Below are 57,671 nucleotides of genomic sequence, written 5' to 3'. Positions count from 1 at the left end.
TCATAAAGAAGTTATGACAAAATGAACTAATATGAAATAAATAAAACTGCTAAAGTAAGCGTATAACATAAAAGGATGTGATGGCGTAATGATAAAAATAGAAAACTTATCTAAATCATTCGGAAAAAAGAAGGTACTTAAAGATTTATCCATCAATATTGAAGAAGGATTATGTACTGCACTAATCGGTAAAAACGGTGCTGGGAAGTCTACTTTAATCGATATCTTAATTGGACATAAACATCCAAATAGTGGTTCGATTAATGACACACTTGACCTTACAGAATCACATAACATTGGTATATTATTCCAACAAACAAATTTGCCATCATTAATTAAAGTTAAAGAGCTATATCATTTATATCAAAGTCTATACACGAATCATTTATCATATGAAGAATTTAAATTACTCACACAATTTTCTGATGACCAATTAAATCAATTTGCGAGTAAATTGTCTGGTGGGCAAAGACGTTTGTTAGATTTTGTGCTTACACTGGTAGGTAAACCTAAATTTTTAATATTAGATGAACCCACAACTGCTATGGATGTAGAAACACGTGAGCATTTTTGGCAACTTATCTTTCAACTTAAACAGCAAAATATAACTATACTTTATACGTCACATTATATTGAAGAGGTAGAACGCATGGCGGATAGGGTTGTTTATTTAGAACATGGAAAAGTCACACTTGATGACACACCTCACAATATTTTATTTAGTCAAAATAATTCTGTTATTGAATTAACGAAATATAATCATGACATTTATCAAGCACTATCTTCAACTTATAATATTGAAATTATGAATCAAATTTTGAAAATACAAACAGATAATGTACAAAAAGTAATTACTGATTTAATGCGCTTAAACGCAGATTTAAATCAAATGACAATCTATAAAAAATCGTTATTAGAACTTATATTTTCAAATGATGAAAGTGAGGCGAATTAAGTTATGGCTAATGTTATTATTTTATTAAAGACAGAGTATAAAATGATTTTTCGACGTAAATTATCTTCTTTTATGGAATTTATTTTTCCCTTAGCTTTTTATTTGCTATTTACCTCATTAATTGACTTACCGGAAGCTGAGAAAAAAATCTTCTATAAAGAATATATGTATAGTATGACAGTATTTAGTTTAATGGGTTTCTGTATGATGCAATTTCCGTTAGAAATTATTGAGGAGAGAAATAATGGATGGTACAAAAGATTAATATCGACACCAGTCACTACTTTAAATTATTATATAGCTAAAGTGTTGAAAACAATGACCTTGTTTTTAGCTTCAATTCTGTTATTATTCAGTGTTGCACATTTTTATAAAGGCGTGGATTTGAGTACAGGTGAGTGGTTCCTATCAGGCATTTCATTGTGGCTAGGTGCTAGTATGTTTTTAACATTAGGTCTTGTTTTTACACAATTTAATGAGACTCAGAAAGCGAGTAGCATTGCTAATCTTATCAATATGGTATTAGCTATTGTAGGTGGACTTTGGTTCCCAATCAGCACGTTTCCTAAGTGGTTGCAACATATTTCGAAATACACACCGACCTATCATTTACGTCATTTAGCGCTAGAACTAGGTAAAGGAAATGGATTGAACGGTTATTCATTTTTAATTTTAGTAATATATAGCATTATTTTCTTAATGATTGCATTGATTATTAATCATAGAAAAGAGGTGGAATAATTGAAACGAAGTTTGGGTGCTAAAATGGGAGAAATATCTTCATTAATATATCTAATATTTCCTTATTATGGGGTATATTTGACGATTCATCGACATGATTTCCTATTAAATTTAATTGTCGTTATTGTTTTTACAATAGCTTACGCAGGGTTAATCCTTTTTCATGAAAAATTAAGACATACTACTAATTTGATTTTATTATTCATTCACTTTTTAGCGATAATTTATTTTGTTTATGCTTTTGCACCAACCTTGTCATTATTCTTTTTCTTTAGTGCATTTGCTCTACCTTTTCTATTCAAAGTAGGTGTAAAATCGTTAGAATTTATAATGCTAATTAGTTCTATGATTGCATGTATTATTATCACGATTTTAACGACTAATCATTTTTATGTACTAACTATTTTGATATACTATATCGTTATTTTGGCAGTACTGTTTGGTAATTTTAGGGTGATGAAAGAAAGAGCATTTCGCCGACAAATCGAAGAGAAAAATCAATATATTAACGTATTAATAGCAGAAAGAGAACGTAACCGTATTGGTCAAGATTTACATGATACACTTGGACATGTATTTGCGAGTTTGAGTTTAAAATCTGAGTTAGCAGTTAAGTTAATAGACAAAGATCCAGAGAAAGCGAAAGAAGAAATCGATAATATTAACGAAATTTCTAAAGAAACATTAAAAAAAGTTAGACATATCATTGAAAATTTAAAGGTTCAAAGTTTTGAAGAAGAAATTCAAGCTATCAATCATACTTTGAAAGATACTAATATTCATTTTTATTTTGAAAATAAAAGAGGGGCAAGTGCACTAAATCCAACTAAGCAATCCATCATTTCAATGATATTAAGAGAAGCAGTCAATAATACTATTAAACATGCGGATGCTACTGAAATTGATGGCAAAATAGAAGCTGGTTCAGATAAGATTAAGTTAATTATTAGTGACAATGGTAAAGGGATTAAAAATCCTGATGAAATAAACCTTAAAAGTATAAATGAAAGAGCCGCATTATTAAATGGTACAGTTGAAGTTACTTCAATCAATGGCACAACTGTTACAATCACTATTCCGAGAGAAGGTATACAATGATTTCAATCGTAATCGCTGAAGATCAGAATATGTTACGTAAAGCAATGATACAATTAATTGAATTTCATGAAGATATGAAAGTGGTAAGTGATTTTGAAAATGGTTTAGATACATTGAAATTTATTGAAACAAACCAACCAGATATTGCTATTTTAGATGTTGAAATTCCGGGGCTTACTGGATTAGAAGTTTTATCCAAAGTAAGAGAAAAAGGTATTAATATTAAAGTGATTATCGTTACGACTTTTAAACGCCCCGGTTACTTTGAAAAAGCAGTGGCTAACGATGTTGACGCATACGTTCTAAAAGAAAGGTCTGTAGATGACTTGGTCAATACCATTCATAAAGTAATGAATGGTGAGAAAGAGTATAGTACTTCTCTAATGACGTCTTTATTAAAAGAATCAAATCCGTTGACACACAAAGAACAAGTAGTATTACGTGAAATTGGTGAAGGTTTAGGTAGTAAAGAAATTGCAGATAAGCTATATCTTTCTGATGGTACAGTTAGAAATTATACATCAAATATTATAGATAAATTATTAGCGGACAACCGATTTGATGCATGGAAAAAAGCAATAGCTAAAGGCTGGATATAATTATTTTCCAGCTTTTTGTGATTCTAAATTATCTACGTGCGTAGCTAATAAACGTAATACTTGGGCAACTTTATCTGGTGGTGTGTCATTAGCTAATGTGTGTTCAAAAACATTACCGTTAGGTGTTTGTACTTTATAAATAAGGCCGTGCGTATCGATAATAATATCTATAATTTCCATCATTCCCACCTCTTTATTAATTTTTAATTTTGAGGTTTCTAATCATTATCATTTAATAGTGAATAAAAAACTAAAAATTGTGATAAATTAATTTATTTGTAAATTAATTATATATAAGTTGTTTCTTATACATACCACTCTCAATTTAAATTAACCCTAAATAATAAAAAAATGTTAACTAGATTAGACCAGTTAACATTTTATTTATGTTTTCTTTTGCGTATTATATTTTGAATGATGTAAACAATAAATCCAACTAAGACACCTAAAACCACTGCTACAACTACTGATACTATGATAGGTAATTTGTAAACGATTTGAAGGATAACTCCTACAATAATTGCAATGACTACAGCTATTATTGTCACTAAATTTTCATTTTTTTCTTCCACGATGGTTCACTCCTAACTTCATTATTATACCATGTTATATTCCAATATTTCACTTATTGAGTGAAACGTGATGGCGTTCATTTTTATGAGTTAAAACAAGAGATTGACGATTATAATCTTATTCTATATTATATTTAAGTATTGAAAATAAAAAGCAGGTGACATCTTTGAATTCCAAGAAATCATTAAGTATTATTGTCTTAGCAGTACTAATCATTGGCGTTTTAGCTTTCCAGTTTATAAACCATACAGGTCCCTTTAAAAGTAGTGGAAACCAATCCTCAACCAATAGCACAGAATTGAGCGGTAAAGAAAAAGTTCATGTTGAACGTGTGGTTGACGGTGATACTTTTGTAGCTACTAAGAAAGATGGAACAGAAATCAAAGTAAGATTAATAGGTATAGATACGCCTGAAACAGTAAAACCAAACACGCCAGTCCAACCTTATGGTAAAGAAGCCTCAAATTATAGTAAACAACATTTAAACGGCAAAGATGTATATCTTGAATACGATAAAGAAAAAGAAGATCGATATGGACGTACATTAGCCTATGTATGGTTGGATAAAGACACGATGTATAATGAAGAATTAGTTAAAAAAGGTTTGGCCCGCGAAAAATATTTCTCACCAAATGGTAAATATCGCAACGTTTTTGAAAAAGATGAACAACAAGCTAGACAAGATAAAGTAAATTTATGGAGTTAAAAAGAAAGCGATTAGTAGATTCATCTTAGTAGATGACTACAAATCGCTTTTTCCATAATTAATTATTGAAACTTTCAATAATTTTAGTTACTTGATCTTCTGATAGTGGATGTTTAGATAAATCTATTGCATTTTTAATTACAGCTTCTAAAGAAGATTTTGTTGAAACAGTATCAACATATTGTTCTCTTTCCTCAGTGCCTTCAATAATGTTAACACTACCATCGCTAAAGTATACAACGCCAATACTTTGGACTTTGTGGTTAAAGTGATTTTCAATACCATCTTTCAAAATCTTAGAATTAATAGAAGCTTGTTCATATGGATCATGGTCATAAAAATCATATACAACACGATTGTTTTGAATCTTTTCTATAAAAGTGTAAATATCACTACGTGGTGAATCAAACTGGCTGTGATATTGTTTACTAATATAGTGTCCAACAACTTGATTGACATCACTTGATTCAATTGTCATCTCATCTGAAACGGGTGCATCAAAATGGTAAAACGTTTTTTGTTTCCAATTTTTCACATCAACATTGATTAAACCCACATCTGATACAACGATGTAATCGAAAGTTCTAGCGTATTCAAAAAATGGGTGCTTTGTTGCTAAATTACTAGTAGTGATAATATCGTAATATTTTAGGTTACCTTGTTCCTTATATTTATCTAGGATGCTAGTTAATACATGTTTTGCATTGCGTTTCGCATGAGAACTTACATCGTTATTTGAACTAAGCATTTGATTTTTTAATTCTAAATTTTCATTACTTAGCATCGCGTTCTTTGTCACCATTTGATTTCTGGCGTACATTTCTGTATCTACTCTATCTTGCATATAACGTTGATTAAGTATAAATGCTAAGATTAGAACTACGATGATAACTAACAAGATAATTGTTAACGTCATATTTAATCACCTTCGTCAATTTTTTATATTTTACATCAAATTATTTTTTAGGAAAATTAAGAAATTGATATAAAACAACATATAAATTATATACATTATATTTACATAGTTCAACAATCAGGAAATGAAGTCAAATAGTATGAACTATCATGATTTAATATTTAAAGCGAATTCAGATACACATATTTAACATGATACTTTATTTCATTAAATCTACATTTGAAAATAATTAAGGCAAAATGTATAATGATTGTTATGAAAGCGTTTCCTAAAGGAGGTAGTGTAATGAATAAGGAACATCAAGAACACGTAGAAGAACTAGTTAAAACATTAAAAAGTCAATGTCGCACTTCATTTAAATTTCATGGGGAAGTCGCTATGCAATTATTTTTGAATGATAATTTTAAACTACCTTCTAAAGTCGACATTTGTGTAGAACGTAAACATCTTGTAGAAGTTTTAAGAGTAATACCAGCAAATTATAATTATAATTACTATGATAAAAATAACGATTTAATGGATAAGGATAAATTAAATGTACCAGAAGTGGCGCATATTGATGTAACCTATGATAATCAAATTGTTATGAATATTTTCATTTATGACGTTGTTAATGAAGAATGGATTTTTAGATTAGATAGTAATATTCGAATACCTAAGAATAGCATCTACTTTCACTCGCTTAAGTGGGGAGTTGACTACATCAAACCAGAAATAGTATTGATGTATGATTTATTAGATAATCAAAATTATCATCAATTACCCAATTATAAAATGGTACTTGATGCATTGAGTTATTATCAATTTGTTATTTTAAAAGTTGTAGTAGGGGAACATCGTATAAATGAAGCCTTAACACAAAGTAAATAAAACATAAAAAGAGCATCTAATATGTAAGAAATCTATTTCAATAGTAATGTCTTACGTATTAGATGCTATTAGTTATTTAGCATCATGTAAATTTTTTAAGCAAATACCGTGATAACAGTATTCATAAGTTGATAACACTGCTTTATCTGCATCTTCAATTGATATACCAAACATCATTGAAATTTCAGAAGCACCTTGGTTAATCATTTTTAAATTAATGTTTGATTCTGCTAAAGCGTGAGTGATTGTGTTCGCTGTACCTATAGATTTATTCATACCTTCGCCTACAATCATTAATATTGCTAAATCATGTTCAATACTTAGTTCATCTACATCACATTTTTTGCGAATGGCGTTTAACACATCTTTTTCTTTTCCTTTTAACTGATGCGTACGCATAATAATACTGATACTATCGATTCCAGAAGGCATATGATCGAATGAAATGTCATAGTCCTCTAAGATTTCAAGAACTTTTCGAGTGAAACCAACTTGTCTATTCATTAAGTATTTTTTGATATTAATGACAGTAAAGTCTTTATCACAGCTAATACCTATAATTACATTTTTATCATTAACATCACGTTCATGACGAATAAATGTACCTTTATCTTGAGGACGATTTGTATTCTTAATAACTACTGGAATTCTATGCTTATAAAGTGGTTGTAGTGCTTCATCATGGAACACACCGAAACCAGCATATGATAACTCACGCATTTCACGATAAGTAATTTCTTCAATAAGATCAGGATTTTTAATGACGTTAGGATTTGCTTTAAAAATTCCTGAGACGTCGGTAAAGTTTTCGTACAATGATGCTCTAACTCCTCGAGCAATAATCGCACCAGTAATATCCGAACCACCTCTAGGGAAGGTAACAACAAAATGATGTTTAGATACACCGAAGAACCCAGGGATAATGATTTTCCCTTCTATATCTCTAAGTTTATAAATTTTGTCATAAGATTCTTCCAAAATTTGTGCTTGTTGAGGTAAATCAGTTACTACTATACCTGCATCTTGTGGTGATAAATATGTTGTTTTATGACCTTGTGAATCGTTATATCTAGCGATTAATTGTGCATTAAAGTTTTCCCCACAAGATAATAGGGCATCATACAAGCGAGGTGGTTTATCTTTTAATGTTTCAATAATATGTTCTAATGTGTCGTCAATAACTTTTAATAGTGATGTTTCCATTTCTAATTCGTCTAATATATCAGCGTAACGTTGAATGATTTCACGCTTCTTATCTTGATAGTTAAGGTTATTTAAAACCTTTTCATAAAGGCGAATTAAAAGATCAGTTGTTTTAACGTCATCTTTATGCCTTTTGCCTGGTGCAGAAACAATAATGATTTTACGCTCTGGATCACTATTGACTATGTCTAGGACTTTTTTTATTTGAGTTGCATTTGAAACTGAACTACCGCCGAATTTTGCCACTTTCATATACCTAATCAACCTTTCTAAAAAATCAGAAAATTCTATTTAATTTTCTGATATCACGTGATAATATATATCTATGTATTTACAAATTATGTTAAAAAGCCCTATCCATTTACTATGGTTTAATAGTATACTAAATGTGAGTATATTTCAATAAAACAATTGTATTTCTCAGTAATACAAATCGGGGGGGAAGATAATCAAATGAAAGAATTAAACATTGCCTTACTTGGTCTAGGGACTGTCGGATCAGGTGTAGTAAAAATAATCGAAGAAAATCGACAACAAATTCAAGATACCCTTAATAAAGATCTTGTTATCAAGCACATTTTAGTGCGCAATAAAGCTAAGAAAAGACCTATAAATATTAGTCAATATCATCTAACTGAAGATGTTAATGAGATTTTAAATGATGAAACAATTGATATTGTTATAGAAGTTATGGGTGGTATCGAACCTACAGTAGATTGGTTGAGAGATGCATTAAAAAAAGGAAAACATGTCATCACAGCAAATAAAGATTTATTAGCAGTACATTTAAAATTATTAGAAGATTTAGCAGAGCAACAAGGATTAGCTTTGAAATTTGAAGCAAGTGTCGCAGGTGGGATACCGATTGTAAACGCAATAAATAATGGATTAAATGCTAATAACATTTCTAAATTTATGGGGATTTTAAATGGTACTTCTAACTTTATTCTTTCTAAAATGACTCGAGAACAAACTTCATTCGAGGAAGCATTGGATGAAGCCCAAAGATTAGGCTTTGCTGAAGCGGATCCTACTGATGATGTTGAAGGTATAGATGCAGCACGAAAAGTTGTTATTACATCTTATTTATCATTTAACCAAGTTATTAAATTAAATGATGTTAATGTTCGTGGAATTAGCAATACAACATTATCAGATATTAATGTAGCCGATAAATTAGGATATAAAATTAAATTAATTGGTAAAGGTACATATCATAACAGTAAGGTTGATGCTTCTGTTGAACCAACCCTAATACATAAATCTCATCAACTAGCCGCAGTTGAAGATGAGTACAACGCTATTTATGTTGTAGGCGATGCTGTTGGGGATACAATGTTTTATGGTAAAGGTGCAGGTAGTTTAGCTACTGGTAGTGCAGTAGTAAGTGATTTATTAAATGTTGCACTTTTCTTTGAATCTAATACACACACATTACCACCACACTTTGAATTAAAGACAGATGAAACGCGTGAATTAATGGATAATGATGATATCGTTTCAATTAAAGAAAAACTTAATTACTATGTTGTTATTAATAGTGAGACACCGATTGAAAAGTTTGAAAACGCACTGAAAGAAGCATTGCCATTCCATAGATCACTTCAAATAGCACGACGTGATGAAGAAACGTATGGTGTTGTAATTGTTGGTTTAGACCAATCACCTGAACAATTATTAAATAAAGCTAGCTTTAATATTGAAAAAATTTATCCAGTCGAAGGGGTTTAATGATTATGAAAAGATGGCAGGGCTTAGTAGAAGAGTTTAAAGAATATTTACCAGTCAATGAAGACACACCCAAACTAACTTTAAATGAAGGACACACGCCTTTAATTCACTGTGAAAACCTATCGCAACTGTTAGATATTGACTTATATGTGAAATATGAGGGAGCCAACCCTACAGGTTCTTTTAAAGACAGAGGTATGGTTATGGCTGTAACTAAAGCAAAAGAACAAGGTAAAAAAGTAGTGATTTGTGCTTCAACTGGTAATACTTCTGCTTCAGCTGCAGCATATGCAGCAAGAGCAGGATTGAAAGCAATTGTTGTCATACCAGAAGGTAAAATTGCACTCGGAAAATTATCTCAAGCAGTAATGTATGGAGCTGAAATAGTATCTATTGAAGGTAACTTTGATGAAGCTTTAGAAATAGTTAAAGAAATTGCAGAAAATGACGAAGAAATTGAATTGGTTAACTCTGTAAACCCTTATCGTATTGAAGGCCAAAAAACAGGTTCATTTGAAATTGTTGAACAATTAAAGCAAGCGCCTGATATTTTAGCTATTCCAGTAGGAAACGCCGGTAATATAACAGCTTATTGGAAAGGGTTCAAAGAATACCATGACAATAAAGGTAGTCAGTTACCACGTTTATTTGGATTCCAAGCTGAAGGTGCCTCTCCAATCGTTCAAAATAAAGTGATTAAAAATCCAGAAACGATTGCTACTGCTATTCGTATAGGTAATCCAGCGAGTTGGTCTAAAGCAACAGCTGCGTTAGAAGAATCTAACGGATTAATTGACAGTGTTACTGATGAAGAAATTTTAGAAGCATATCAATTAATGACGTCTAAAGAGGGTGTATTTAGTGAGCCTGCGAGTAACGCATCAATTGCTGGTTTATTAAAATTACATCGTGCCGGTCAATTACCAAAAGGTAAAAAGGTTGTTGCAATTTTAACTGGTAACGGTTTAAAAGATCCAGATACAGCTATTTCAATTTTGGACAATCCAATTCAACCGCTTCCTAACGATAAAACGAGTATTATTGATTACATCAAAGGGGCTTTATAATATGGGCGAATATCTTCATTTGAAAATACCAGCTTCTACAGCGAATCTAGGCGTTGGTTTTGATTCAATAGGTATGGCGATAGATAAATATTTAAATCTTTATGTTAAATCAATTGAAGGTAGCGAATGGGAATTTGAATATTTAAATGATGAAATAGATTCACTTCCAAAGAATAAAGATAACTATGTTTATAAAATTGCGCAACAAGTTGCATTAAAATATAATGTTGAACTGCCAAATCTTAGCGTTCAAATGAGAAGTGACATCCCACTTGCAAGAGGATTAGGATCTTCTGCATCTGCATTAGTGGGTGCATTATATATCGCCAATTACTTTGGCAATATCCAATTATCAAAGTATGAATTACTTCAATTAGCTACAGAATTTGAAGGGCATCCAGATAACGTTGCGCCGACAATTTATGGCGGATTATTGGCTGGTTATTACAATCCAGATACTAAAGAAACCAATGTAGCACATATTGACGTTCCAAATGTAGATGTGATACTCACAATTCCACCATATGAGCTAAAAACTGAAGATTCTCGAAATGTTTTACCTGACAAATTTTCACATAAAAAAGCAGTTCAAAGTAGTGCGATTAGTAATACAATGTTGTGTGCTCTAATTCAACATAATTATGAATTAGCTGGGAAAATGATGATGCAAGATGGATTTCATGAACCGTTTCGACAACATCTCATTCCCGAATTTGAACAGGTAAAAAATTTAGCAGAACAATTTGATGCATATGCAACAGTAATAAGTGGCGCCGGTCCAACCATATTAACGTTAAGTCGTAAAGAAAATAGCGGGAAACTTGTTAGGGCTTTAAGACATGAAATAACAAATTGTCATTCTGAATTAGCTACTATAAATGAAGTTGGTGTAGTAGAGGAAATTGTGTATCCTTAATCAATTTATTGTAAAATAAAAAAAGAGTAAAACTTGAAAGGAGCACAGCAACATATGGGTAATTACAAAGTTATCGTTATGGATATGGATGACACATTAATTAATAGTGATAATAAAGTGAGTGCAGAAACTAAAGATTATTTAATCAATATTCAGAACGAGGGATATAAGGTGATTCTTGCCTCAGGAAGACCAACTGAAGGTATGTTACCTATTGCTAAGGAATTGCAATTAGATAAACATGACAGTTATATTATTAGCTATAATGGTGGAAAGACCATTAATGTAGCAACTGAAGAAGTCGAAGTCAGTCAAAGTGTGACGAAAGACAATTTCGATAAAATTGCTGATTTTTGTAGAGAAAAGAACTTTTTAGTACTTACTTATCAAGATGGTCACATTATCCATGATGGTGATCATGAATATAGAGATATTGAATCTGAATTAACTGGATTACCAATGAAAAGAGTAGACGATATTAAAAAATATATTGTTGACGATGTACCAAAGGTAATGGGTGTTGATTATGCGGAGAATATTTCGAAAACACGTGATGCATTAAGTGGTTCTTTCAATTCTGAAATTGATGTTACAACTAGTAAGCCATTTTTCTTAGAATTTATGGCTAAAGGTGTTTCCAAAGGTAATGCAATAAAAGCTTTATGTAACAAGCTTGATATTCCATTATCTGAAGTAATTTGCTTCGGAGATAGTTTAAATGATCAATCAATGTTTGAAGTGGTTGGATATGCTGTAGCGATGGGTAATGCTAATGAAGAATTAAAAGCAATTGCAGATAAAGTGACATTAGATAATGACTCTAATGGCATACCAGTAGCATTAAAAGAAATTTTATAAATTTATAATTTAAAAAAGCATGAGAGTAAAATAGATTAATTTGATTCTTAAATGAATCTAAGACTATTAACTCTCATGCTTTTATCATTTTGCAGTGTGTGTCCACTCATGTTTACCTTTATAACGTTTAACATAAGCATAAATTTGGTCTGCTGCATAATCTAAGTTTGTATAAACAGTGATAGTAAAAGCTGATTGATTATCATCGAAAGGTTCATGACTAAACACATCTTTTAAATGATTAAATAAATTTTCCATTTGATCATGATTGAGACTTGGATATTCACGCAAAGTTCTTTTGAGTAACTGTCCATGTTTCTCTTCTAAAGATTGGACCACAATAACAAATCGCTCTTCATTTTTAATAACGTCATCAAATAAATTAGTTTGACCAACCATCTTGCTTCCCACCTCTAAGTCTTCATCTTTACTTTAATTATACTAGATATTTGTTTTTTCGAAAATAAGTTCTATTAATAACATAACAAAAGCGAAGGGAGTGAAATAGAATTCATTGAAATTCTACGTCCCACTCCCTACATAGTTGACTATAGGTGAAAAATTGATTTAATCATTTTTTCATTTCAGTCAGTTGATTCACTTTAATTTGTTTTAATTTATTTATTATGATAATGATGTGTAGAAATATCCATCTGGTCTAGCTTAACGAACTTAGTTTTTCTTATCATCTTATGTACAAAGAAAATCAATGCCAGAATGATGATAGGCAAAATATTAACGAAAAATTTACCGAAATTACCTGCAAACAAATCTCCAACAGAATTACCAAAATATAGGAATATTAGAGTAGCAAAGACTAAAATAGGTCCTAAAGGATATAATGGTGATTTATATGGTAATAGTTGTTTCACATCTTTACCTTGACGTTTAATTGCTCTTCGTAATCGAACTTGAGCCCACGAACTTGCTGCCCAAACGATAATAACTAAAGAGCCAATAATATTTAATAACCCGAATACTGCATTAGAATAGAAATTTGCGATAATGATAATAGCAACAATTAAAATATAAGTTGTTACTAAAGCACGTAATGGTAACTTAGTTTTTTGATTTAACTTACTTAAAAATTTAGGTGCTTGTTTTTCATCACTTAAAGAGAACAACATTCGACTTGTAGTGTAAACACCTGAATTTGTAGCTGATAATAATGAAGTTAAAATAACAGCGTTAATGACTGAAGCGGCAAATGCAATTCCGATTCTATCAAATACAATCGTAAATGGACTTTGTGAAACCGATTGGTTTTCATTTAATAATAGTGGATCAGTATAAGGAATAATTGCTGCAATCACACCAATAGACAAAACATAAAATAATAAAATTCTCCAAAATACTTGTTTTACAGCTTTAGGCATTGTTTTTTCAGGATTATCAGATTCGCCAGCAGTTACTGCAACGACTTCAGTACCTCCAACAGAGAATCCAGCAACGAGTAATACGCCTAAGAATCCTGAGATACCACCAACAAATGGCGCATCACCTTTAGTGTAGTTCTCGAAACCATATGAATGGCCACCTATAATACCGAAGATCATTAAGAAGCCGACAATGATAAATACAATGATAGTGACTACTTTAATGAGTGCTAACCAGAATTCAGTTTCCCCAAAGGCTTTGACTGTAAAGATATTTAATAGGAACACAATTGTGATAAATATTAAACTCCATGTTAAAGGACTGAAAAATTTAAATATATCCCAGTAATATAGTACATTTGAAGCAACCATTACATCCACACTTGAAACAAGTGACCACATAATGTAATAGAGCCATCCCATTGTAAATCCTAGTGAAGGATCTACAAATCGTGTCGCATATGAACTAAAAGAACCCGATACAGGATAAAAGGTAGCAAGTTCTCCGATTGATGACATTAAAAAATAAAGCATAATACCGATTAATAAATAAGCTAAAATAGCGCCTCCTGGACCAGCTTGTGAGACTACACTTCCTGTAGCTACAAAGAGTCCAGTACCAATAGCACCGCCAATAGCAATCATGGATATGTGTCTTGAGCTAAGACTACGTTTCATATTGTTATCTTCCATATGGTGTCTCCTATTTCCAAAATTTAAAATATACACACCATTTTAATGCTTTTGACGCTAGTATTCAATAACTTTTGAATAAAATGACTTAAAAATTTTAAATTTTCTGATTATTTAATGTGATTAGTGGAATGTTTTAACTATAAGGGATATGGGTTTAATTATAGTAGTTACTAGATTATAATAATTATTAATAACTGAAAGGGGAATTCATTATGTCAAAAGAAGATAATAAATTGACTGGCTTATTCGGGCATCCAGTTTCAGACAGAGAAAATAGTATGACAGCAGGTCCACGTGGTCCATTAATGATGCAAGATATATACTATTTAGAACAAATGTCACATTTCGATCGTGAAGTTATTCCTGAACGTCGTATGCATGCAAAAGGTTCAGGTGCTTTTGGGACATTTACAGTTACGAATGATATAACTAAATATACAAACGCTAAAATCTTTTCAGAAGTAGGAAAACAAACTGAAATGTTCGCACGTTTTTCAACTGTTGCCGGTGAACGTGGAGCAGCTGATTTGGAACGAGATATTAGAGGTTTCGCATTAAAATTTTATACTGAAGATGGTAACTGGGACTTAGTTGGAAACAATACACCCGTTTTCTTCTTCAGAGATCCTAAGTTATTCGTTAGTTTAAATCGTGCAGTTAAGAGAGACCCACGTACTAACATGAGAAGTCCTCAAAATAACTGGGATTTCTGGACGGGCGTACCTGAATCATTACACCAAGTTACTATTTTGATGTCAGACCGTGGAATGCCTAAAGGTTTCCGAAATATGCACGGATTCGGCTCTCATACTTACTCTATGTACAATGATGAAGGTGAACGTGTATGGGTAAAATATCATTTCAGAACACAGCAAGGTATTGAAAATTATACTGATGAAGAAGCAGCTGAAATTGTTGGTGGCGATAGAGATTCTTCACAACGTGATTTATATAATGCCATCGAAAATGGAGATTATCCAAAATGGAAAATGTATATCCAAGTAATGACTGAAGAACAAGCTAAAAATCATCCAGATAATCCATTCGATCTAACAAAAGTATGGTACAAAGGTGATTATCCATTAATAGAAGTAGGTGAGTTTGAATTAAATCGCAACCCAGAAAACTATTTCATGGAAGTAGAACAAGCGGCATTTGCACCTACTAATATTGTGCCAGGATTAGACTTCTCATCTGATAAAATGTTACAAGGTAGATTATTCTCTTATGGAGATGCGCAACGTTACAGATTAGGTGTTAATCATTGGCAAATTCCAGTTAACCAGCCTAAAGGCGTTGGTGTTGAAAACTTATGTCCATTCAGTCGTGATGGACAAATGAGATTTCTTGATGGTAACCAAGGCGGTGGACCACACTATTATCCTAATAATCAAGGTGTATATGATTCTCAACCTGAATATAAAAAGCCAGCATTTCCAGTAGATGGAGATGGCTACGAATATAATCAAAGACAAGACGATGATAATTACTTTGAACAACCTGGTAAATTATTCCGCTTACAATCTGATGAAGCAAAAGAAAGAATCTTTACTAATACAGCTAATGCAATGGATGGCGTTTCAGAAGATGTAAAACGTAGACATATACGTCATTGCTATAAAGCAGATCCAGAATATGGTAAAGGTGTTGCGAAAGCTCTAGAAATTAATATTAACGATATTGATTTAGAAGGTACAGATGACGAAACGTATGAGAATTTTAAATAAGCTAAATAATTTTTAATTGCGTATATTCATCCTATGTGGTAAAATTTTAAATCGTAAGTATTCCTAGTTAAACAAGAAAGGATGTTAGCTATGCGCGTTAATGTAACATTAGCTTGCACTGAATGTGGCGATCGTAATTATATTACTACTAAAAATAAACGTAATAATCCTGAGCGTATTGAAATGAAAAAATATTGCCCAAGATTAAATAAATACACGCTACATCGTGAAACTAAATAATAACTTATCTTTTAAATACGACAATAAAGATAAAGTAACCAAGAGGTTAAGACCATTTATAGAAGTCTTAACCTCTTTTTTAATACGCGTAACTTCATATTTATTTATATTGAATGAATAGGCTAATTGATTCGTATATATGGTAACGAGTTAGTTGCCTTCTTTTTAAAAAATAAATTTGAACAGTAAGCTTGTAATTTAGCGAACATATGTTATTATATAAAACGTAATTATTACGATTTGTAAAAATAAAAAGGAGTGCTAAGTATGGCAAAGAAATCAAAAATAGCAAAAGAATTAAAAAGAGAAAAACTTGTTAATCAATATTATGAATTACGTAAAGAATTAAAAGCAAAAGGTGATTATGAAGCACTGCGTAAATTACCTAGAGATTCATCACCAACTCGTTTAACAAGAAGATGTCGCGTTACTGGCCGTCCTAGAGGAGTAATGCGTAAATTTGAAATGTCACGAATCGCATTTAGAGAGCATGCCCATAAAGGTCAAATTCCTGGAGTTAAAAAATCTAGTTGGTAAAAAATTGAAGAATCGTACTTTAGTCCATTTACTTTATAATTAAAAGATTGTAAAGTATATAAGGGTGAGAAAATGAATGATTATGATGCGTTTTATTAAAATTGTTCGTTTTTTTATAATAAATAATCTTGTATAGGGGCTAAAAAGTATGAAAATTTTTGATTATGAAGATATTCAGTTAATTCCAAATAAATGTATCGTTCAAAGTCGTTCTGAATGCAGTACAGAAGTGAAATTTGGACCAAGAACATTTAAATTACCGGTTGTGCCTGCTAACATGCAAACGGTTATGAATGAAACGTTGGCCAAATGGTTTGCTGAGAATGATTACTTCTATATCATGCACCGTTTTGATGAAGCTACACGTATCCCATTTGTTAAATCTATGCAAAATGCTGGTTTATTTGCTTCAATATCAGTAGGTGTCAAAGAAAATGAATTCAAATTTGTTGAAGAACTAGCTGCACAAAATTTAGTACCTGAATACATCACGATAGATATTGCACATGGACATTCTGATTCAGTAATAAATATGATTAAACATATTAAAAAACATTTACCTGATGCTTTTGTAATTGCAGGAAACGTTGGAACGCCTGAAGGTGTAAGAGAACTTGAAAATGCAGGTGCTGATGCAACAAAAGTTGGAATTGGTCCAGGTAGAGTATGTATTACTAAAATTAAAACAGGCTTTGGTACTGGTGGTTGGCAGTTAGCCTCACTTAATATTTGCAGTAAAGCTGCTCGTAAACCTATTATTGCTGATGGTGGTCTAAGAACACATGGTGACATAGCTAAATCAATTCGTTTTGGTGCGAGTATGGTAATGATTGGCTCATTATTTGCTGCCCATGAAGAATCTCCAGGTGAAACTGTAGAATTAGACGGTAAACGTTATAAAGAATATTTTGGAAGTGCATCAGAATTCCAAAAAGGTGAACATAAAAACGTTGAAGGCAAAAAGATGTTTGTTGAACATAAAGGTTCTTTAAAAGATACTTTAACTGAAATGCAACAAGATTTACAAAGTTCAATCTCATATGCTGGTGGAAAAGATTTAAAATCTTTAACGACTGTTGACTATGTGATTGTAAGAAATTCTATATTCAATGGGGACAGAGACTAAAATTTGAGCGGTAGGTGTAACCTATTAAAAAATTTCTTTTATTTTCATTAGTGTTTTTGGCAATTACTATATTTATGCCACTAAATGAAAGTCAAACGCTAATCAATTTACAAAATGATGTAAGAAGCAAAATTCAACAAGTGATGAATGAAGATACAAGTGTCAAGAATAATACACTTAAAACACCTAAACAACAAGAATTCGCAATGAATAATGTCCAGTTAAACATGACTAAAAAAGATGTTGAAAGAAAGTTAGGGAAACCAAAAAGGATAACAACTAATGAGTATGGAACACGATGGTACACATATTACGATGGTGATTATGAAAACTTTGTGATGGTTAGTTTTATTGATAATAAAGTTAATGGATTATTTAGTAACCAAAATGTCATTACATCTAAATCTAAGATTAAATATCATACGCCAAAAAATGTAGTGAAAAATCGAATGGGTAAACCAATAGATGAACTTGCTAAAGGTAGATATAGAATAGATATTAGTAGTGATGAATATGATGTTTTTCATAAAGATCACGTTTATTCTACAGTTTTTTATGATAAACATAATGATAATGGTGTTACTGCCATACTACAAGTGAGTAATGCAATGGAAAATCGATTGCAACAAGAATACGGTGCACCATCTTCAACTTTAGAACAGAGTTTTGAATACCAAGACTTTGATTTAGTTAATGCCGAAAGAAAACAACATGGATTAAATACATTAAACTATTCTAAAGATGTTTCAAATACTGCAAGAAAACACAGTGAAGATATGGTTAAGAATAATTATTTCGACCATACAAATCTAGATGGTCAATCGCCTTTTGATAGATTAAAAGAGGATCATATATCATTTGATGCTGCAGGAGAAAATCTTGCTTATGGACAGCGCAGTAGTATATTTGCTCACGAGGGTTTAATGAATTCACTCGGACATAGAAAGAATATACTTAACACAGATTTTAAAACACTTGGTGTTGGTGTAGACTTCAATAGTAATCGCCAACCATTTTGGACTGAAAATTATACAGGTTGATGGTTTTAAATTAACTTAATTGGGGTATTTTTTATTTGGATAAGGAAGTTGATAATATGGCAACTCAAGAGATAAATAAAAAAGATATTCTTGATAAAGTTAAAGATATTTTAAATAGAAAAGACTCTGTAAAAGAAAAGAACTAGCAAAAATCTTTGAAGATTTTTGCTAGTTCTTATTTTTGTATATTTGAAATATATAAGAGAGATTTTAACATTGAAAATAAGAAACTAAAGTTCTCTGTATAAGCCAATGACTTTACCGATAACTGTTACGTTATCTAAATAAATTGGGCTCATCGTACTATTTTCAGGCTGTAGTCTATAACGAGACTTTTCTTTATAAAAACGTTTTACTGTAGCTTCATCATCTTCAGTCATCGCAACAATAATATCTCCATTTTCAGCAATTGTTTGACTGCGGACAATGACTTTATCACCATCTAAAATCCCTGCTTCAATCATACTTTCACCAACGACATTTAAAATAAAAATGTCACTATTGTGAGTAGAAGTTAAATGTTCTGGTAAAGGAAAGTATTCTTCAATATTTTCAACAGCTGTGATAGGAATTCCGGCTGTAACTTTACCAATTACTGGAACATAAATTGTTTCTTCCATATTGACGTTGTCGTTAGATTGATCACTTACGATTTCGATAGCTCTAGGTTTAGTAGGATCTCTCTTAATGTAGCCTTTTTCTTCTAATCTTGATAAATGACCATGTACAGTTGAGCTTGAAGCTAATCCAACTGCTTCGCCGATTTCTCTTACACTTGGTGGATATCCTTTAATTTGGACAACGTGTTTAATATAATCATATATTTCGCTTTGTCTTTTTGTTAATTCTCTCATATATAGGCACTCCCTAACTTTATTTATATATAGTATATCATTTATTTACATTACAAACAAACATTTGTTCGTAATAATGTTGACTAAGAACAGATGTTCTGTTAAAGTATGTATACAAACAAATGTTCTAGGAGTGAAAGTAATGTTAAATAAATATACAAGTAAATTATTCACGAATATCGCTATTGTATCAATCTCTTGCGTCGTATTTCTAGTCTTTTTCTTAAATTTATATCATAACTCTCAAATGGAACAAACGTACGAAATTACTGATCACACTATTTCTAAAAAAGCTATAATTAAAGATGATAATAAGAACGTTAATAATGAAAATAGAGAACAAACAGACTATAAAGTGTTCGCATTTGTAAGATAAATTTTATTTTAGAGGCATAGACAAGTTATTTAAGGAATCCTTAAGCTTTTGTCTATGCCTCTTTTTTGTTATATTCAAGAAAGTAAATTCCATTAAATGAGTAGATGAAAAATAATGAGAAAGAGTGATTAATGTGGCGAGTGATAATTTAAATATCGATAGAATTAATGAATTAGCAAAAAAGAAAAAAGAAAAGGGACTTACTGAAGCTGAAGCTAAAGAGCAATCAAAATTAAGAAAACAATATCTAGATTCATTCAGACAAGGTTTTAAACAACAACTTGAAAGTACTAAAGTTATTGATCCAGAAGGAAATGATGTAACACCTGAAAAATTAAAGAAAATACAAAAACAAAATAAAAAATAAGAGTTTAACGCATTCAATAAGGTTAAAGTATTATCAAGATCATTATATTTAAGTTATAATATAACAAAGTAATTATTAGTAGAAGGGAAGTATAAGAGATGTTTAATGAGAAAGATCAACTTGCTATTGATACTATACGTGCCTTAAGTATCGATGCTATCGAAGAAGCAAATTCAGGCCACCCAGGTCTACCAATGGGGGCTGCACCAATGGCTTACACTTTGTGGACACGCCATTTAAATTTTAACCCTCAATCTAAAGATTATTTCAACAGAGACCGTTTTATTCTATCAGCAGGTCATGGTTCAGCATTATTATATAGTTTATTACATGTATCTGGTAGTTTAGAATTAGATGAATTAAAACAATTTAGACAATGGGGATCTAAAACACCAGGGCATCCTGAGTTTAGACACACAGATGGCGTAGAAGTTACAACAGGTCCACTTGGTCAAGGACTTGCAATGTCTGTTGGTATGGCTTTAGCTGAAGACCATTTAGCAGGTAAATTTAACAAAGATGATATTAATGTAGTAGATCATTACACTTATGTGTTAGCTTCTGATGGCGATTTAATGGAAGGTATTTCTCACGAAGCTGCGTCATTTGCTGGACATAATCAATTAGATAAACTTATTGTGTTGTATGATTCAAATGATATTTCACTTGACGGTGAATTAAATAAAGCTTTTTCAGAAGATGTAAAAAAACGTTTTGAAAGTTATGGATGGAATCATATCTTAGTTAAAGATGGTAATGATTTAGAAGCGATTGATAAAGCTATTACTAAAGCTAAGTCTCAAAATGGACCAACTATGATTGAAGTTAAAACAGTTATCGGTTATGGTGCTCCTAATGTTAGTGGTACAAATGGCGTACATGGTGCTCCACTAGGTGCTGATGAAAGAAAATTAACTTTCGAAGCATACGGATTAGATCCAGAAAAACGTTTTAACGTTCCTGAAGAAGTATATGAAATTTTCCAAACAACAATGTTAAAACGTGCTAATGAACATGAAGATGAATGGAAAGAAAAATTAGAAGCATATACTTCTAAATATCCTGAATTAGCTGAAGAATTTAAATTAGCTATTAGTGGTAAATTACCTGAAAACTATAGAGATGAATTACCACGTTTTGATAGCGACCATAATGCAGCTACACGTGCCGATTCTGGAGAAGTAATTCAAGCATTGAGTAAATCAGTTCCATCATTCTTCGGTGGTTCAGCTGACTTAGCAGGATCAAATAAATCTAATGTCAAAGATGCGACAGATTATGATCGTAATACACCTGAAGGTAAAAATATTTGGTTCGGTGTTAGAGAATTTGCAATGGGTGCTGCCGTAAATGGTATGGCTGCTCACGGTGGTTTACATCCATACGGTGCAACGTTCTTCGTATTTAGTGACTATTTAAAACCAGCGCTACGTTTATCAGCAATTATGGGATTAAATTCAACATTTATCTTTACGCACGATTCAATTGCTGTAGGTGAAGATGGCCCTACTCATGAGCCTATCGAACAATTAGCAGGTTTAAGAGCAATTCCAAATATGAATGTTATTCGTCCAGCTGATGGAAATGAAACAAGAGTCGCTTGGGAAGTTGCTCTTGAATCTGAAGATACTCCAACATCATTAGTATTAACACGTCAAAATCTTCCATATTTAGATGTTGATGAAGATACTGTTGAAGAAGGTGTACGTAAAGGGGCTTATATTGTATTTGAAACAGAAACAGCGCCAGAGTATTTATTATTAGCAACAGGTTCAGAAGTAAGCTTAGCTATCGAAGCAGCAAAAGATTTAGATAAACAAGGTAAAGGTGTAAGAGTAGTATCAATGCCTAACTGGTTTGCATTTGAACAACAATCAGATGAATATAAAGAATCTGTTATTCCTAAAAATATTACTAAACGTGTTGCGATTGAAATGGCATCTCCACTTGGTTGGCATAAATATGTTGGCACTGAAGGTAAAGTTATTGGTATTGATGGATTTGGAGCAAGTGCCCCTGGAGATTTAGTTGTTGAAAAATATGGCTTTACTAAAGAGAATGTTTTGAATCAAATTCGTACATTTTAAGTTTATAAGTATTTAATTAATAGATTTTATAAAAAAGGCTTTCGCAAGAAAGTCTTTTTTTAGTTTTGCATCAAAACCATTTCCAAATTGATTGAATCTATTTATAATAATTATTTTAAAAAAATTGAATTACAAGAGTTAAATGATTTGTTATGATAACAAATGAATGAATAATTACAAACTAGCTCTTGAAAAGAGAATAGTAATTTAGTAAAATTCAGTAGGATATAGAAAGTGGGTGAAACAATGGCAACGTGGTTAGCAATTTTATTAATCATTGTAGCGCTTATCGGTGGACTAGTTGGTGGTTTCTTTTTAGCAAGAAAATACATGATGGATTATTTGAAAAAAAACCCACCTATTAATGAAGAAATGTTACGTATGATGATGATGCAAATGGGGCAAAAACCGTCTCAAAAGAAAATCAATCAGATGATGACAATGATGAATAAAAATATGGACCAAAACATGAAAGGTTCAAAAAAATAAGTTTTAACTAGGATTGTAAGACCATAAAGGTTTACAATCCTATATTTTTGTAGTACAACAATTTTAGTATTAAAAAAGTTATAAAAGATAAAGATATATATTTACTTATATGATTTTTGAAGGTATATAATAGGTAGTATTAGTTTATGAATATGAGAAGGTGTAATATTGGCGTATTTAATATTTTCAATTGTAGTTGCATTGGTAATGGGAATCGTCGTTATTGTGATTCGTATGAAAGCACAAAAATTCCCAGTTAATGAAAAGAAAATTATTTTGCCTCCATTTTTTATGGCCACTGGTGCTCTAATGTATGTGATTCCTTACTTTAGATTGACTGGAGCAGAGATATTAGAATCTTTAATCCTAGGTGTACTTTTTTCAACAGTATTAATTTGGACAAGTCGTTTTGAAGTGCAAGGCAGTAACATTTACATGAAAAGATCTAAAGCTTTTCCAATTATTTTAATTTCATTGTTAATTATTCGAACTGTTATTAAAATATTTATTAGTAGCTCAATTGATCCGGGTGAAATTGGCGGAATGTTCTTCTTATTAGCATTTTGCATGATAGTTCCTTGGAGATTAGCAATGTTATATAAATTTAAAAAATTAAAAAAGACAATCGTTTTATAAATTAATTGAGTCTGGGAAATAAATCCTAGTGAAATTGCCAGTAAATGAGTTTTTATATATTCATTTACTGGCTTATTTATTTGTATTACGTCGCATTGCTGGCGTGCTTATATAATGACAGTATCTATAGTAGTTCTTAAATAGATTTTCATGTTGAAATCTATTTGCTAGAGCCCACACGCAACGTCATTTATTATCCATCTTTAGAGCTACTTACCTAAGTACTATTCCACTTAGGTTAATTAAAATTACTGTTCCCCCAGGACCTTCACGACTCCACTTTGTAATCTATCTTAGAACTACTTATTCATGTGTGTAATTAAAATGAGCACTTTAAATTAGTACATACTCAAAAGTATTGTCAATATATTAAAAAAAGGACTTTCATATAATTAATAAACATCACTTAAATAAGTTAATGAGATGCAGTATGTACAATGACTGTAAAATCGTTCAACTTATTTAACTAATCGAAACTCTAGTAATTTTTAACACAGAAAATAGATGTATTACGACATTTGAATAATTTTGTTAAAACAATCCCTTTTGTGTTTGAAATAAAGAGATATTTTAGTTATAATAAATACGAACAAATGTTCTTATCAGGAGGGGTCGTATGAAAGTAATTCACACAGGTGATTGGCACTTAGGAAAGATTTTAAATGGTAAACAATTTCTAGAAGATCAACAATACATATTAGATAAATTTATAAAACAAATTCAAGAAGAAAAACCTGACTTATTAATTATTTCGGGGGATATTTACGATACAACATATCCAAGTAAGGAAACAATAAAATTATTTGAAGAAACAATTAGTTTAATTAATATTGGAATGAAATTACCAACAATCATTACAAATGGAAATCACGATGGTAAAGAAAGATTGAATTATGGTTCGTCATGGTTTTTACATTCGAATCTCTACATAAGAACGAAATTAGATGATATGGCTAGTCCAATAACTATAAATGACATTAATTTTTACACGCTCCCCTTTGCTACAATCAGTGAAATTAAAGCGTTTTTTGAAGATGATAGTATTCAAACATATGAACAGGCTACACAAAGATGTATAAAACATATTTCTAACTATTTAAATCAAAATGAAATAAATATACTCATAGGTCACTTAACTATCACTGGCGGGAAAACATCAGAGTCAGAAAGACCATTAACGATTGGTACTGTTGAAAGCGTAGATAAAGTTAATTTTAATATTTTTGATAAAGTTCTTTTAGGCCATCTACATCATCCATTTAGTATTAGTGATGAGATTATTGATTATAGTGGTTCATTATTACAGTACTCTTTTTCAGAAGCAAATCAACCTAAAGGGTATAAGCGGCTTATTATAAATTCTAAAAGCAATATTGAGACTAAATTTATTCAATTAAAACCTAAAAGAGAACTTGAAGTAATTGAAGGAGATTATCAGGACGTCATTCAGGGCGATTTGCCAGTAAAAAATAAAGAAAATTATTTCCATTTTAAGCTAAAAAATATGGCTCATATTACTGACCCAATGATGCGCTTAAAACAACTGTATCCCAATACACTATCTTTAAGTAATTTAACTATAAGTAATCAAAATGAATTTCGTCAACAAGCGTTTAAATTAGAAGATGATCCTTCGATAGTTAGAAATTTTTATAAAAGCATCACTGATAAGGATTTAACTGAGTATCAATCAAAAAAAATCAATGATTTACTAAATCAAATTATGAATAAGGAGGTATAAACGGTGAAACCATCTAAATTAACGCTTACAAATTTTGGTCCATTTTTGAAAGAAACAATAGATTTCGAAAAAATTGACGATGAGCAATTGTTTTTAATAAGTGGTAAAACGGGTTCTGGAAAAACAATGATATTTGACGCTATTGTATTTGCTTTATTTGGTAAAGCTTCCACTGAAGATAGAAACGAAAGTGGTTTAAGAAGTCATTTTGCCGAAGGAAAGTCTCCAATGATTGTTGAGTATCAATTTAAGCTCAATCATAAAATTTTTAAAATTATTCGACAAGGAGCTTTTGTAAAAGAAGGTAATTCAACACCTACCCCAGGCAAATTAGATGTATATGAATTAGATAATAGCACCCATCAATTCGAACTAAGGGAAAGTAAAATAAGCTCTGGAAATAATTTTATTAAAGATTTATTAGGTATTAATGCTGACCAATTTAGACAATTATTTATCTTGCCCCAAGGAGAATTTAAAAAGTTTCTTGTATCTAACAGTTCTGAAAAACAAAGTATTCTAAGAACATTGTTTAATAGTAGTCGCTTTGAAGAAATGCAAAATTTACTTCTTGAACAGGTCAAAAGTGAAAAAAAACAAATTGAAACTCGTTATGATCAAATTCAAATGCTTTGGGATAGTGTTGAATCATTTGATGACGATGAGTTAATGCAATTAAAGTTAATCAATAGTCTCCAAACGAAAGAAATAGTTAATGCAATGCCTCGTTTCAAAAAGGTAGGTTATCAATTAAATGATGAATATGAAAAAATGAAATCTAAATACTACGCTTCACTTAATATGTTAAATCAAAAAATTGACGAAAATAATAGTTTGATCAATTCGTTAAGTGAGTTAGATAATTTAAAAAAAAATATGCATCAATTAGATGAGAAAAAAGAAGATATTGAAAAATTAAAAAAAGAACTTCAAAAAATCAATGAAGTTAAACCACTCAATAACTTATATCAACAGAAAAATAGTAAAGAAGAGAGAAAACAACAATTACAATTGAAATTAGAATCTACAAAAAATGAATTAAACACGGTTACTAATAAATTAAATATAGTTAATAATAAATATTCAAAACTTCTGGAACAATCTGAAGACATTGAAAATAAAAATGAATATCTTAAGAAAACTAACCAATTTTTTAATAATATAAACAAATACAGTAATGCTTATCAAGAAATTGTGTTAAATGATGAACAAATACAAGAAACTAAGCAAGAGCTTGAAAAAAAAGAAATAGCAATTCAAAAATTAGAAACTAGTATTGATGATATCAATATAGATAGTGATAGTATAGATCAATTGACTCAACAAATTTATCAATTAAAAAGTGAGTATGACAAAAAAGTTATACTTAAGAAAAATAGAGATAAATATATTGAATTACAAACACGTAAAGAAGATAAATTACATACACAAGAAAATCTAAAAAATGAAATTTTAAGTTTAACAAACCAACTTGAAAATGTTGATAAAACCAACATTGATTTAAATGATAAAAAAACGTTTGTTAAAGAAATTCAACAGGCATTGCATATAGGTGATGTATGTCCAATTTGTGGTAATCAAATAGAATCATTGAATGAACATATTGATTTTGAAAAAATCAATAAAAATCAACAGTTACTTAAAGAAATCAATAACACTATTAATACAAAGAATAAAGAATTAGTAGAAATTGAAACAACAACTAAACATATTAGTGAGCAAATGAATGAATTAGATTTCGATAAAGATGAAATCATAAATTTAAATGAAATAGAACGACACCTCAATAGTGCAAATGAGGAAAAATTAAAATTACAGCAACAAAAAGAAAAACTCGAAAAAATAAAGCTCGAATTAGAAAATGCAAAAGAAACCAAACAAGAATTGAGAATTAGTTATGAAAGGTTAAAATCGTTAAAGCAACAAAATGAAATATTAATTAATGATTTTGAAAAAAGTACTCAGTATACACATGTTGAAAAGTTTAGAGCATGCTTTGATAACTTTAATAAAGAGACTAAAGATTATCAAAATCATTTGGAGCAACTTAATAAAGAGATTCAACTACATAAGCAAAGTATTACACTTGAAACTAACAATAAAGAAAATCAAATCAATCAAATCAATGATTTAAATAAAGAAATTGAAGAATATATTAATAGTATTAATGAAGAAATGACTAGAGTAGGTTTAAAATCTTTTGATGAAGTTGAAGAATTATTCTCTAAACTATCTTCAAAAGATGAAATAGAAACTGAAATTAATAATTTTGAAAAAGAATATCATAAATTGTCTTTTGAAATCGAACGTTTAACTCGTATAACAAGCGATAAACAACCAGAGGATGTTTCTGAACTAAAAAATGAAAAAGAGAAAATTGAACAGAAATATAATAGTTTTGTAGAAGCAAGTGCTACGATTCAATTTAAAATACAGAAGAATGAAGAGAAATTTGATACGATTTTACAACATATAGATTATTTAGATAAAGAATTGAAAGAACAACAAGAAATATTTGAACTGTCTGAAATACTTTCTGGGAAAAATAGTCAAAAATTAACGCTCGAAAATTATGTGCTCATTCATTATTTAGAACGAATTATTGAGCAAGCTAACATACGACTTAAACGAATGAGTGGAGAAAGATACCAGCTGAAAAGAAGACAATCCATTTCTCAAGGATACAGTGGTTTAGAAATAGATGTGTTTGATTTCCATACAAATAAATCGAGACACATTAGTTCTTTATCTGGTGGAGAAACATTTCAAGCATCACTCGCATTAGCATTAGGATTGAGTGAAGTAGTTCAACAAGAATCTGGTGGTATTACTTTAGAATCTATGTTTATTGATGAAGGCTTTGGAACATTAGATCAAGAAACCTTAGAAACTGCACTTGATACGCTCATGAAACTCAAAACGACAGGAAGAATGGTCGGTATTATTTCTCATGTAAGTGAGTTGAAGCAACGCATACCTTTAATATTAGAAGTATCAACAAATCAATATCAAAGTCAAACTAAGTTTAAATGGAACTAACTAATCAAAAAAGGCACAATAGCATCTAATTATTTTAAATAACTAGGTGTTATAGTGCCTATATAATAAATTTATTTTTGTCTTAATAAATCGCGAATTTCTGTTAATAAGACAGTGTTTTCTTCAATTTCTTCTTCTGGTTCTTCTTTTTTCATTAACGTATTTGCAATTTTGACAAATATAAATAATGCAATTGCTACGATTAAGAAATCAATAATAGATTGGATGAATAAACCGTATTTAATTCCCCAGAATTCCCAATCTTTAGCAAAATCTACTGAACCGAATATTTTACCAATTAAAGGCATGATGATATATGTAACAAGTGATGTAACAATTTTATTAAAAGCTGCACCCATAACTACAGCAATTGCTAAATCTAATACATTGCCTTTTAAAGCAAATTCTTTAAATTCTTTTAACATTATTCTATTACCTCTCCCTTTAAGAATAAAATATATTATACAACATATAAATTATTTAGTAAATGTTGAATTTATTGAAAATTTGATATTCAATAAATGCTTTGTTATTCTGTAATATAGTACTTTGAAAATTAAATATTAGGGATGAAAGGAGTAATAAAATTATGAATTCTTCTTCTGAAGGAAACAAACAAGGTAAGAAGTTTTCACCAGTTTTTATTTATAGTGCTATTGTAGTTGCAATTGTTGTTTTAATTGGTGCATTTTTACCTGAACAATTTGGTTCAATTACTGGCGCTATAAGTGGTTGGATTACAGAAAAACTCGGCTGGTACTACATGATTTTGACTACTGTTATTGTATTCTTTTGTATCTTTTTAATTTTTAGTCCAATCGGTAAGTTAAAGCTAGGTAAACCTAATGATAAGCCTGAATTTAATACTGTTTCATGGTTTGCTATGTTATTTAGCGCCGGAATGGGTATCGGTTTAGTTTTCTATGGTGCTGCTGAACCAATGTCAGATTTTGCTTCACCACCAAATGCTGATCCTAAAACTACAGAAGCCTATACTGAAGCATTACGTTCTACATTTTTCCATTGGGGCTTCCATGCTTGGGCAGTTTACGGTGTCGTTGCACTTGCTTTAGCATATGCACAATTTAGAAAGAACGAGCCAGGTTTGATTTCAAGAACTTTACGTCCAATTCTTGGTGATAAAGTTGAAGGACCAATTGGTACGATTATTGATGTTCTTTCAGTATTTGCCACAGTTGTTGGTGTAGCTGTATCTCTAGGTATGGGTGCATTACAAATTAATGGTGGTTTAAATTACTTATTTGGTATTCCAAATAATGTATGGGTTCAATCTATTATTATAGTAGTAGTAACAATTTTATTTATCATGAGTGCTTGGTCAGGATTAAGTAAAGGTATTCAATATCTTAGTAACTTAAATATTGGCTTAGGTGCTTTATTAATGATTGTTGCTTTAATTATCGGACCTACAGTTTTAATTTTAAATATGTTTACTAGTTCAACAGGTAGTTTACTAAATACTTTTTTATTCAATAGTTTTGACACTGCGGCATTAAATAGTCAAAAACGCGAATGGATGTCTTCATGGACCCTTTATTATTGGGGTTGGTGGTTAAGTTGGAGCCCATTCGTAGGGGTGTTTATTGCTCGTGTATCTAAAGGACGTTCAATTCGTGAATTTATATCAGGTGTATTACTTGTACCTGCAATCGTAAGTTTCTTATGGTTCAGTGTATTTGGAGTATTAGGTATTGAAACAGGTAAAAAACATCCTGATTTATTCAAAATGACTCCTGAAACACAATTATTTGGTGTCTTCAACCATGTACCATTAGGTATGGTGTTATCAATTGTTGCATTAGTATTAATTGCTTCATTCTTTATTACATCTGCCGATTCAGCTACATTTGTACTTGGTATGCAAACGACATTCGGTTCTTTAGAACCATCAGGTATGGTTAAAGTAACTTGGGGAATCGCACAATCTCTAATTGCTTTCATTCTATTACTTGCTGGTGGTGGAAATGGTGCAGATGCTTTAAATGCGATTCAAAGCGCAGCAATCATAAGTGCCTTTCCATTCTCCTTTGTCGTCATAATGATGATGATTAGTTTCTATAAAGATGCTAACCAAGAACGTAAATTCCTTGGATTAACATTGCAACCGAATAAACATCGACTAGAAGATTACGTTAAATTACAACAACAAGATTATGAATCTGATATCCTCGAAAAACGTGAATCTAGACGAAACGCCGAAAAAGAAAAATAATATATAAATTAAAGACCTTAAATGCTTAAGTTAGAGTATTTAAGGTCTATTTTTTGTGAAAATTAACTAAATCAAAAGAGGTAATTCGTTAATATCAATGAAAATCATTCTCAATTAATAATATTTACTTATTGCACATTCATAGTATGATAACATTTACTTATATAGTCTGATTATAAATGCGAATGCTAAATCGCATGAAATATAGGGTTATACAGTTGTTTTGAAAATCATATAATTATACAATTTATTTAAAGGCATATAAATATGAAATTTTAATATTCAAGGGGGATAAACAAATGACTTCTAACATAAAGCAACAAGCTAAAAAAACATTTGAAGTTAATGGTCAATCATATACTTACTATGATTTAAAAAGTTTAGAAGAACAAGGTTTAACAAAAGTTAGTAAATTACCTTACTCAATTCGTGTTTTATTAGAATCAGTGTTAAGACAAGAAGATGAATTCGTTATTACTGATGAACATATCAAAGCATTAGGTAACTTCGGCAAAAAAGGTAACGAAGGTGAAGTTCCTTTTAAACCTTCTCGTGTTATCTTACAAGACTTTACAGGTGTTCCAGCAGTAGTTGACTTAGCGTCATTACGTAAAGCGATGAATGACGTTGGTGGGGATATTAATAAGATCAATCCAGAAGTGCCAGTAGATTTAGTTATTGACCACTCAGTTCAAGTTGATAGCTATGCTAATCCTGACGCTTTAGAACGAAATATGAAATTAGAATTCGAACGTAACTACGAACGTTACCAATTTTTAAACTGGGCAACTAAAGCATTTGATAACTATAATGCTGTTCCACCAGCAACTGGTATCGTGCACCAAGTTAACTTAGAATATTTAGCAAGTGTTGTTCACGTGCGTGACGTTGAAGGTGAAAAAACGGCTTTCCCAGATACATTAGTAGGTACTGACTCACATACTACAATGATTAACGGTATCGGCGTATTAGGTTGGGGTGTTGGTGGTATCGAAGCTGAAGCGGGCATGCTTGGTCAACCATCTTACTTCCCAATTCCAGAAGTAATTGGTGTGCGTTTAACTAACTCATTACCTCAAGGTTCTACAGCTACAGACTTAGCTTTACGTGTAACTCAAGAGTTACGTAAAAAAGGCGTAGTAGGCAAATTTGTCGAATTCTTTGGGCCTGGTGTAACAGATTTACCATTAGCAGACCGTGCGACTATCGCAAATATGGCTCCTGAATATGGTGCAACATGTGGTTTCTTCCCAGTTGATGAAGAATCACTTAAATACATGAGATTAACTGGTCGTAAAGAAGAACATGTTGAATTAGTTAAAGCTTATTTAGAAGAAAATGATATGTTCTTTACTGTTGATAATGAAGACCCTGAATATACAGATGTAATCGATTTAGATTTATCTACAGTTGAGGCATCATTATCAGGACCTAAACGTCCTCAAGATTTAATTTTCTTAAGTGATATGAAAAAAGAATTTGAAAAATCAGTTACAGCACCAGCTGGTAACCAAGGCCATGGCTTAGATGAAAGTGAATTTGATAAAAAGGCTGAAATTAACTTTGCTGACGGTACGACTTCAACTATGAAAACAGGTGATATTGCAATTGCTGCAATCACTTCATGTACAAACACTTCTAACCCATATGTAATGTTAGGTGCAGGTTTAGTTGCTAAAAAAGCTGTAGAAAAAGGTCTTAAAGTACCTGAATTTGTTAAAACTTCATTAGCACCAGGATCAAAAGTAGTAACTGGTTACTTACGTGATTCAGGTTTACAAGAATATCTTGATGATTTAGGTTTCAACTTAGTTGGTTACGGTTGTACAACATGTATCGGTAACTCAGGTCCATTATTACCTGAAATCGAAAAAGCAGTTGCTAAAGAAGATTTACTTGTTACTTCAGTTTTATCAGGTAACCGTAACTTCGAAGGTCGTATCCACCCACTAGTTAAAGCAAACTATTTAGCTTCTCCTCAATTGGTAGTAGCATATGCTTTAGCAGGTACAGTTGATATCGACTTACAAAACGAACCACTTGGTAAAGGTAAAGATGGAGAAGACGTATATTTAAATGATATCTGCCCAACTATTCAAGAAGTTGCTGATACAGTTGATAGCGTTGTAACTCCAGAATTATTCTTAGAAGAATATAAAAACGTTTATAGCAATAATGAAATGTGGAATGAAATCGATGTTACTGATGCGCCATTATATGACTTCGATCCAAATTCAACATACATTCAAAACCCATCATTCTTCCAAGGTTTATCTAAAGAACCAGGAACGATTGAACCATTAAAAGATTTACGTGTTATGGGTAAATTTGGTGACTCAGTTACAACTGACCATATTTCTCCAGCAGGTGCTATCGGTAAAGATACGCCAGCAGGTAAATATTTACAAGATCATGATGTAGCTATCCGTGACTTCAACTCATACGGTTCACGTCGTGGTAACCATGAAGTTATGGTGAGAGGTACATTCGCAAACATTCGTATCAAGAACCAATTAGCACCTGGTACAGAAGGTGGTTTCACTACTTATTGGCCAACTGATGAAGTAATGCCAATTTATGATGCTGCTATGAAATACAAAGAAGATGGTACTGGCTTAGCTGTATTAGCAGGTAACGACTATGGTATGGGATCTTCACGTGACTGGGCTGCAAAAGGTACAAACTTATTAGGCGTTAAAACAGTTATTGCTCAAAGTTATGAACGTATTCACCGTTCTAACTTAGTTATGATGGGCGTGTTACCATTACAATTTAAAGATGGTGATTCAGCTGATTCACTTGGTTTAGATGGTAGAGAGGCAATTTCTGTAGACATCGATGAAACTGTTCGTCCTCATGATATTGTCAAAGTTCACGCTAAAAAAGAAAATGGCGACGTAGTTGATTTTGAAGCAATCGTTCGCTTCGATTCTCTAGTTGAATTAGATTACTATCGTCATGGTGGTATTTTACAAATGGTATTAAGAAACAAATTAGCTCAATAATTTAGATGAAAGCCATGCTGACTTTATGTTGGCATGGCTTTTTTATGTTACTATTAAATGTGAATGATATTGGAAAAGAGGTACACAGAAATATGATTTACAGTATGACTGAAATTGAGGCTAGATATCAAGAAACTGATAAAATGGGCGTGATTTATCATGGTAATTATGCTACATGGTTTGAAGTAGCACGCACAGATTATATTCGCAAGTTAGGTTTTAGTTATGCGGACATGGAAAGAGAAGGCATCATTTCTCCTGTAATGGATTTACAAGTTCAATATAAAAAATCAATTTTCTATCCTGAAAAGGTAACCATAAAAACATGGGTAGAAGAATATTCAAGACTTAGATCAACTTATTGTTATGAAGTCTATAATGAAAATGGAGCGCTCGCTACAACAGGCTCAACACAATTAATTTGTATGAAAGCAAGTAACTTTCGACCTATTCGTTTAGATCGCTATTTCCCAGAATGGCACAAAACCTATAGCCATGTTGATAAATTGAATAAAGAAGGAAAAGACTTCGAAGTCACACAACCTAAAGATCTAGAAATATAAACCATATTAAAGGAGTCTGGGACATAATTCCTAGAGAAATAGCCAGTAAATGAGTTTTAACAAATTCATTTACTGGCTTCTTTATTTACAATACTCCGTATTGTTGGCTCGCTTTCTTAGGGGACAGCTTCAGCCTGTAGTCTTCAGCTTGTCCTGTTCCCTCAAGAGTCTCGCCAAAATACTTTGTATTTATATGTAATTTTACATTGTAATACTTTAAAAAAATAAAGCACTTTCGTATAATTTAATAAACATCACTAAACTAAATTAACGAGGTGCCTTATGTATAAAAATTATAACATGACTCAACTTACTCTACCAATGGAAACTTCAGTTCTTATCCCCACAAATGATATTTCACGACATGTAAATGATATTGTTGAAACAATTCCTGACAATGAATTCGACGAATTCAGACATCACCGTGGTGCAACTTCGTACCATCCTAAAATGATGTTAAAAGTGATTCTATATGCCTACACACAATCTGTATTCTCAGGTCGTAAAATAGAAAAAATGCTTAATGATAGCATCCGAATGATGTGGCTATCACAAAATCAAAAACCTTCTTATAAAACAATTAATCGATTTAGAGTAAATCCAAAAGTAGATGCTTTATTAGAATCTTTATTTATTCAATTTTACAGTCAGTGTATAAAACAAAATCTTATAGATGATAAAGCTATTTTTATTGATGGTACAAAAATTGAAGCAAATTCCAATCGATATACATTTGTATGGAAAAAGAGTATTCAAAACCATGAATCAAAGATGAATGAGGATTCTAAAGCCCTCTACCATGAATTGGTAACCAATAAAATCATACCGGAAATCAAAGAAGATCATGATAATGAATTAACAAAAGAAGAAATAGATTTGATTGGTAGTCATTTAGATAAAGAAATCGAAGATTTAAACCAACATATCAACAATGAAAAATGTACTAAAACAAGAAAACAAATACGTCTCAAAAGAACTAAAATCAAAAAATACAAAAAGCAAATCAATGATTATTCTGAGCGAAAGTATCGATACGAATTTCAAAAATCTATTTTAAAGGATAGAAATAGTTATTCTAAGACAGATCATGATGCGACATTTATGAGAATGAAAGAAGATCACATGAAAAATGGACAACTTAAGCCAGGGTATAATTTACAAATAGCGACAAATTCCCAATTTGTTTTATCTTATAATGTGTATCAAAATCCAACGGATACTAGAACGATGATTCCATTTTTAAATTCAATTCAAGAGACCTACGGTCATTTACCTGAATATATTGTAGCTGATGCAGGTTATGGTAGTGAATCAAATTATATGGCAATTATAGATGACTTTAATCGAACGCCACTCATAACATATGGAATGTTTATAAAAGATAAAACTAAAAAATATAAAAGTGACATCTTTAATACTCAAAATTGGGACTATGACGAAATTAATGACGAATTCATTTGTCCGAATAATAAACGGCTAGGTTTTAAAAGATATGCCTATCGTCATGATAAGTATGGTTACAAGCGAGACTTCAAATTATATGAATGTGACGATTGTTCAGAATGTCCTCTGAAAAATCAATGTATGAACTTCAATTCAAAAACAAACAAAAAAATAATGAAGAATTATAACTGGGAATATTTTAAATCCCAAATTAACAAAAAGCTTTCAGAACCAAAAACAAAAAATATCTACAGTCAAAGAAAAATTGATGTGGAACCTGTTTTTGGATTTATGAAGGCTATTTTGGGTTTCACTCGGATGTCTGTCCGAGGACTCAATAAAGTCAAAAGAGAACTTGGTTTTGTATTAATGGCACTTAATATAAGAAAAGTAGTAGCTCAACGAGCTGAAAATAATCAAAAAATTTATAAAAAAGACAATTTCTATATTATTTCAATAGAAATTGTCTTTTATTCACTTATCCAAGAACTTTATGTCCCGGACTCTTTTATGACTTAATTTGTTTTAGAATATGCAATTTCATCATCGTGATCGACTTTTTCAACTAGAACTTCGCTATCTTCGAAATACCATAAGTCTTCTGCAGAAACGACTAAAATTAAATTATTATAATTTTCTTCATAGCCAATCTCGACGTCTTCTCTAGGTTCAACACGAAACGCAGGGCTGAAACCTTGTTTAAGTTGAAATTCGCCACCGTATCTGACATAAAACTGTAGTACTTTATTATCTTCAGGTAAATCTAATTCATCTTTAAACCATTCTACTGCTTGATCGGTTAGCTTGATTTTCATTACATCATCCTCCTACGTTTTTTATCTATTAATTATATAATCATTTTCAAAAATAACTGTTTGAATTATAACATATTAGTAGTTGCTATTAAGCTATTTAGCTTGAATGAAATTATAAAGGAAAGAAAAAGAGTCAGACTAAATTCAAATTGAATTCAATGTCTAACTCCGCATAGATGACTAGGATTAAGAAAGCTTGCAAAATATGCTTCCTCAGTCTAATCAGTAACTACATACTAGCAACAGTCGTTTAAGTCCTGAATACTTCTCAATGACCCTATAAATGATATATTTGTATTAAGTTAAATATAGCTTAGACACATTTTCAGGACCTTATCTTTTTTATTAATTATTTACATCCATTTGATTTTAGGTTCTTCACCTTTAAAAATTCTCACAATATTTGTACGATGTCTGACGATTAGTATAATTGAAACAACTAGACTCATTCCAAACAATATGTAGTCTTGAATAATAAGCGAGCCTATGACACAACAAATGGCGGCAACGATGCTTGAAAGTGAAACATATTTAAATACGTACAACACACCAAAGAAAATAATTGCTAAAATAAGGAGTAAAATAGGATTCACACCTAATACAACACCAGCACTTGTTGCTACTGCTTTACCACCTTTAAATTTTAGATATATTGGATATACATGACCTAGAATAGCAAATAAGCCAACAATTAAGCCATGTGTGAAGAACGTGCTAAGTGGTCCATCTGCATGAACAGGAAACCATATTGGAAAGAATACAGTAATAAACCCTTTAAATATGTCTAAGAAAGTGACTATAAAGCCAGCAGGTTTACCGAGCACACGGAAACTATTTGTCGCTCCAGTATTGCCACTTCCGAATTGTCTTATATCTTTTTTAAAAAAGAGCTTTCCTATAACATATCCATTAGGAATAGCACCGATGAGATAGCTTGAAATTAGCATGAGAACTATCATCATATAACTTTACACATCCTTTAATAACGTGACTACATTTTACCATAATCTACGAGGTAAGAACGACTTATTTTGAAAATTTGTTATACTCTATGATGGAAATCAAGACAGTGTATAACTCATACTTGCAATTTAGACTAATTTATATAAGAATAACTATTGTATAGTTTTTTAAACGAACGTACGTTTGTAGGAGGCGAACGCATTGGCAACAAAAAATTCAAATCATTATTCAGATGATTCTATTCAAGTATTAGAAGGATTGGAAGCGGTTAGAAAGCGTCCAGGTATGTATATAGGATCTACTGATAAAAGAGGGTTACATCATTTAGTATATGAAATTGTCGATAACTCCGTTGATGAAGTTTTAAATGGTTATGGGAATGAAATTAGTGTAACCATTAATCAAGATAATAGTATTTCAATCGAAGATAATGGACGTGGGATGCCGACAGGAATGCATGCCTCTGGAAAACCAACTGTAGAAGTCATCTTCACTGTATTACATGCTGGTGGTAAATTTGGCCAAGGTGGATATAAAACTTCTGGTGGATTACATGGTGTTGGTGCGTCAGTAGTAAACGCATTAAGTGAATGGTTAGAAGTTGAGATACATAGAGATGGTAATATTTATAAACAAAGCTTTAAAGATGGTGGCGTTCCTGCGTCTGGATTAGTGAAAGCTGGCAAAACTAAGAAGACAGGTACTAAAGTTACATTTAAGCCAGACCCTGAAATTTTTAAAGCTACAACTACATTTAACTTCGATACACTTAGTGAAAGATTGCAAGAATCTGCATTCTTATTAAAAAATCTTAAAATCACTTTAACAGATTTACGTAGTGGTAAAGAACGTGAAGAAGTATACCATTATGAAGAAGGTATTAAGGAATTTGTTAGTTATATTAATGAAGGTAAGGAAACACTACATGATGTAACAACATTTACAGGTATTGCAAATCAAATTGAAGTGGATGTAGCGTTTCAATACAATGATCAATATTCAGAAAGCATTTTAAGTTTCGTAAATAATGTCCGTACAAAAGATGGTGGCACACACGAAGTTGGTTTTAAAACTGCTATGACTCGTGTGTTCAATGATTATGCACGTCGTATAAATGAATTAAAAGAAAAAGATAAAAATTTAGATGGTAATGATATTCGTGAAGGATTAACAGCAGTAATTTCTGTACGCATCCCAGAAGAATTATTACAGTTTGAAGGTCAAACTAAATCTAAATTAGGTACTTCAGAAGCTCGTAGTGCCGTCGATTCAGTTGTATCAGATAAATTACCTTACTATTTAGAAGAAAAAGGACAACTATCTAAATCACTTGTAAAAAAAGCTATTAAAGCGCAACAAGCTAGAGAAGCCGCACGTAAAGCTCGTGAGGATGCACGTTCAGGTAAGAAGAATAAACGAAAAGATACGTTGCTATCAGGTAAATTAACGCCAGCTCAAAGTAAAAATACAGATAAAAATGAATTATATCTTGTAGAGGGTGACTCTGCAGGTGGTTCGGCTAAACTTGGTCGTGACAGAAAATTTCAAGCGATTTTACCGCTTAGAGGTAAAGTTATTAATACTGAAAAAGCGCGTCTTGAAGACATTTTCAAAAATGAAGAAATTAATACAATTATTCATACAATCGGTGCTGGTGTAGGCAATGACTTCAAAATAGAAGACAGTAATTATAATCGAATCATTATTATGACCGATGCAGATACAGATGGTGCACATATCCAAGTGTTATTACTAACGTTCTTCTTTAAATATATGAAACCACTTGTACAAGCCGGTAGAGTATTTATCGCTTTACCACCACTCTACAAATTAGAAAAAGGTAAAGGCAAATCCAAACAAGTTGAATATGCTTGGACGGATGATGAACTTCAAAAACTTCAGAATAAATTAGGTAAAGGATTTATGTTGCAACGTTATAAAGGTTTAGGTGAAATGAATCCTGAACAATTATGGGAAACAACAATGAATCCTGAAACAAGAACTTTGATTCGTGTTCAAATTGAAGATGAAATGCGTTCATCTAAACGTGTTACGACGTTAATGGGAGATAAAGTTGCGCCTCGTCGTGAATGGATTGAGAGTCACGTTGAATTCGGTATGCAAGAAGATCAAAGTATATTAGATAACACTGAAGTACAGGTCTTAGAGACTGAAGAATATGCTGAGGAGGAAACAAATTGAGTGAGATAATTCAAGATTTATCACTTGAAGATGTGATAGGCGATCGTTTTGGAAGATATAGTAAATATATTATTCAAGAACGTGCGTTACCAGATGTACGTGATGGTTTGAAGCCAGTACAGCGTAGAATTTTATTCGCAATGCACAGTAGTGGAAATACGTATGATAAAAATTTCCGTAAAAGTGCGAAGACTGTCGGTGACGTAATCGGTCAGTACCATCCACATGGCGATTCTTCAGTTTATGATGCGATGGTCCGTTTAAGTCAAGATTGGAAACTACGACATGTTTTAATTGAGATGCATGGTAATAACGGTAGTATCGATAATGACCCTCCAGCAGCGATGCGTTATACTGAGGCAAAGTTGAGTCAATTATCTGAAGAACTTGTTCGAGATATTAATAAAGAAACTGTTTCATTTATTCCAAACTATGATGATACTACCTTCGAACCAATGGTGCTTCCAGCACGATTCCCTAACTTATTAGTTAATGGTTCAACAGGTATTTCGTCTGGCTATGCAACAGATATTCCTCCACATAATTTAGGCGAAGTCATTCAAGCAACCTTAAAATACATTGATAACCCTGATATTACAGTGAGTCAATTGATGAAATATATCAAAGGACCTGATTTTCCCACAGGAGGTATTATTCAAGGTATTGATGGTATTAAAAAAGCTTATGAAACTGGAAAAGGAAAAATTGTTGTACGTTCAAAAGTAGAAGAAGAGAAATTGCGAAATGGCCGTCAACAGTTGATTGTTACGGAAATACCTTATGAAGTGAATAAAAGCTCACTTGTTAAACGTATCGATGAATTACGAGCGGATAAGAAGGTAGACGGTATCGTTGAAGTGCGAGATGAAACAGATCGTACTGGTTTAAGAATTGCAATTGAGTTGAAGAAAGATGTTAACGCAGAAGCTATTAAGAACTATCTGTTTAAAAACTCAGATTTGCAAATTGCTTATAACTTTAATATGGTCGCGATTAGTGATGGTCGCCCTAAACTAATGGGGATTCGCCAAATACTTGATAGCTATATTAATCACCAAATTGAAGTAGTAGCAAATCGTACTAAGTATGATTTGAATCATGCTGAAAAACGAATGCATATCGTTGAAGGATTAATGAAAGCATTGTCAGTATTAGACGAAGTGATTGCGTTAATTCGAAATTCTAAAAATAAAAAAGATGCTAAAGATAACTTAGTTTCTGAGTTTGATTTCACTGAGGCTCAAGCAGAAGCCATTGTAATGTTGCAACTTTATCGCTTGACTAATACGGATATCGTTGCCCTTGAGAATGAACATAATGAATTAAAAGAACTTATTAAAGGTTACCACCATATTTTAGATAACCATGATGCACTTTTAGATGTTATCAAGAATGAATTGACTGATATCAGAAAACGTTTCAAAGTTGATCGTTTATCAACAATTGAAGCGGAAATAGCTGAAATTAAAATTGATAAAGAAGTAATGGTACCAAGTGAAGAAGTTATTTTAAGCACGACTCGTCATGGATATATTAAACGTACCTCTATTCGTAGTTTTAATGCGAGTGGTTTAGAAGAAATTGGTTTGAAAGATGGCGACAGTTTGCTTAAATATCAAACCGTAAATACACAAGACACTGTACTAGTATTTACAAATAAAGGTAGATATTTATTTATTCCTGTACATAAATTAGCTGACATTCGATGGAAGGAATTAGGTCAACATGTATCTCAAATAGTACCTTTAGATGATGATGAAACGATTATTGATGTTTATAATGAAAAAGACTTTAAAGGTGAATCATTCTATGTCTTAGCCACTCGAAACGGTATGATTAAGAAAAGTGGTATCACATTGTTTAAAACAACACGTTATAATAAACCACTTGTCGCTATGAAAGTTAAAGATAATGATGAGATAATTAATGTGATGCGTCTAGATGAAAATCAACTTGTAAGTGTCTTAACTCATAAAGGAATGTCATTAACATACTCTACTGAAGAGTTATCAGATACAGGTCTACGAGCTGCCGGTGTGAAATCTATTAATCTTAAAGACGAAGATTATGTTGTTATGACAGACGTAGTGAATCAAGATAGTTCAATCATTATGGCTACTCAAAGAGGAGCAATAAAACGAATTAATTATAAGATTTTACAGCAAGCTAAAAGAGCTCAAAGAGGTATTACTTTACTTAAAGAATTGAAGAAAAATCCTCATCGTATTGTTTCTGGCTATGTTGTAAGAGATGAAGAAAGATATACGATATTCTCAGAGAAACATTCTGAAACAGGTAATATTAAAGATATTCATCTGTCAGAACAGTACACAAATGGTTCGTTTATCGTTGATACTAAAGACTTCGGCGATATCATCGACATGATAATAAGTTAATCATTTGTAAATTTGTATTTTCAACTTAAACATAAAATGATAAAATTAATTTGTTATTTTAACTTTTTATAACTAATCAAGAGATTTGTATTGATTTTGTTTAGAAATTGAACGGTACATTGCTAGAATTGTGCTTCTTAATTTTTATTCAATACAATATAAATCTCTTGTAATGTATCTTAGGAAATTTATTTTAATAATGATGAGAGGGATATAATGAGCGATTTTGATAATTTAATACCCGGTTGGTTCAAGACCATCGTACAAGTTGGCAATGATTTAATTTGGTCACAATATCTTATTGGATTATTATTGACTGTTGGTTTCTTCTTTACTATAAGTTCTAAATTTGTTCAATTGCGTATGTTACCTGAAATGTTTAGAGCTTTAACAGAAAAACCAGAAACTTTAAATAGTGGAGAAAAGGGGATTTCACCTTTCCAAGCTTTTGCTATTAGTGCAGGTTCACGTGTAGGTACTGGTAATATTGCTGGTGTTGCTACAGCTATCGTTTTAGGCGGTCCAGGTGCAGTATTTTGGATGTGGGTTATCGCTTTTATAGGCGCAGCAAGTGCATTTATGGAAGCAACATTAGCTCAAATATATAAAGTACATGATAAAGAAGGTGGCTTCCGTGGGGGCCCAGCATATTACATAACTAAAGGTTTAAATCAAAAATGGTTAGGTATCTTATTCTCTATCTTGATTACAGTTACCTTTGCGTTTGTATTTAACACTGTACAGTCAAATACAATTGCAGAATCTTTAAATACGCAATATCATATTAGCCCTGTCATTACAGGAATTATTTTAGCGGTAATTACAGCTGCAATTATCTTTGGTGGTGTACGTAGTATTGCTACGTTATCTTCTTTAATCGTTCCAATTATGGCAATTATTTACATTGGTATGGTCTTAGTTATCTTATTATTAAATATTGACCAAATTGTCCCTATGATTGGTACGATTATTAAAAGTGCTTTTGGTGTTGAACAAGTTACTGGTGGTGCTGTAGGTGCCGCAATTCTTCAAGGGATTAAACGTGGTTTATTCTCAAATGAAGCTGGTATGGGTTCTGCACCAAATGCGGCTGCAACAGCGGCAGTGCCTCACCCAGTTAAACAAGGCTTAATTCAATCACTTGGTGTATTTTTTGATACGATGTTAGTGTGTACTGCTACTGCCATTATGATTTTATTATATTCTGGATTAAAATTTGGTGAAGGTGCACCACAAGGTGTGCAAGTAACACAGTCAGCATTAAATGAACACTTAGGTTCAGCAGGTGGTATATTCTTAACGATTGCAATTACCTTATTTGCATTTTCATCAGTTGTAGGTAACTATTACTACGGTCAATCAAATATTGAGTTTTTATCTACAAATAAAATTGTAATGTTTATTTTCAGATGTTTAGTTGTACTTTTAGTATTTGTAGGTTCAGTTGTTAAAACTGAAACAGTATGGAGTACTGCTGATTTGTTTATGGGATTAATGGCAATTGTAAACCTGATTTCAATTATTGGTCTTTCAAATATAGCTATAGCTGTAATGAAGGATTACCAAAAACAACGTAAAGCTGGTATGAAACCTGTATTCAAACCAGAGAATCTAGAAATTAATTTGTTTGGTATTGAAACATGGGGACGCGAAGATAGATTATCTAAAAAATAATAATATTGCATAGTGATGTAAGTTTAATTACTCATTTTAACGCCTTTCTAAGTAATGAATGTCTTATTCAAATACTTAGGAAGGCGTTTTATTATGAGAGAGAGTTCTTTTCAATTTTATTAAATAGATTTATAATCTTAATAATGAAAGAAAGGTGATTATGATGAGTGAGTATTACATTTCTAAAACTTTAAATAATAACGTCATCATATGCACTTATAATAATCAAGAGGTCATATTAATAGGAAAAGGTATAGGATTTAACAAGAAGGCTGGGATGACCTTAGACGATGATGCTTCAATAGAGAAAGTCTATAAACTAGAACATAAGCAGCAACAAGAATATTACAAATCATTGGTAGAAATAGCAGATGAAGATGTGTTGCAAGCTGTAATTGAGGCAGTTAATTACATTACGAGTACAATTTGTACTATCGATGATAAAAATCTAGTCGTAGCATTAACCGATCATATTATTTTTGCATATAAAAGATTAAAGCAAAATCAAGTTATTAGTAACCCTTTTGCGATTGAAACGCAACATTTATATAGTGAAGCATATACAATCGCCAGTCAGGTTATCGATAGATTGAATCAACGCTTAGATGTTGAGTTTCCACCTGATGAGATAGGTTTTATTGCATTGCATATTGCTTCTAACACTGATGATTTAACAATACATGAAATGTCATTGATAAATAAGTTAATCGGAAAAAGTATTTTAATTATTGAGAATGATTTAGATCATAAAGTTGATAATCAAACTGTTCAATACCAACGATTTATTAGACATATTCAATTTTTAATTCGACGATTAAATAAACAAGAATATGTATACGCACAAGATGTGTTTATTGATATGGTTAAAACGCATTATCCTAATTCTTATAATACAGCATTTAAAATTTCAAGAATGATGCAAAAGCATTTAAATGTTCCAGTTGATGATTCTGAAATCGTTTATCTAGCATTACATATTTATCACTTTGAAACGCAAATGAGTTCATCATAAAACTTAGCGAAAGCTAATGCATTTTATGGTATGATGATAATTAGCTCAAGTTTTATAAGTTAGTTAAGGTATGGTGAAAAAAATGGCAATGGAAAATAAGCAAGTTGAAGAAAAAGAAGCGAAGAAGTTTAGCTTCACTGAAACACGTTTTATGAGATTTTTAGGCGGTAAAGACTTACTATTTGCTTTAGTTTCATTAGTGCTCATTGGTATTGTTATTTTTATCTTTGATAAAGTTTCTTATATTTTCGAACCATTTATCATTGTTTTTAATACGATTGTGGCACCGATTATATTATCGCTTATTTTATTTTATTTAATTAACCCAGTCATTAATTTGATGGAACGATATAATATTCCTAGATTGCTAGGTATCATTATAGTTTTCTTATTAATTGTTGGTGGTGCTACGTTAATTGTTAATCTATTAATTCCACTGATAGGTGATCAAATTACACGTTTAGCAAATAATTTTCCTAAGTATGTAGATAAATTTAATGGTGCAATAGATAAAGTCGCACATGTATCTTTTTTATCTTCATTTTATTCTCAAATTCAAGATTCGTTAGACTCTGTGTCTAATAAAATCCCATCATTAGTATCTAACTATTTCGACGGTTTCGGAACTAAGATTAGAACATTTGCAGAAGCGTTAGTAAATGTTGGGGTAGTACTAGTCACTACACCGTTTGTTCTATTTTTCATGTTAAAAGATGGTCATAAATTTAAAGATTACTCAACTAAAATTATGCCACCTAAATTTAGAAAAGATTACCATGATTTAATTGAAAAAATGAGTGTACAAGTTGGTTCTTATATCCAAGGACAAATTATTGTATCATTCTGTATCGGTATATTACTATTCATTGGATATACTATCATTGGCTTAGACTATGGATTAGTACTAGCATGTATTGCTGCTGTTACAAGTGTTGTACCATACCTAGGACCTACGATTGCAATTTCACCAGCTATTATTATTGCATTGATCACATCACCATTAATGTTATTAAAATTAATCGTAGTGTGGACGCTTGTTCAATTTATTGAAGGACACTTTATTTCACCTAATATTATGGGTAAAACTTTAAAAATACACCCACTTACAATTATCTTTATCTTATTAAGTGCAGGTAATTTATTAGGTATTGTTGGTGTTATCTTAGGTATTCCTGGATATGCAATACTTAAAGTTTTAGTTTCACATTTATTCTTACTATTTAAACGTCGTTATAATAAATATTATGGCAACGATGCAGGTAAATATAAGATTAAAAAAGAAGAAGCGAAAGATTATACCCAAAAGGAATAAATATTGATTTATTTAAAAGTGCGATTCACGATAGTCGACAATGATTATCGTGACTTTTTTGGCTTAGCTTATAAGTTATTTAAGTCAATTGAATATGTTGGGTAATCTTTTTAATAGTGAAACATTACAATACTGTTAGTATGATATACTTCAAAGGTTATGTTCATTATGATAAAGGTATGATATATTTTAAAATAATCTAATGGTAAAGGGTCGAAGTATGAAATGACTGAAGAACTTAAAAATAGACTATTATCTATATTAAAATTTATATTTGCAGCGGCGCTTTTTATTGCTGTAGTTATTACGTTATATCATGAGTTATCTCATATTAATTTTAAACAAACATTAGAATCATTTAGTAAAATTAATCGTTGGCAATTAATAGGATTATTTATTTGCGGTGGGGCTTCAATGATTCTATTGAGTTTATATGATTTGATACTTGTTAAAGGATTGAAACTTGATATCCCATTATCAAGAGTTTTTAGAATAAGTTATATCATTAATGCATTTAATGCTATTGTTGGATTTGGTGGATTCATTGGTGCAGGTTTCAGAGCATTTATATATAAGAATTACACTTCAGATAGAAAAAAATTAGTTCATGCAATATCGATTATACTAGTATCTATGTTAACTGGTTTAAGTCTTCTATCTATTCTAGTTGTATTACATATATTTGATGCCTCACACATACTCAACAAGATTCATTGGGTAAGATGGATTTTGTACTTAGTAGCATTATTCTTACCTATATTTGTTGCTTACACTGTAATTAAACCAATTGACCAAAGCAACAAGTTTTTAGGATTATATTGTACGTTAGTATCAAGTATTGAGTGGATGGCAGCAGCTATGGTGTTATATTTATCTGCTATAGTAGTTGATATTCACGTTGCATTTACTACTGTTATTGGAATTTTTATCATTGCAGCTTTATCAGGATTAGTTAGTTTTATTCCTGGAGGATTTGGTGCTTTTGACTTAGTCGTATTACTAGGACTTAAATCACTAGGCGTACCTGAAGAAAAAGTATTATTAGCATTATTACTTTATCGTTTTGCCTATTATTTTGTACCTGTGATTATTGCACTTATTTTATCAACATTTGAATTTGGATCTTCTGCACGTAAATACTTCGAAGAATCGAAATATTTTGTACCTGCAAAAGATGTCACATCATTTTTATTCTCATATCAAAAAGATATTATTGCTAAAGTACCATCATTTGCGTTATCCATCTTAGTATTATTAACAAGCCTTATTTTCTTTATTAATAATATTACAATTATTTATGATGGCTTATATGATGCAAATCATTTTATTTATTATATTATGTTATCTATTCATACTAGTGCGTGCTTACTACTCTTTATTAATGTGAGGGGTGTTTTTAAACAAAGTAGACGCTCTATCATCTTTGTGATGGTTTCACTCATTTTAATCTTTATAGCAACTGTATACACATATGCATCCTTTATATTACTTACTTGGTTAGTTGTTATCTTTATTCTATTAATTTTAGCTTATCGTAGAGCTAGAGTAGTAAAACGACCATTTAGATTGAAAAATCTTTTATTCACCATTGTAATTAGTATTATAGTGCTATATGTTAATCATTTAGTTATTGCTGAAACGTTATATGCGCTAGATATTTATCATTTAGAAATGGACACGTCACTTTTAAAATATTATTTCTGGTTAACTATTTTAGTAGTTGTTATTCTAGTAGGTACGATTGCTTGGTTAATGGAACGACGTTTTAATAGACCGCATAAAACGGATGATTTATCACTTTGTAGAGATATCATTGAAACATATGGTGGTAATTATTTAAGTCACTTGATATACAGTGGTGATAAAGATATCTTTATGCATGAGAATAACAAGGCGTTTATCATGTATCGTTATAAGGGGAATGCACTAGTCGTTTTAGGTGATCCTATTGGAGATGTTAACGATTTTCAATCATTATTTGTTGATTTTTATAATTATGCTGAACGTTTAGGTTATGATATTATTTTCTATCAAGTATCTGATCGATTCATGCCTTTATATCATAATTTCGGTAATCAGTTCTTTAAATTGGGCGAGGAAGCAATTATTGATTTGACTCAATTTACGACATCTGGAAAAAAACGTCGTGGTTTCCGTGCTACTTTAAATAAATTTGAAGATCTTAATATTAAATTTGAAATTATTGAGCCACCATTCTCTAAAGCACTTGTCAATGAATTGAAACAAGTAAGTAATCAATGGCTAGATGGGCGCAACGAAATGCATTTTTCTGTAGGACAATTTACAGAGGATTATATAGAACAAGCACCAATAGGCATTATGAAGAATGAACAAGGAAAGATAATTGCATTCTGTACTTTAATGCCAACTTACTATAATGAAGCTATTTCTGTTGATTTAATTAGATGGTTACCAGATTTGGATTTACCACTCATGGATGGATTATATCTCCACATGTTGTTATGGGGTAAAGAAAAAGGATATAAAGCATTTAATATGGGAATGGCAACATTATCTAATGTTGGACAATTGGATTACTCTTATCCACGAGAACGTATTGCTGGGCGTGTATTCGAACATTTTAATGGTCTGTATCGATTCCAAGGCTTACGTAAATATAAAGAAAAATATAGTCCTAACTGGGAACCTAGATTTTTAGTTTATCGTAAAGATAGTTCATTGTGGTACAGTATGTTAAAAGTGATGAGAGTTATTCGTCATAAATAAAAATGAATAAATCATAAAACATTAAAATAGGCATCCCAAATCATGTATTAAAGTTGATACATATTTGAGATGCCTTGTTTATTTAAATATTCGAGTTCGGCTTATAATTTGCACGATCTCGCTGTTCTTGAGCATAACGTTCCGGATTCTTTTTATAAAAATCTTGATGATATGCTTCAGCTTTGTAGAATGTTGAAGCGGGTATTATTTTAGTTGCAATTGCTTTGTCGAAGTGAATCGTTTGTTCTAGTTGCTTAACGTAATTTTCTGCTAATCTTTTTTGATCTTCATTGGTATAAAATATAGCTGTTTTATACTGAGAACCTCTATCTTGAAATTGTCCTTCACTATCTAATGGATCAATAACAGAAAAAAAGATTTCTAATAATTTATTATATGAAAATAAAGCTACATCGTATTCAATTTTTACAGTTTCATAATGACCAGTCGTGCCACTTTTCACTTCTTCGTAGGTTGGATTGTGCTTTGTACCGCCCATATAACCAGATGTTACTGTTTCTATACCATCGAATTGATCGAAAGGCTTGGTCATACACCAAAAACAACCACCAGCAAAATATGCTGTATTTATATTCATTTATGCCACCCTTTCATTGGACCTTAGTACCATTTATTTAAAAATGACTTGATTTTTTAAAGCAAGTTCTATAATTTAATTATATATAATTATAGTATACAGATATATAATTTTGAAGATTTTTAAAAGATGTAAGGTAGGTAAATATGACAGAAGAGAAGGATAAGACATTATATAGACGACACTCAGACTCAGAAACACCTTCTAAGCGACGAAAGAAGAAGAAACTTCGTAAATTACCTTTTATAATACTGATTCTAGCGATATTACTTATTGTTGCTATTATCTATATTGTTCACGGTTATCGCAGCGGTGTTGATTACGCTGAAAGACACGCTAAAGACATTAAAGTACACAAGTTTAATGGTCCAGTTAAAAATGACGGAAAAATATCGGTTCTCGTTTTAGGTGCTGATAAAGCAAATGGTGGAAAATCACGTACCGATTCAATTATGGTCGTACAATATGACTATATACATAAAAAGATGAAAATGATGTCCGTGATGCGTGATATTTATGCTAAAATACCTGGATATCAGAATTATAAAATTAATGCTGCATATTCACTTGGAGGACCTGAACTTTTAAGACAAACTTTAAATAAGAACTTAGGCATTAATCCTGAATATTACGCAGTGATTGATTTTACTGGATTTGAAAAAATGATTGATGAATTAGAACCTAATGGTGTGCCAATTGATGTTGAAAAAGACATGTCTGAAAATATTGGTGTATCACTCAAAAAAGGTCATCATCGTTTAAATGGGAAAGAGTTACTCGGTTATGCTAGATTTAGACATGATGAAGAAGGTGACTTTGGTCGTGTAAGACGTCAACAACAAGTAATGCAAACGCTAAAGAAAGAATTAGTTACGCCAACCTCTGTTGTTAAACTACCAAAAGTTGCTGGTATTTTAAGAGGGTATATTAATACAAGCATGCCTAACTCAGCAATCTTCCAAACAGGTATTAGCTATGGTATTAGAGGAGATAAAAATGTTCAATCACTAACGATACCAATAAAAAACTCTTACCAAAATATAAATACAAATAATGATGGTAGTGCTCTTCAAATTGATGAAGAAAAAAATAAACAAGCAGTTAAAGAATTTTTAGATAATTAATATTAGGAAAGTAAAAGCGTGCTAAACTATAGCACGCTTTTTAATTTTAAAAACTATAATATTATTATGTAAACTTTAAGTATGATTATTGGTCGTCAGACTTTCTAACACCAGCAACGCCATAATGATTTTTTTGCATTTCCTCGATTATAACGTGAATGGCTTCTCTATTAGCACCAGTAGTTTTCTCTACAGCATTTGTTACCTCTGTAACTAAATTTTTTAATTGCTCATCTGAACGTCCTTCTAAGAGTTTTACATTTACGATTGGCATAATATATCCTCCTTTATTTATTAATACATCAATAGTATAGCATTTTCTTAATAAGTACTCCAAAATTAATTATGGAACATTTGTTCGTATTATACTTGAATAAGAACAAGTGTTCGTATATAATAAAAATTGCATAAGGGAGGTATCTAACATGTATGACTATCATTTATTGGAAGATAGAGATGTATTATGTATTGATCAGAAGAGTTTCTTTGCCAGTGTATCGTGTATCGAAAAAGGATTGGATCCATTAGAAACAAAGTTGGCAGTAGTTGCAGACACTAAAAGACAGGGATCTGTCGTTTTAGCAGCAACGCCTAAACTAAAAGAGATTGGTATTAAAACAGGATCAAGATTATTTGAAATCCCTCATCGTAATGATATATACATTATTAATCCAAGCATGAGAAAATATTTAGAAGTTTCGATTGAAATATCTAAAATAGCACTTAAGTATGTACCAGGAGAAGATTTACATCAATATAGTATTGACGAATTTTTTATGGATGTGACAAATAGTTATCATCGTTTCAATTCTACTGTTAAATCATTTGCTGAAAGGTTACAAAAAGAAATTGAAGATAAAACTGGAATTTATTGTACGATTGGTATTGGGTCAAACATGTTATTGAGTAAAGTTGCTATGGATATTGAAGCGAAACATACAACAAATGGAATTACGGAATGGCGTTACCATGATGTACCAAATAAAATGTGGCAGATATCACCATTGAGGGATTTTTGGGGAATAAATAAAAAAACAGAGATGAAATTAAATAAAAAAGGGATTATTACTGTCGGAGATTTAGCGCAATATCCTTATAAATATTTAAAAAGAGACTTTGGTGTATTAGGTACTGATATGCATTTACACGCTAATGGGATAGATCAAAGTAAAGTCAGAGAAAAATATCATGTTACCAATCCCTCGATTTGTAAAAGCCAAATTTTAATGCGAGATTATCGCTTCGAAGAAACTAAAGTTGTAATGCAAGAATTAATTGAAGATGTAGCGAGTAGAATAAGAGCTCGTAAACAGCTAGCACGTACGATTCATTTTTCTTTTGGTTATACAGAAGGTGGTGGCGTTCATAAACAATATACATTGACAGATGCGACTAATTTAGAACGCGATATTTATAAAGTAATTAATTATTACGCAAATCAATTATGTGATAAACAGGCATTATATCGAACGTTAAGTGTTTCATTAACGCAATTAATTAGCGAAGAAGATCGACAGCTTAATTTATTTATTGACGAATATGAAAGAAGAAGAGATGAAAAACTAGCAAAAACAATTGATTATTTACAAAATAAGTATGGTAAAGGGATTATATCAAAAGCAATTTCCTATACTGATGCTGGTACTAAACATGGACGACTAGGATTAATGGCGGGTCATAAAATGTAGAGAAATATCCTCCTAAATTCATGATGAAATGTTGTTTTAATATCTTTAAAACATAAATCATCAAATTAGGAGGATATTTTTTATAAGATATATGTTTCAAATTCACTAAGTGCTTTAATACCAAGTTCTCGATCTTGTGGCGTTTTAAAACTAATTTGTAAGGCACCTAATATGTCTTCACGTACTTCCAATATTTTTAAGTTACTTATAGAAATATTATGTAAACTTAAGATGGTTGTAACTTTGCTAATCATACCCGATTTATCTGGAATATCAACATAAAGATCATACGCAATACTAAGTGCACCTTGTTGTTTAACGGGTAATTGATCTCTAAAAGATTTAGCATTTTTAAAAAAGGAATAAATATCATTACTCTCATTTTTTTCTATTTTAGTTGAAATAGTTGCTATTTGTTGTTGTAACATATCTAAAAGTTGTAAGATATTGTCTTTATTACTCAAGGTGATATCTTTCCACATATCAGCGTTACTACTAGCAATACGAGTGATATCTCTGAAGCCACCAGCTGCTAAATGTTTAACTAAAGCATGATCATTAGAATTTGTCTCACTTAAGTGAACTAAACTCGATGCAATGATGTGAGGCACGTGACTCACTATACCTGTTACATAATCATGCTCTTGAGCAGATGTTATTATGAATTTAGCTGAAGTTGATGATAATAAATTTTGTAATTGATTAGCAGCTTCCGCATTTTGTTCCTCGTTATAAACTAAAATATAATAAGCATTTTCAAATAAATATTTTTTAGAATTTAGCACTCCTGATTTATGACTTCCTGCCATAGGGTGACCACCAACAAGATGAATATCGTGTTTTAGCAGATAGTTTTCGAAAAGTTGTATAGTTGATTTCGTACTACCTGTATCAGTAACAATTAAATTGGGACGTGTTTTATACTGTGGTAATTCTTTAAGATATGATTCAGTTTGTTTTACGGGTGTAGCATATATAATGATATCTGCTTCTTTGACACCTTCACTGTATGTTTCTACTTTTGCATCAATAATTCCAATTGATAGCGCTTTATCAAGTTGACTTTTATCAGCATCGAATGCAGATATTTTTATATCAGAATTATAAAATTTTAAGTTACTAGCTAAACTACCTCCAATTAAACCAAGTCCTACAAACAAAATATGTTGCATAATACATCACCTTGTTTCAAAATTTTCAGAATACGTATATTGTAAAGTAGTCCTTATATTTAAACAATAGTAAAATGATTGAAGTCATAGTGAATACACAGTAAATGCGATAAAATAGTATTAAATACTCATTAAAAAGGGGAGATTAGCATGACGGAAAAGGTATTAAAGACAATACAAGAGCTAACTGAAATTAATAGCCCATCAGGTAATGCGGCCAACGCAATCCATTATGTTAAAGATAAAGTTGAAAATTTAGGTTATGAAACACAATTGACGAACAAAGGTGCTTTAATTATAGAAGTTCAAGGGGCGAATCAACATCATCAAAGATGTATTACTGCACATGTGGATACACTAGGGGCAATGGTAAAAGAAATAAAAGAGGACGGGCGACTAGCAATTAGTTTGATAGGTGGCTTCACTTATCACGCAATTGAAGGTGAATATTGTGAAATACAAACGGAATCTGGTCAAACTTATACAGGCACGATTTGTTTACATGAAACAAGTGTTCATGTGTATAAAGATAATCATGAAGTGCCAAGAGATGAAGAACATATGGAAATTCGTATTGATGAAAAAACAACAAACGAACAAGAAACAAGGGATTTAGGAATTGAAGTAGGTGACTTTGTAAGCTTCGAACCTAGAACACAGATTACATCTTCAGGCTTTATTAAGTCGCGTCATTTAGATGATAAAGCGAGTGTTGCAATGATATTAGAATTACTTGAGAAACTTAAGCAAGAAAGCATTCAATTACCACACACAACTCAATTTTATATTTCAAATAATGAGGAAATTGGTTATGGTGCAAATGCTTCTATTTCAGATAAAATAATTGAATATATTGCATTTGATATGGGTGCATTAGGTGATGGACAATCGTCAGATGAATATACCGTATCAATCTGTGCTAAAGATGCATCAGGTCCATATCACAAAGAATTAAAATCTCATTTAGTAAATTTATGTAAGATTAATGATATACCGTATAAGCTAGATATCTATCCATATTATGGTTCAGATGCATCAGCAGCTTTAAAAGCTGGAGCAGATATTCGTCATGGGTTATTCGGTGCTGGTATAGAATCTTCTCATGCGCTTGAGAGAACACATATAGATTCTATCAAAGCTACTCAAGATTTATTATATGCTTATTGCTTATCACCAATTAATCTATAAATGATTATTGACAAATAAATTAGATTTGTGTACTATACTGAAATATAAGAAATATTACACAATTCTATGAATGAAGTAGACGATATGATTTGTAGCACATAGAAAGCCAATGGTTGATGTAAATTGGCACTGCATATTTGTCGAATTGGGTCTAGAATTATAGTTTAATAATTAATGAGTGAACAAATGATTGTTAATTAAGGTGGCACCACGGTAACGCGTCCTTATAGGAACTAGCGTTATACTGTGGTGCTTTTTATATACAATTTAAATTGGCATAAATGGAGTAGTGATGAGTAAGGTAGTGGCAGAAAGTTGATGGTAGATGTAAATCAACACCACTCAACATGAAATTGGGTTTATGCTATTAACAAATCAATAAAATTTAAGTGAATGTTTATATTCGTATTATTCGGAATATTTCGTTAATTTAGGTGGTACCGCGCGTCAGCGTCCTATTATATTAGGAGGCTGACGTTTTTTAAAGAGAGGAAGTGAGAGCATATGGATTTAGTTTATAGAAAATTAAAAGCACATATCACGCCTGAAGTGTTAGGTAACTTACAAGAAGAAAAAATTATATTAGAAAGTACTAGTCCACAACAATTGAAAGGGAGATATTCAATTGTGGCATTAAATCATTATGGAACAGTGGTGTTAAACGATGAACATCTGAAAATTAAAACCAAAGATAAAGAAACGAAAATAACTACAGAACCTTATCTTTATTTAAAAAACTATATTAATCAATATAATGAAAAAATTAAGGACGAAAAATTAAAACGCTTACCATTTGTTTCAGGATTTATTGGAACTTGCAGTTTTGATTTAGTGAGACATGAATTTCCAATTTTAAAGAAAGTGCCTTTGAAAAATACTGATCAAACAATTGATGTTAAATTTTACATGATAGAGGATGTATATGTCTTTGATCATTATAAAGATGAGTTGTATGTTATAGCATCAAATCAATTTTCAAAAGAAACAGTGGAACAATTGCAAGCAAGAGTTGATGAAAGCGTCGAAGCTTTAGGTAACATAAAAGTGTTTGACGATAATTATATAGCTTCTCCAAATAGGTCCGAAATAAAAACTAACATATCGGACAAATCGTTTATTGAAATTGTAAAAAGGATGAAGTCACTGATTACTAAAGGCGATATGTTTCAAGTTGTCCCTTCAAGAATATATAGTTACAAACATCACTTTGGTAAGGAAAAATATCGTTTAAGTTATCAATTATATCAAAATTTAAAAAGAAGAAATCCCAGCCCATATATGTATTACCTTAATAAGGAAAGTCATATTATTGTGGGAAGTTCGCCAGAAAGTTTCGTGACAGTACATAATCATAGTGTGTTTACAAATCCTATTGCTGGAACGATTAGAAGAGGAATAACTGCTCAAGAAGATGAATATAACGCGGCGCAATTATTAACGGATGAAAAAGAATGTAGTGAGCATAGCATGCTAGTTGATTTAGGAAGAAATGACATTCATAGAGTATGTGTAACGGGTACATCAGAAATCACAAAATTAATGCAAATTGAAAAGTATGAACATGTGATGCATATGGTTAGCGAAATTAAAGGGACGTTACGCAAAGATTTATCACCTATGTCTGTCATCGCTAACTTATTACCAACAGGTACCGTTTCAGGTGCACCTAAACTAAGAGCAATACAACGGATATATGAAGCTTATCCTTACAAGAGAGGAATTTATAGCGGTGGCGTGGGTTACATCAATTGCAATCAGAATTTAGACTTTGCTTTGGCAATACGAACCATGTTAATTGATGATAGTACTGTTCAAGTTGAGGCAGGATGTGGTGTGGTTTATGATTCAGTTCCTGAAAAAGAATTGGAAGAAACACGGATTAAAGCTAAAAGTTTATTGGAGGTGACGCCATGATACTCATCATAGACAATTACGATTCGTTCACCTACAACTTAGTAGACGTGATAAGTCAAATAGATGACGTAATAGTTAAATATCCCGATGAAAAAGATGTGTTAACTTATCTTGAAACCATTGATGCACTTATAATATCACCTGGTCCTGGCCATCCTTTGGATAATGATTATTTAATAAATATTATTGATACTTATCAAACTTTACCTATATTAGGTATATGTTTGGGTGCACAAGCACTAACTTGTTACTACGGTGGTCACGTAGTTCAAGGGAAAAAGGTAATGCATGGTAAAGTTGATACAACAGTTGTTACGCGTAAAACACAATTATATAAAGGATTACCACATCATTTTAAAGTAATGAGGTATCATTCGCACATAAGTGATGAATCAACGTTACCTAATAACTTGTTAATTACTGGAAGAACTGAGGATTCGATTCAATCTTTTGAAGATAAATGTCATTTGCATTATGGGATTCAATACCATCCAGAATCATTTGCCACCGAATATGGACAACAAATTATTAATAATTTTATTAGCATCGTGAAGGAAAGGAGCACCCTAGATGGAACGAGTACAACAATTATTTGATAATAAAATGATTAATCAAAGTGACGCAACAGCATTTATAGAATTTCTAATTAATCCTAAAGTGAAAATCGACGAAAAAGTAAATGTATTGCAACATTTTACTAATAAAGAGATAAAACAAAAAGAATTAACTTATATTGTGAATAGTTTGATTCAATCTATGTATCCTAAACAACCATCATATGAAGGAAGTATTTGTGTATGTGGCACAGGAGGGGATAAATCTAACAGTTTTAATGTTTCAACTACAGTATCATTTGTAGTCGCAAGCGCAGGTATACCCGTGATTAAACATGGAAATAAAAGTATCACTTCAAGTTCTGGAAGTACTGACTTACTGAAAGAACTCGGTATAGAAACCACACTTGTTAGGGATGTGCCTTTTCAAGTAAAGGAAAAAGGATTGGCATTTATAAGTGCGATGCAAGCATATCCTATTATGAAATATATTCAACCTGTCA

At 31.3% G+C, this 57,671-nt stretch carries 51 protein-coding genes (1 of these 51 running past the window's edge); 38 read left to right on the top strand and 13 right to left on the bottom strand.

Features of this window, described 5'->3' with window-relative positions; all coding sequences use genetic code 11:
• The first annotated feature begins 88 nt into the window (after positions 1-88).
• Genes HYI43_07395 through HYI43_07380 form a run of 4 tightly spaced genes read left to right on the top strand, consistent with a single transcriptional unit; the run spans position 89 to position 3,393 of the window.
• The gene (locus HYI43_07395; protein UDI78373.1) at positions 89-955 is read left to right on the top strand and encodes an ABC transporter ATP-binding protein; all 867 of its coding nucleotides are present in this window, start codon (positions 89-91) and stop codon (positions 953-955) included.
• Positions 956-958: 3 nt separating this feature from the next.
• Positions 959-1,696 (top strand): ABC transporter permease, encoded by a 738-nt coding sequence (locus tag HYI43_07390; protein UDI78372.1) that lies wholly within the window; start codon positions 959-961, stop codon positions 1,694-1,696.
• Positions 1,697-1,720: 24 nt separating this feature from the next.
• Entirely contained in the window at positions 1,721-2,794 is a 1,074-nt protein-coding gene (locus HYI43_07385) for a sensor histidine kinase (protein ID UDI79287.1), read from the top strand.
• On the top strand, positions 2,791-3,393 hold the full coding sequence (locus tag HYI43_07380; protein UDI78371.1) for a response regulator transcription factor: 603 nt from the start codon (positions 2,791-2,793) through the stop codon (positions 3,391-3,393). Before HYI43_07385 ends, HYI43_07380 begins: the two co-directional genes overlap by 4 nt.
• Here HYI43_07380 and HYI43_07375 read toward each other — a convergent pair whose 3' ends face one another.
• Complete coding sequence (locus tag HYI43_07375) at positions 3,394-3,573, bottom strand: hypothetical protein (protein UDI78370.1); 180 nt, start codon at positions 3,571-3,573, stop codon at positions 3,394-3,396.
• 200 nt (positions 3,574-3,773) lie between these two features.
• Complete coding sequence (locus HYI43_07370) at positions 3,774-3,965, bottom strand: LapA family protein (protein ID UDI78369.1); 192 nt, start codon at positions 3,963-3,965, stop codon at positions 3,774-3,776.
• Positions 3,966-4,132: 167 nt separating this feature from the next.
• Here HYI43_07370 and HYI43_07365 point away from each other — a divergent pair, with 167 nt between their 5' ends.
• Positions 4,133-4,672, top strand: coding sequence for a thermonuclease family protein (locus tag HYI43_07365; protein ID UDI78368.1), 540 nt, complete (start codon positions 4,133-4,135; stop codon positions 4,670-4,672).
• A gap of 58 nt (positions 4,673-4,730) precedes the next feature.
• Here HYI43_07365 and HYI43_07360 read toward each other — a convergent pair whose 3' ends face one another.
• A complete protein-coding gene (locus HYI43_07360; GenBank protein UDI78367.1) occupies positions 4,731-5,588 on the bottom strand; it encodes a hypothetical protein in 858 nt (285 codons plus the stop codon).
• A 285-nt stretch (positions 5,589-5,873) separates the two neighbouring features.
• Here HYI43_07360 and HYI43_07355 point away from each other — a divergent pair, with 285 nt between their 5' ends.
• Positions 5,874-6,458: a hypothetical protein gene (locus tag HYI43_07355; GenBank protein UDI78366.1), complete on the top strand. Its 585-nt coding sequence runs from the start codon at positions 5,874-5,876 to the stop codon at positions 6,456-6,458.
• Between the two features lie 72 nt (positions 6,459-6,530).
• On the opposite strand, the gene HYI43_07350 is transcribed toward HYI43_07355, so the two are convergent.
• Complete coding sequence (locus tag HYI43_07350; GenBank protein ID UDI78365.1) at positions 6,531-7,913, bottom strand: aspartate kinase; 1,383 nt, start codon at positions 7,911-7,913, stop codon at positions 6,531-6,533.
• Between the two features lie 201 nt (positions 7,914-8,114).
• Here HYI43_07350 and HYI43_07345 point away from each other — a divergent pair, with 201 nt between their 5' ends.
• From HYI43_07345 to HYI43_07330, 4 genes are read left to right on the top strand one after another with little or no spacing between them, the layout of a single operon-like run.
• A complete protein-coding gene (locus HYI43_07345; GenBank protein ID UDI78364.1) occupies positions 8,115-9,392 on the top strand; it encodes a homoserine dehydrogenase in 1,278 nt (425 codons plus the stop codon).
• Positions 9,393-9,397: 5 nt separating this feature from the next.
• Positions 9,398-10,459 (top strand): threonine synthase, encoded by a 1,062-nt coding sequence (locus tag HYI43_07340; GenBank protein ID UDI78363.1) that lies wholly within the window; start codon positions 9,398-9,400, stop codon positions 10,457-10,459.
• A 1-nt stretch (position 10,460) separates the two neighbouring features.
• On the top strand, positions 10,461-11,375 hold the full coding sequence (locus HYI43_07335) for a homoserine kinase (GenBank protein ID UDI78362.1): 915 nt from the start codon (positions 10,461-10,463) through the stop codon (positions 11,373-11,375).
• Positions 11,376-11,429: 54 nt separating this feature from the next.
• Positions 11,430-12,233 carry an HAD family phosphatase gene (locus tag HYI43_07330; GenBank protein ID UDI78361.1) on the top strand — a complete coding sequence of 268 codons (804 nt, stop codon included), beginning with the start codon at positions 11,430-11,432 and terminating at the stop codon, positions 12,231-12,233.
• Positions 12,234-12,317: 84 nt separating this feature from the next.
• On the opposite strand, the gene HYI43_07325 is transcribed toward HYI43_07330, so the two are convergent.
• Together HYI43_07325 and HYI43_07320 are read right to left on the bottom strand one after the other, a co-directional pair.
• Positions 12,318-12,632 (bottom strand): hypothetical protein, encoded by a 315-nt coding sequence (locus HYI43_07325; GenBank protein ID UDI78360.1) that lies wholly within the window; start codon positions 12,630-12,632, stop codon positions 12,318-12,320.
• Positions 12,633-12,850: 218 nt separating this feature from the next.
• Positions 12,851-14,302, bottom strand: a complete 1,452-nt coding sequence (locus HYI43_07320; protein UDI78359.1) for an amino acid permease — start codon at positions 14,300-14,302, stop codon at positions 12,851-12,853.
• A gap of 215 nt (positions 14,303-14,517) precedes the next feature.
• Here HYI43_07320 and HYI43_07315 point away from each other — a divergent pair, with 215 nt between their 5' ends.
• The 5 genes from HYI43_07315 (at position 14,518) to HYI43_07295 (ending at position 18,975) form a co-directional block, all read left to right on the top strand.
• On the top strand, positions 14,518-16,032 hold the full coding sequence (locus HYI43_07315) for a catalase (protein UDI78358.1): 1,515 nt from the start codon (positions 14,518-14,520) through the stop codon (positions 16,030-16,032).
• 90 nt (positions 16,033-16,122) lie between these two features.
• On the top strand, positions 16,123-16,272 hold the full coding sequence (rpmG, locus tag HYI43_07310; protein ID UDI78357.1) for a 50S ribosomal protein L33: 150 nt from the start codon (positions 16,123-16,125) through the stop codon (positions 16,270-16,272).
• Positions 16,273-16,539: 267 nt separating this feature from the next.
• Entirely contained in the window at positions 16,540-16,809 is a 270-nt protein-coding gene (rpsN, locus tag HYI43_07305; GenBank protein UDI78356.1) for a 30S ribosomal protein S14, read from the top strand.
• A 148-nt stretch (positions 16,810-16,957) separates the two neighbouring features.
• Positions 16,958-17,935 (top strand): GMP reductase, encoded by a 978-nt coding sequence (guaC, locus tag HYI43_07300; GenBank protein UDI78355.1) that lies wholly within the window; start codon positions 16,958-16,960, stop codon positions 17,933-17,935.
• Positions 17,936-17,958: 23 nt separating this feature from the next.
• Entirely contained in the window at positions 17,959-18,975 is a 1,017-nt protein-coding gene (locus tag HYI43_07295; protein UDI79286.1) for a CAP domain-containing protein, read from the top strand.
• Positions 18,976-19,205: 230 nt separating this feature from the next.
• On the opposite strand, the gene lexA is transcribed toward HYI43_07295, so the two are convergent.
• Positions 19,206-19,829 carry a transcriptional repressor LexA gene (gene lexA / locus HYI43_07290; GenBank protein ID UDI78354.1) on the bottom strand — a complete coding sequence of 208 codons (624 nt, stop codon included), beginning with the start codon at positions 19,827-19,829 and terminating at the stop codon, positions 19,206-19,208.
• Positions 19,830-19,971: 142 nt separating this feature from the next.
• Here lexA and HYI43_07285 point away from each other — a divergent pair, with 142 nt between their 5' ends.
• The 7 genes from HYI43_07285 (at position 19,972) to HYI43_07255 (ending at position 28,564) form a co-directional block, all read left to right on the top strand.
• Entirely contained in the window at positions 19,972-20,205 is a 234-nt protein-coding gene (locus HYI43_07285; protein UDI78353.1) for a hypothetical protein, read from the top strand.
• A 133-nt stretch (positions 20,206-20,338) separates the two neighbouring features.
• The gene (locus HYI43_07280; GenBank protein ID UDI78352.1) at positions 20,339-20,572 is read left to right on the top strand and encodes a DUF896 domain-containing protein; all 234 of its coding nucleotides are present in this window, start codon (positions 20,339-20,341) and stop codon (positions 20,570-20,572) included.
• 98 nt (positions 20,573-20,670) lie between these two features.
• Positions 20,671-22,659, top strand: a complete 1,989-nt coding sequence (tkt, locus tag HYI43_07275; GenBank protein UDI78351.1) for a transketolase — start codon at positions 20,671-20,673, stop codon at positions 22,657-22,659.
• 246 nt (positions 22,660-22,905) lie between these two features.
• A complete protein-coding gene (locus HYI43_07270; GenBank protein UDI78350.1) occupies positions 22,906-23,148 on the top strand; it encodes a YneF family protein in 243 nt (80 codons plus the stop codon).
• 168 nt (positions 23,149-23,316) lie between these two features.
• Positions 23,317-23,784: a DUF1453 family protein gene (locus tag HYI43_07265; protein ID UDI78349.1), complete on the top strand. Its 468-nt coding sequence runs from the start codon at positions 23,317-23,319 to the stop codon at positions 23,782-23,784.
• A 616-nt stretch (positions 23,785-24,400) separates the two neighbouring features.
• Positions 24,401-25,525, top strand: coding sequence for an exonuclease SbcCD subunit D (locus HYI43_07260; protein ID UDI78348.1), 1,125 nt, complete (start codon positions 24,401-24,403; stop codon positions 25,523-25,525).
• A gap of 3 nt (positions 25,526-25,528) precedes the next feature.
• Complete coding sequence (locus tag HYI43_07255; GenBank protein ID UDI78347.1) at positions 25,529-28,564, top strand: SMC family ATPase; 3,036 nt, start codon at positions 25,529-25,531, stop codon at positions 28,562-28,564.
• Positions 28,565-28,635: 71 nt separating this feature from the next.
• Here HYI43_07255 and mscL read toward each other — a convergent pair whose 3' ends face one another.
• Positions 28,636-28,989, bottom strand: coding sequence for a large conductance mechanosensitive channel protein MscL (gene mscL / locus HYI43_07250; GenBank protein UDI78346.1), 354 nt, complete (start codon positions 28,987-28,989; stop codon positions 28,636-28,638).
• Positions 28,990-29,153: 164 nt separating this feature from the next.
• Here mscL and HYI43_07245 point away from each other — a divergent pair, with 164 nt between their 5' ends.
• From HYI43_07245 to HYI43_07230, 4 genes are all read left to right on the top strand, one after another.
• A complete protein-coding gene (locus HYI43_07245) occupies positions 29,154-30,797 on the top strand; it encodes a BCCT family transporter (protein ID UDI78345.1) in 1,644 nt (547 codons plus the stop codon).
• Between the two features lie 299 nt (positions 30,798-31,096).
• Positions 31,097-33,802, top strand: coding sequence for an aconitate hydratase AcnA (acnA, locus tag HYI43_07240; GenBank protein ID UDI78344.1), 2,706 nt, complete (start codon positions 31,097-31,099; stop codon positions 33,800-33,802).
• Positions 33,803-33,894: 92 nt separating this feature from the next.
• Entirely contained in the window at positions 33,895-34,365 is a 471-nt protein-coding gene (locus HYI43_07235; protein ID UDI79285.1) for an acyl-CoA thioesterase, read from the top strand.
• 282 nt (positions 34,366-34,647) lie between these two features.
• Positions 34,648-36,327, top strand: a complete 1,680-nt coding sequence (locus HYI43_07230) for an IS1182 family transposase (protein ID UDI78343.1) — start codon at positions 34,648-34,650, stop codon at positions 36,325-36,327.
• Here HYI43_07230 and HYI43_07225 read toward each other — a convergent pair.
• Complete coding sequence (locus tag HYI43_07225) at positions 36,324-36,623, bottom strand: hypothetical protein (GenBank protein ID UDI78342.1); 300 nt, start codon at positions 36,621-36,623, stop codon at positions 36,324-36,326. The genes HYI43_07230 and HYI43_07225 overlap by 4 nt on opposite strands.
• A 353-nt stretch (positions 36,624-36,976) precedes the next feature.
• Positions 36,977-37,585, bottom strand: coding sequence for a glycerol-3-phosphate 1-O-acyltransferase PlsY (plsY, locus tag HYI43_07220; GenBank protein UDI78341.1), 609 nt, complete (start codon positions 37,583-37,585; stop codon positions 36,977-36,979).
• A gap of 202 nt (positions 37,586-37,787) precedes the next feature.
• Between plsY and parE the strand changes: the two genes are divergently transcribed.
• From parE to mprF, 6 genes are all read left to right on the top strand, one after another.
• A complete protein-coding gene (gene parE, locus HYI43_07215; protein UDI78340.1) occupies positions 37,788-39,788 on the top strand; it encodes a DNA topoisomerase IV subunit B in 2,001 nt (666 codons plus the stop codon).
• Positions 39,785-42,184 (top strand): DNA topoisomerase IV subunit A, encoded by a 2,400-nt coding sequence (parC, locus tag HYI43_07210; GenBank protein ID UDI78339.1) that lies wholly within the window; start codon positions 39,785-39,787, stop codon positions 42,182-42,184. The genes parE and parC overlap by 4 nt, the downstream gene beginning before the upstream one ends.
• A gap of 216 nt (positions 42,185-42,400) precedes the next feature.
• Positions 42,401-43,858 carry an alanine:cation symporter family protein gene (locus HYI43_07205; protein UDI78338.1) on the top strand — a complete coding sequence of 486 codons (1,458 nt, stop codon included), beginning with the start codon at positions 42,401-42,403 and terminating at the stop codon, positions 43,856-43,858.
• A gap of 163 nt (positions 43,859-44,021) precedes the next feature.
• Complete coding sequence (locus HYI43_07200) at positions 44,022-44,870, top strand: transcription antiterminator (GenBank protein ID UDI78337.1); 849 nt, start codon at positions 44,022-44,024, stop codon at positions 44,868-44,870.
• Between the two features lie 82 nt (positions 44,871-44,952).
• A complete protein-coding gene (locus HYI43_07195) occupies positions 44,953-46,182 on the top strand; it encodes an AI-2E family transporter (protein UDI79284.1) in 1,230 nt (409 codons plus the stop codon).
• A 225-nt stretch (positions 46,183-46,407) separates the two neighbouring features.
• Entirely contained in the window at positions 46,408-48,930 is a 2,523-nt protein-coding gene (gene mprF, locus HYI43_07190) for a bifunctional lysylphosphatidylglycerol flippase/synthetase MprF (GenBank protein UDI78336.1), read from the top strand.
• Between the two features lie 82 nt (positions 48,931-49,012).
• Here mprF and msrA read toward each other — a convergent pair whose 3' ends face one another.
• Positions 49,013-49,528 (bottom strand): peptide-methionine (S)-S-oxide reductase MsrA, encoded by a 516-nt coding sequence (gene msrA / locus HYI43_07185; GenBank protein UDI78335.1) that lies wholly within the window; start codon positions 49,526-49,528, stop codon positions 49,013-49,015.
• Positions 49,529-49,674: 146 nt separating this feature from the next.
• Between msrA and HYI43_07180 the strand changes: the two genes are divergently transcribed.
• Complete coding sequence (locus HYI43_07180) at positions 49,675-50,652, top strand: LCP family protein (protein ID UDI78334.1); 978 nt, start codon at positions 49,675-49,677, stop codon at positions 50,650-50,652.
• Positions 50,653-50,737: 85 nt separating this feature from the next.
• Here HYI43_07180 and HYI43_07175 read toward each other — a convergent pair whose 3' ends face one another.
• On the bottom strand, positions 50,738-50,926 hold the full coding sequence (locus HYI43_07175) for a 4-oxalocrotonate tautomerase (GenBank protein UDI78333.1): 189 nt from the start codon (positions 50,924-50,926) through the stop codon (positions 50,738-50,740).
• A 151-nt stretch (positions 50,927-51,077) separates the two neighbouring features.
• On the opposite strand from HYI43_07175, the gene HYI43_07170 reads away from it, so the two are divergent.
• The gene (locus tag HYI43_07170; protein ID UDI78332.1) at positions 51,078-52,340 is read left to right on the top strand and encodes a Y-family DNA polymerase; all 1,263 of its coding nucleotides are present in this window, start codon (positions 51,078-51,080) and stop codon (positions 52,338-52,340) included.
• 80 nt (positions 52,341-52,420) lie between these two features.
• On the opposite strand, the gene HYI43_07165 is transcribed toward HYI43_07170, so the two are convergent.
• Complete coding sequence (locus tag HYI43_07165) at positions 52,421-53,512, bottom strand: prephenate dehydrogenase (protein UDI78331.1); 1,092 nt, start codon at positions 53,510-53,512, stop codon at positions 52,421-52,423.
• A gap of 150 nt (positions 53,513-53,662) precedes the next feature.
• Here HYI43_07165 and HYI43_07160 point away from each other — a divergent pair, with 150 nt between their 5' ends.
• From HYI43_07160 to trpD, 4 genes are all read left to right on the top strand, one after another.
• Entirely contained in the window at positions 53,663-54,700 is a 1,038-nt protein-coding gene (locus tag HYI43_07160; GenBank protein UDI78330.1) for a M42 family metallopeptidase, read from the top strand.
• Positions 54,701-55,204: 504 nt separating this feature from the next.
• Positions 55,205-56,614 carry an anthranilate synthase component I gene (locus tag HYI43_07155; GenBank protein UDI78329.1) on the top strand — a complete coding sequence of 470 codons (1,410 nt, stop codon included), beginning with the start codon at positions 55,205-55,207 and terminating at the stop codon, positions 56,612-56,614.
• The gene (locus tag HYI43_07150) at positions 56,611-57,210 is read left to right on the top strand and encodes an aminodeoxychorismate/anthranilate synthase component II (GenBank protein ID UDI78328.1); all 600 of its coding nucleotides are present in this window, start codon (positions 56,611-56,613) and stop codon (positions 57,208-57,210) included. The genes HYI43_07155 and HYI43_07150 overlap by 4 nt, the downstream gene beginning before the upstream one ends.
• Positions 57,185-57,671, top strand: the 5' end (the start) of a protein-coding gene (gene trpD / locus HYI43_07145; GenBank protein UDI78327.1) for an anthranilate phosphoribosyltransferase. Its footprint extends 527 nt past the window's final position; only the first 487 of its 1,014 coding nucleotides appear in the window; the start codon lies at positions 57,185-57,187; the stop codon falls past the right edge of the window. The genes HYI43_07150 and trpD overlap by 26 nt, the downstream gene beginning before the upstream one ends.

Origin of the sequence: Staphylococcus taiwanensis (genome assembly GCA_020544305.1) — a bacterium.
GTDB classification, from domain to species: Bacteria; Bacillota; Bacilli; order Staphylococcales; family Staphylococcaceae; genus Staphylococcus; species Staphylococcus taiwanensis.
The sequence above is the reverse complement of the archived record's forward strand: the minus strand, read 5'-3'. Positions and strand labels throughout refer to the sequence as shown.

Coding starts and splice junctions, on each gene's coding strand:
- HYI43_07395 (UDI78373.1), top strand. CDS start 89: ATGATAAAAATAGAAAACTTATCTAAATCATTCGGAAAAAAGAAGGTA.
- HYI43_07390 (UDI78372.1), top strand. CDS start 959: ATGGCTAATGTTATTATTTTATTAAAGACAGAGTATAAAATGATTTTT.
- HYI43_07385 (UDI79287.1), top strand. CDS start 1,721: ATGGGAGAAATATCTTCATTAATATATCTAATATTTCCTTATTATGGG.
- HYI43_07380 (UDI78371.1), top strand. CDS start 2,791: ATGATTTCAATCGTAATCGCTGAAGATCAGAATATGTTACGTAAAGCA.
- HYI43_07375 (UDI78370.1), bottom strand. CDS start 3,573: ATGGAAATTATAGATATTATTATCGATACGCACGGCCTTATTTATAAA.
- HYI43_07360 (UDI78367.1), bottom strand. CDS start 5,588: ATGACGTTAACAATTATCTTGTTAGTTATCATCGTAGTTCTAATCTTA.
- HYI43_07355 (UDI78366.1), top strand. CDS start 5,874: ATGAATAAGGAACATCAAGAACACGTAGAAGAACTAGTTAAAACATTA.
- HYI43_07350 (UDI78365.1), bottom strand. CDS start 7,913: ATGAAAGTGGCAAAATTCGGCGGTAGTTCAGTTTCAAATGCAACTCAA.
- HYI43_07345 (UDI78364.1), top strand. CDS start 8,115: ATGAAAGAATTAAACATTGCCTTACTTGGTCTAGGGACTGTCGGATCA.
- HYI43_07340 (UDI78363.1), top strand. CDS start 9,398: ATGAAAAGATGGCAGGGCTTAGTAGAAGAGTTTAAAGAATATTTACCA.
- HYI43_07335 (UDI78362.1), top strand. CDS start 10,461: ATGGGCGAATATCTTCATTTGAAAATACCAGCTTCTACAGCGAATCTA.
- HYI43_07330 (UDI78361.1), top strand. CDS start 11,430: ATGGGTAATTACAAAGTTATCGTTATGGATATGGATGACACATTAATT.
- HYI43_07325 (UDI78360.1), bottom strand. CDS start 12,632: ATGGTTGGTCAAACTAATTTATTTGATGACGTTATTAAAAATGAAGAG.
- HYI43_07320 (UDI78359.1), bottom strand. CDS start 14,302: ATGGAAGATAACAATATGAAACGTAGTCTTAGCTCAAGACACATATCC.
- HYI43_07315 (UDI78358.1), top strand. CDS start 14,518: ATGTCAAAAGAAGATAATAAATTGACTGGCTTATTCGGGCATCCAGTT.
- rpmG (UDI78357.1), top strand. CDS start 16,123: ATGCGCGTTAATGTAACATTAGCTTGCACTGAATGTGGCGATCGTAAT.
- rpsN (UDI78356.1), top strand. CDS start 16,540: ATGGCAAAGAAATCAAAAATAGCAAAAGAATTAAAAAGAGAAAAACTT.
- guaC (UDI78355.1), top strand. CDS start 16,958: ATGAAAATTTTTGATTATGAAGATATTCAGTTAATTCCAAATAAATGT.
- lexA (UDI78354.1), bottom strand. CDS start 19,829: ATGAGAGAATTAACAAAAAGACAAAGCGAAATATATGATTATATTAAA.
- HYI43_07285 (UDI78353.1), top strand. CDS start 19,972: ATGTTAAATAAATATACAAGTAAATTATTCACGAATATCGCTATTGTA.
- tkt (UDI78351.1), top strand. CDS start 20,671: ATGTTTAATGAGAAAGATCAACTTGCTATTGATACTATACGTGCCTTA.
- HYI43_07270 (UDI78350.1), top strand. CDS start 22,906: ATGGCAACGTGGTTAGCAATTTTATTAATCATTGTAGCGCTTATCGGT.
- HYI43_07260 (UDI78348.1), top strand. CDS start 24,401: ATGAAAGTAATTCACACAGGTGATTGGCACTTAGGAAAGATTTTAAAT.
- mscL (UDI78346.1), bottom strand. CDS start 28,989: ATGTTAAAAGAATTTAAAGAATTTGCTTTAAAAGGCAATGTATTAGAT.
- HYI43_07245 (UDI78345.1), top strand. CDS start 29,154: ATGAATTCTTCTTCTGAAGGAAACAAACAAGGTAAGAAGTTTTCACCA.
- acnA (UDI78344.1), top strand. CDS start 31,097: ATGACTTCTAACATAAAGCAACAAGCTAAAAAAACATTTGAAGTTAAT.
- HYI43_07235 (UDI79285.1), top strand. CDS start 33,895: ATGATTTACAGTATGACTGAAATTGAGGCTAGATATCAAGAAACTGAT.
- HYI43_07230 (UDI78343.1), top strand. CDS start 34,648: ATGTATAAAAATTATAACATGACTCAACTTACTCTACCAATGGAAACT.
- HYI43_07225 (UDI78342.1), bottom strand. CDS start 36,623: ATGAAAATCAAGCTAACCGATCAAGCAGTAGAATGGTTTAAAGATGAA.
- plsY (UDI78341.1), bottom strand. CDS start 37,585: ATGATGATAGTTCTCATGCTAATTTCAAGCTATCTCATCGGTGCTATT.
- HYI43_07205 (UDI78338.1), top strand. CDS start 42,401: ATGAGCGATTTTGATAATTTAATACCCGGTTGGTTCAAGACCATCGTA.
- HYI43_07200 (UDI78337.1), top strand. CDS start 44,022: ATGAGTGAGTATTACATTTCTAAAACTTTAAATAATAACGTCATCATA.
- HYI43_07195 (UDI79284.1), top strand. CDS start 44,953: ATGGCAATGGAAAATAAGCAAGTTGAAGAAAAAGAAGCGAAGAAGTTT.
- mprF (UDI78336.1), top strand. CDS start 46,408: ATGACTGAAGAACTTAAAAATAGACTATTATCTATATTAAAATTTATA.
- msrA (UDI78335.1), bottom strand. CDS start 49,528: ATGAATATAAATACAGCATATTTTGCTGGTGGTTGTTTTTGGTGTATG.
- HYI43_07180 (UDI78334.1), top strand. CDS start 49,675: ATGACAGAAGAGAAGGATAAGACATTATATAGACGACACTCAGACTCA.
- HYI43_07175 (UDI78333.1), bottom strand. CDS start 50,926: ATGCCAATCGTAAATGTAAAACTCTTAGAAGGACGTTCAGATGAGCAA.
- HYI43_07170 (UDI78332.1), top strand. CDS start 51,078: ATGTATGACTATCATTTATTGGAAGATAGAGATGTATTATGTATTGAT.
- HYI43_07165 (UDI78331.1), bottom strand. CDS start 53,512: ATGCAACATATTTTGTTTGTAGGACTTGGTTTAATTGGAGGTAGTTTA.
- HYI43_07160 (UDI78330.1), top strand. CDS start 53,663: ATGACGGAAAAGGTATTAAAGACAATACAAGAGCTAACTGAAATTAAT.
- HYI43_07155 (UDI78329.1), top strand. CDS start 55,205: ATGGATTTAGTTTATAGAAAATTAAAAGCACATATCACGCCTGAAGTG.
- HYI43_07150 (UDI78328.1), top strand. CDS start 56,611: ATGATACTCATCATAGACAATTACGATTCGTTCACCTACAACTTAGTA.